51 protein-coding genes (2 of these 51 cut by a window edge) are annotated in these 57,671 nt (G+C 40.0%); 26 read left to right on the top strand and 25 right to left on the bottom strand.

Translation table 11 applies throughout. The features are described from left to right. On the bottom strand, positions 1-1,078 hold the 5' portion of the coding sequence (locus tag ACTF5Q_RS06255) for an aldehyde dehydrogenase family protein (protein ID WP_438953783.1). Its footprint begins 341 nt before the window's first position; only the first 1,078 of its 1,419 coding nucleotides appear in the window; its start codon is at positions 1,076-1,078; its stop codon lies off the left edge, out of view. Between the two features lie 119 nt (positions 1,079-1,197). Beyond that, positions 1,198-2,448, bottom strand: coding sequence for a M20/M25/M40 family metallo-hydrolase (locus ACTF5Q_RS06250; RefSeq protein WP_438953782.1), 1,251 nt, complete (start codon positions 2,446-2,448; stop codon positions 1,198-1,200). Between the two features lie 292 nt (positions 2,449-2,740). Here ACTF5Q_RS06250 and ACTF5Q_RS06245 point away from each other — a divergent pair, with 292 nt between their 5' ends. Continuing rightward, positions 2,741-3,442 (top strand): winged helix-turn-helix transcriptional regulator, encoded by a 702-nt coding sequence (locus tag ACTF5Q_RS06245; RefSeq protein ID WP_438953781.1) that lies wholly within the window; start codon positions 2,741-2,743, stop codon positions 3,440-3,442. Between the two features lie 46 nt (positions 3,443-3,488). On the opposite strand, the gene htpG is transcribed toward ACTF5Q_RS06245, so the two are convergent. Beyond that, complete coding sequence (gene htpG / locus ACTF5Q_RS06240; RefSeq protein ID WP_438953780.1) at positions 3,489-5,336, bottom strand: molecular chaperone HtpG; 1,848 nt, start codon at positions 5,334-5,336, stop codon at positions 3,489-3,491. Between the two features lie 179 nt (positions 5,337-5,515). Here htpG and ACTF5Q_RS06235 point away from each other — a divergent pair, with 179 nt between their 5' ends. Then, positions 5,516-6,853: an ABC1 kinase family protein gene (locus tag ACTF5Q_RS06235; RefSeq protein WP_438953779.1), complete on the top strand. Its 1,338-nt coding sequence runs from the start codon at positions 5,516-5,518 to the stop codon at positions 6,851-6,853. A gap of 2 nt (positions 6,854-6,855) precedes the next feature. Here the strand turns inward: ACTF5Q_RS06235 and ACTF5Q_RS06230 are convergent, their stop codons facing one another. Continuing rightward, on the bottom strand, positions 6,856-7,662 hold the full coding sequence (locus ACTF5Q_RS06230) for a methyltransferase family protein (RefSeq protein ID WP_438953778.1): 807 nt from the start codon (positions 7,660-7,662) through the stop codon (positions 6,856-6,858). 167 nt (positions 7,663-7,829) lie between these two features. On the opposite strand from ACTF5Q_RS06230, the gene ACTF5Q_RS06225 reads away from it, so the two are divergent. The 10 genes from ACTF5Q_RS06225 to ACTF5Q_RS06180 all read left to right on the top strand — a co-directional run bounded on the left by ACTF5Q_RS06225 (position 7,830) and on the right by ACTF5Q_RS06180 (position 18,238). Next, positions 7,830-8,957, top strand: coding sequence for an MHYT domain-containing protein (locus ACTF5Q_RS06225; protein WP_438953777.1), 1,128 nt, complete (start codon positions 7,830-7,832; stop codon positions 8,955-8,957). A 103-nt stretch (positions 8,958-9,060) separates the two neighbouring features. Next, on the top strand, positions 9,061-9,912 hold the full coding sequence (locus ACTF5Q_RS06220) for an FAD binding domain-containing protein (RefSeq protein WP_438953838.1): 852 nt from the start codon (positions 9,061-9,063) through the stop codon (positions 9,910-9,912). Between the two features lie 11 nt (positions 9,913-9,923). Then, the gene (locus ACTF5Q_RS06215) at positions 9,924-10,418 is read left to right on the top strand and encodes a (2Fe-2S)-binding protein (RefSeq protein ID WP_438953776.1); all 495 of its coding nucleotides are present in this window, start codon (positions 9,924-9,926) and stop codon (positions 10,416-10,418) included. After that, positions 10,415-12,832 carry an aerobic carbon-monoxide dehydrogenase large subunit gene (locus tag ACTF5Q_RS06210; protein ID WP_438953775.1) on the top strand — a complete coding sequence of 806 codons (2,418 nt, stop codon included), beginning with the start codon at positions 10,415-10,417 and terminating at the stop codon, positions 12,830-12,832. The genes ACTF5Q_RS06215 and ACTF5Q_RS06210 overlap by 4 nt, the downstream gene beginning before the upstream one ends. 49 nt (positions 12,833-12,881) lie before the next feature. Next, a complete protein-coding gene (locus ACTF5Q_RS06205; RefSeq protein ID WP_438953774.1) occupies positions 12,882-13,757 on the top strand; it encodes an AAA family ATPase in 876 nt (291 codons plus the stop codon). Beyond that, entirely contained in the window at positions 13,754-14,941 is a 1,188-nt protein-coding gene (locus ACTF5Q_RS06200) for a vWA domain-containing protein (RefSeq protein ID WP_438953773.1), read from the top strand. The genes ACTF5Q_RS06205 and ACTF5Q_RS06200 overlap by 4 nt, the downstream gene beginning before the upstream one ends. After that, on the top strand, positions 14,938-15,738 hold the full coding sequence (locus ACTF5Q_RS06195; RefSeq protein ID WP_438953772.1) for an XdhC family protein: 801 nt from the start codon (positions 14,938-14,940) through the stop codon (positions 15,736-15,738). Before ACTF5Q_RS06200 ends, ACTF5Q_RS06195 begins: the two co-directional genes overlap by 4 nt. A 122-nt stretch (positions 15,739-15,860) precedes the next feature. Then, positions 15,861-16,310 (top strand): CoxG family protein, encoded by a 450-nt coding sequence (locus tag ACTF5Q_RS06190; protein ID WP_153696207.1) that lies wholly within the window; start codon positions 15,861-15,863, stop codon positions 16,308-16,310. Between the two features lie 102 nt (positions 16,311-16,412). Further along, positions 16,413-17,312, top strand: a complete 900-nt coding sequence (locus ACTF5Q_RS06185; RefSeq protein ID WP_438953771.1) for a DMT family transporter — start codon at positions 16,413-16,415, stop codon at positions 17,310-17,312. A gap of 32 nt (positions 17,313-17,344) precedes the next feature. Then, the gene (locus ACTF5Q_RS06180) at positions 17,345-18,238 is read left to right on the top strand and encodes a DMT family transporter (protein WP_438953770.1); all 894 of its coding nucleotides are present in this window, start codon (positions 17,345-17,347) and stop codon (positions 18,236-18,238) included. Here the strand turns inward: ACTF5Q_RS06180 and ACTF5Q_RS06175 are convergent. Beyond that, positions 18,225-19,112 carry a hydrogen peroxide-inducible genes activator gene (locus ACTF5Q_RS06175; protein ID WP_438953769.1) on the bottom strand — a complete coding sequence of 296 codons (888 nt, stop codon included), beginning with the start codon at positions 19,110-19,112 and terminating at the stop codon, positions 18,225-18,227. The genes ACTF5Q_RS06180 and ACTF5Q_RS06175 overlap by 14 nt on opposite strands. 159 nt (positions 19,113-19,271) lie before the next feature. On the opposite strand from ACTF5Q_RS06175, the gene katG reads away from it, so the two are divergent. Both katG and ACTF5Q_RS06165 read left to right on the top strand, forming a co-directional pair. After that, complete coding sequence (gene katG / locus ACTF5Q_RS06170; RefSeq protein WP_438953768.1) at positions 19,272-21,398, top strand: catalase/peroxidase HPI; 2,127 nt, start codon at positions 19,272-19,274, stop codon at positions 21,396-21,398. Positions 21,399-21,620: 222 nt separating this feature from the next. Next, on the top strand, positions 21,621-22,868 hold the full coding sequence (locus ACTF5Q_RS06165) for a 3-deoxy-D-manno-octulosonic acid transferase (protein WP_438953767.1): 1,248 nt from the start codon (positions 21,621-21,623) through the stop codon (positions 22,866-22,868). Here the strand turns inward: ACTF5Q_RS06165 and modA are convergent. After that, complete coding sequence (gene modA, locus ACTF5Q_RS06160) at positions 22,865-23,632, bottom strand: molybdate ABC transporter substrate-binding protein (RefSeq protein WP_438953766.1); 768 nt, start codon at positions 23,630-23,632, stop codon at positions 22,865-22,867. The two genes, ACTF5Q_RS06165 and modA, sit on opposite strands and share 4 nt — an antisense overlap. A gap of 49 nt (positions 23,633-23,681) precedes the next feature. On the opposite strand from modA, the gene ACTF5Q_RS06155 reads away from it, so the two are divergent. Beyond that, positions 23,682-24,839, top strand: coding sequence for a THUMP domain-containing class I SAM-dependent RNA methyltransferase (locus ACTF5Q_RS06155; protein ID WP_438953837.1), 1,158 nt, complete (start codon positions 23,682-23,684; stop codon positions 24,837-24,839). Here ACTF5Q_RS06155 and ACTF5Q_RS06150 read toward each other — a convergent pair. The 7 genes from ACTF5Q_RS06150 to mutM form a co-directional block, all read right to left on the bottom strand. Then, positions 24,834-25,475, bottom strand: a complete 642-nt coding sequence (locus ACTF5Q_RS06150; protein WP_438953765.1) for a LysE family translocator — start codon at positions 25,473-25,475, stop codon at positions 24,834-24,836. The two genes, ACTF5Q_RS06155 and ACTF5Q_RS06150, sit on opposite strands and share 6 nt — an antisense overlap. Positions 25,476-25,503: 28 nt before the next feature. Next, a complete protein-coding gene (gene recF / locus ACTF5Q_RS06145) occupies positions 25,504-26,613 on the bottom strand; it encodes a DNA replication/repair protein RecF (protein WP_438953764.1) in 1,110 nt (369 codons plus the stop codon). Positions 26,614-26,640: 27 nt separating this feature from the next. Continuing rightward, on the bottom strand, positions 26,641-27,759 hold the full coding sequence (dnaN, locus tag ACTF5Q_RS06140) for a DNA polymerase III subunit beta (RefSeq protein ID WP_438953763.1): 1,119 nt from the start codon (positions 27,757-27,759) through the stop codon (positions 26,641-26,643). A 137-nt stretch (positions 27,760-27,896) separates the two neighbouring features. Further along, positions 27,897-29,252 carry a chromosomal replication initiator protein DnaA gene (gene dnaA / locus ACTF5Q_RS06135; protein ID WP_438953762.1) on the bottom strand — a complete coding sequence of 452 codons (1,356 nt, stop codon included), beginning with the start codon at positions 29,250-29,252 and terminating at the stop codon, positions 27,897-27,899. A 344-nt stretch (positions 29,253-29,596) separates the two neighbouring features. After that, a complete protein-coding gene (gene rpsT, locus ACTF5Q_RS06130) occupies positions 29,597-29,860 on the bottom strand; it encodes a 30S ribosomal protein S20 (RefSeq protein WP_154038230.1) in 264 nt (87 codons plus the stop codon). A 92-nt stretch (positions 29,861-29,952) separates the two neighbouring features. Continuing rightward, positions 29,953-30,729, bottom strand: coding sequence for an enoyl-CoA hydratase (locus ACTF5Q_RS06125; protein ID WP_438953761.1), 777 nt, complete (start codon positions 30,727-30,729; stop codon positions 29,953-29,955). Positions 30,730-30,791: 62 nt separating this feature from the next. Beyond that, positions 30,792-31,643 carry a bifunctional DNA-formamidopyrimidine glycosylase/DNA-(apurinic or apyrimidinic site) lyase gene (gene mutM, locus ACTF5Q_RS06120; protein WP_438953760.1) on the bottom strand — a complete coding sequence of 284 codons (852 nt, stop codon included), beginning with the start codon at positions 31,641-31,643 and terminating at the stop codon, positions 30,792-30,794. Between the two features lie 84 nt (positions 31,644-31,727). Here mutM and ubiE point away from each other — a divergent pair, with 84 nt between their 5' ends. Together ubiE and ubiB are read left to right on the top strand one after the other, a co-directional pair. Further along, positions 31,728-32,480 carry a bifunctional demethylmenaquinone methyltransferase/2-methoxy-6-polyprenyl-1,4-benzoquinol methylase UbiE gene (gene ubiE, locus ACTF5Q_RS06115; RefSeq protein ID WP_438953759.1) on the top strand — a complete coding sequence of 251 codons (753 nt, stop codon included), beginning with the start codon at positions 31,728-31,730 and terminating at the stop codon, positions 32,478-32,480. Further along, entirely contained in the window at positions 32,481-34,028 is a 1,548-nt protein-coding gene (gene ubiB / locus ACTF5Q_RS06110; protein WP_438953758.1) for a 2-polyprenylphenol 6-hydroxylase, read from the top strand. It abuts the gene before it with no gap. A gap of 12 nt (positions 34,029-34,040) precedes the next feature. Here ubiB and ACTF5Q_RS06105 read toward each other — a convergent pair whose 3' ends face one another. The 3 genes from ACTF5Q_RS06105 to ACTF5Q_RS06095 form a co-directional block, all read right to left on the bottom strand. Next, a complete protein-coding gene (locus tag ACTF5Q_RS06105) occupies positions 34,041-35,411 on the bottom strand; it encodes a glutamate--cysteine ligase (protein ID WP_438953757.1) in 1,371 nt (456 codons plus the stop codon). An 82-nt stretch (positions 35,412-35,493) separates the two neighbouring features. Further along, entirely contained in the window at positions 35,494-35,982 is a 489-nt protein-coding gene (locus ACTF5Q_RS06100) for a hypothetical protein (protein WP_438953756.1), read from the bottom strand. Continuing rightward, positions 35,982-36,722: a 16S rRNA (uracil(1498)-N(3))-methyltransferase gene (locus tag ACTF5Q_RS06095; RefSeq protein ID WP_438953755.1), complete on the bottom strand. Its 741-nt coding sequence runs from the start codon at positions 36,720-36,722 to the stop codon at positions 35,982-35,984. Before ACTF5Q_RS06095 ends, ACTF5Q_RS06100 begins: the two co-directional genes overlap by 1 nt. Here ACTF5Q_RS06095 and ubiA point away from each other — a divergent pair. The 3 genes from ubiA to ACTF5Q_RS06080 are packed head-to-tail and all read left to right on the top strand — an operon-like array spanning position 36,714 to position 39,916. After that, on the top strand, positions 36,714-37,670 hold the full coding sequence (gene ubiA / locus ACTF5Q_RS06090) for a 4-hydroxybenzoate octaprenyltransferase (protein WP_438953754.1): 957 nt from the start codon (positions 36,714-36,716) through the stop codon (positions 37,668-37,670). The two genes, ACTF5Q_RS06095 and ubiA, sit on opposite strands and share 9 nt — an antisense overlap. Positions 37,671-37,717: 47 nt before the next feature. Then, the gene (locus ACTF5Q_RS06085; protein ID WP_438953753.1) at positions 37,718-39,571 is read left to right on the top strand and encodes an OmpA family protein; all 1,854 of its coding nucleotides are present in this window, start codon (positions 37,718-37,720) and stop codon (positions 39,569-39,571) included. A gap of 12 nt (positions 39,572-39,583) precedes the next feature. Beyond that, positions 39,584-39,916, top strand: a complete 333-nt coding sequence (locus ACTF5Q_RS06080; RefSeq protein ID WP_438953752.1) for a hypothetical protein — start codon at positions 39,584-39,586, stop codon at positions 39,914-39,916. Positions 39,917-39,925: 9 nt separating this feature from the next. On the opposite strand, the gene ACTF5Q_RS06075 is transcribed toward ACTF5Q_RS06080, so the two are convergent. From ACTF5Q_RS06075 to ACTF5Q_RS06055, 5 genes are read right to left on the bottom strand one after another with little or no spacing between them, the layout of a single operon-like run. Next, positions 39,926-40,369 carry a molybdenum cofactor biosynthesis protein MoaE gene (locus tag ACTF5Q_RS06075; protein WP_438953751.1) on the bottom strand — a complete coding sequence of 148 codons (444 nt, stop codon included), beginning with the start codon at positions 40,367-40,369 and terminating at the stop codon, positions 39,926-39,928. Position 40,370: 1 nt separating this feature from the next. After that, positions 40,371-40,619, bottom strand: a complete 249-nt coding sequence (gene moaD / locus ACTF5Q_RS06070; RefSeq protein ID WP_438953750.1) for a molybdopterin converting factor subunit 1 — start codon at positions 40,617-40,619, stop codon at positions 40,371-40,373. Further along, positions 40,616-41,275, bottom strand: coding sequence for a CDP-diacylglycerol--glycerol-3-phosphate 3-phosphatidyltransferase (gene pgsA / locus ACTF5Q_RS06065; protein ID WP_438953749.1), 660 nt, complete (start codon positions 41,273-41,275; stop codon positions 40,616-40,618). The genes moaD and pgsA overlap by 4 nt, the downstream gene beginning before the upstream one ends. 49 nt (positions 41,276-41,324) lie before the next feature. Beyond that, positions 41,325-41,768, bottom strand: coding sequence for a type II 3-dehydroquinate dehydratase (aroQ, locus tag ACTF5Q_RS06060; RefSeq protein WP_438953748.1), 444 nt, complete (start codon positions 41,766-41,768; stop codon positions 41,325-41,327). 58 nt (positions 41,769-41,826) lie between these two features. After that, the gene (locus ACTF5Q_RS06055) at positions 41,827-42,639 is read right to left on the bottom strand and encodes an undecaprenyl-diphosphate phosphatase (protein WP_438953747.1); all 813 of its coding nucleotides are present in this window, start codon (positions 42,637-42,639) and stop codon (positions 41,827-41,829) included. Positions 42,640-42,850: 211 nt separating this feature from the next. Here ACTF5Q_RS06055 and ACTF5Q_RS06050 point away from each other — a divergent pair, with 211 nt between their 5' ends. Together ACTF5Q_RS06050 and gltB are read left to right on the top strand one after the other, a co-directional pair. Beyond that, positions 42,851-44,326 carry an NAD(P)-dependent oxidoreductase gene (locus ACTF5Q_RS06050; protein ID WP_438953746.1) on the top strand — a complete coding sequence of 492 codons (1,476 nt, stop codon included), beginning with the start codon at positions 42,851-42,853 and terminating at the stop codon, positions 44,324-44,326. A gap of 57 nt (positions 44,327-44,383) precedes the next feature. After that, positions 44,384-48,922 carry a glutamate synthase large subunit gene (gene gltB, locus ACTF5Q_RS06045; protein ID WP_438953745.1) on the top strand — a complete coding sequence of 1,513 codons (4,539 nt, stop codon included), beginning with the start codon at positions 44,384-44,386 and terminating at the stop codon, positions 48,920-48,922. A gap of 13 nt (positions 48,923-48,935) precedes the next feature. On the opposite strand, the gene carB is transcribed toward gltB, so the two are convergent. After that, positions 48,936-52,265 carry a carbamoyl-phosphate synthase large subunit gene (gene carB / locus ACTF5Q_RS06040; RefSeq protein WP_438953744.1) on the bottom strand — a complete coding sequence of 1,110 codons (3,330 nt, stop codon included), beginning with the start codon at positions 52,263-52,265 and terminating at the stop codon, positions 48,936-48,938. A 271-nt stretch (positions 52,266-52,536) separates the two neighbouring features. On the opposite strand from carB, the gene aspS reads away from it, so the two are divergent. From aspS to ACTF5Q_RS06025, 3 genes are read left to right on the top strand one after another with little or no spacing between them, the layout of a single operon-like run. Next, positions 52,537-54,318 carry an aspartate--tRNA ligase gene (gene aspS, locus ACTF5Q_RS06035; RefSeq protein WP_438953836.1) on the top strand — a complete coding sequence of 594 codons (1,782 nt, stop codon included), beginning with the start codon at positions 52,537-52,539 and terminating at the stop codon, positions 54,316-54,318. Positions 54,319-54,356: 38 nt separating this feature from the next. Continuing rightward, positions 54,357-54,761 carry a methylmalonyl-CoA epimerase gene (gene mce, locus ACTF5Q_RS06030; protein WP_154032759.1) on the top strand — a complete coding sequence of 135 codons (405 nt, stop codon included), beginning with the start codon at positions 54,357-54,359 and terminating at the stop codon, positions 54,759-54,761. A gap of 24 nt (positions 54,762-54,785) precedes the next feature. Further along, positions 54,786-55,055 carry a DUF1467 family protein gene (locus tag ACTF5Q_RS06025; protein WP_438953743.1) on the top strand — a complete coding sequence of 90 codons (270 nt, stop codon included), beginning with the start codon at positions 54,786-54,788 and terminating at the stop codon, positions 55,053-55,055. Positions 55,056-55,085: 30 nt separating this feature from the next. Here ACTF5Q_RS06025 and ACTF5Q_RS06020 read toward each other — a convergent pair whose 3' ends face one another. Next, on the bottom strand, positions 55,086-55,658 hold the full coding sequence (locus ACTF5Q_RS06020; RefSeq protein WP_438953742.1) for a nitroreductase family protein: 573 nt from the start codon (positions 55,656-55,658) through the stop codon (positions 55,086-55,088). A 27-nt stretch (positions 55,659-55,685) separates the two neighbouring features. Next, positions 55,686-56,666, bottom strand: coding sequence for a prolyl aminopeptidase (gene pip, locus ACTF5Q_RS06015; protein ID WP_438953741.1), 981 nt, complete (start codon positions 56,664-56,666; stop codon positions 55,686-55,688). Between the two features lie 49 nt (positions 56,667-56,715). Here pip and ubiG point away from each other — a divergent pair, with 49 nt between their 5' ends. After that, entirely contained in the window at positions 56,716-57,459 is a 744-nt protein-coding gene (gene ubiG, locus ACTF5Q_RS06010) for a bifunctional 2-polyprenyl-6-hydroxyphenol methylase/3-demethylubiquinol 3-O-methyltransferase UbiG (RefSeq protein WP_438953740.1), read from the top strand. Between the two features lie 17 nt (positions 57,460-57,476). Here ubiG and ACTF5Q_RS06005 read toward each other — a convergent pair whose 3' ends face one another. After that, positions 57,477-57,671: the final stretch of a response regulator gene (locus ACTF5Q_RS06005; RefSeq protein WP_438953739.1), read on the bottom strand. The gene runs 510 nt beyond the window's last position; only the last 195 of its 705 coding nucleotides appear in the window; the start codon falls outside the window, past its right edge; the stop codon is at positions 57,477-57,479.

Raw genomic sequence — 57,671 nt, 5'->3', positions numbered from 1 at the left:
CGTAATAGCCTTTATTCAAACCCTCAGGTTTTCCAGTACCGCCAACCAGAAGCGTGGCGCCTTCGCTTATTCCGGTATCAATCAGACTTTGGACTTTGTCGAATTGAATATCGCTTACCAGGGGGCCGATTGTGGTGTTATCACCCTTTGGGTCGCCCACGATAGTGTTTTCCGCTTTTTTAATTGCTATTGCGAATGCTTCCTCTTTTCGACCCTCTGGAATTAACATACGCGTCGGAGCATTGCATGATTGACCTGTATTATTCATGCAAAACTCAACACCAGTTTCTACTGATTTATTAAAATGATTATCATCAAGAATTATATTGGCAGATTTACCACCCAGCTCTTGGCTCACCCTTTTAACACTATCTGCTGATGCTTTAGCTACCGCAACTCCACCTCGTGTCGAACCCGTGAATGACATCATATCGATGTCAGGATGAGAAGACATTGCTTCGCCCACTTCAGGACCTAGCCCATTTACCAGATTAAATACGCCTGCAGGAACATTAGCTTCATGTAAAATTTCTGCTATAACCATAGATGACAGAGGTGCAATTTCTGATGGTTTTAAGACGGCAGTGCATCCCGCTGCAATACAGGGAGCGAGTTTAGAAACAACTTGGTTCACGGGCCAATTCCACGGAGTAATTAAGCCGCAGACTCCAATTGGTTCATGCCTTATTAAAAACTTTCCATGTTTAAATTCGAATTCATGATTACTCAGAGATCGTATTGCAGCTTTTAAATGCCCTAGACCTACCATTGCTTGGGCACCTCTTGCCAAACTTGTCGGGGCCCCCATCTCAGTCTGAATTGCATCTGCGACATCATCAATTCTTCGTTTGTAAATTTCTCTGATTGTCGTGAGTAGTTCGATGCGTTGTGCAACCGGTGTTTGTGAATAACCGTCGAAAGCAGATCTGGCAGCACTCACCGCCAAATTAACATCGACTTCAGACCCCAATGATATTTTCGCAACAGCTTCTTCAGTCGCTGGGTTAATCACGTCAAGGGTTTTACTAGTGGATGGTTTTACCCAAGCTCCATTAATATAGAAGTCTAGTTTTTCCATAAAGTGTTCCTTCAGAATTCTGTTGGTGTGTGTTTTGTAAACACATTTATTCTTTCTGTTGCCAGTTGCAAGTTCAAATTGGCATGCTGATTTGCTGAAATAATCAGAGTTACGACAAATTAGTTGGTTAAATAATCATAGGCTGATAATGCGTGTGTTTTTACTAGATGAAGATAATCATCAATTGGAACATTTTCATTAGCCGAGCCCATGCCAGTTGGTGTTGGGCCGTATACATATGCGGGAATATTTTTGTATCGCCAAAGTCTTGCATCGGTACCACCGAGACTGACTACTGGCTCTGGTTTAAAACCTCTCAAATCTTGCACATTACTTTTCAAAATCTGCATCATATCTCCATCTGGATTGCAATGTGATGGTGGGTTAAGCATATTTTGTTCCATTGAAGCTTCTGGGAATTTTTTAGTTATTTCGGCAATAGAATTAAAAATTTTATCTAAATTGCAGCCCACTGGAAGTCTAATATCTGCTTCAAAGGAACACTCAGACGGGACCATATTATTCTTCAAGCCACCAGAAATTGTACCAATATTAAGGGTCACCTTTGGTGCTATATTGGCAGCACCAACTCCCATACCCTGATCAAAAGCAGTTGCAGATTTTTCCTGTGCCTTAAGCAATTCTTGGGGAACCTCTACATCTAAAGCCTCTAAAGATTTCAATTCCTGAATTAGATCGGTGGCCACTAAGGTAGCAGATTTTGATAAATGGGTATAAGCGCCATGTGAACCATCAGTTCGGACTTTAAAAGTCAGCCATAATAGTCCTTTTTCGCCATATCTAATTGTAAAGGGACTTGAGGGTTCTCCGTTCAGGCAACAATCACCAAGTACTTCAGGTTCATTGTCAATAAGCCACCGACTTCCCCAAGGTCCAAAAGTTTCTTCATCAGATACACAGGTCAAAGTCAATTTTCCTGAAAATTTTGTTTTGAACTTGTTCAAAATGATATAGGTCCAAATGCTTGCGCTCGTCCCGCACTTCATATCAGTTGAACCGCGGCCGTATATTTTATCTTCAATAATTTCACCACTCCAAGGAGGCGTAATCCAACCTTCCTCTGAGTAGTCATCTGAGACAGGAAATACGTCTATATGACCGTTTAGTACTAAATGACGGCCTGGTTTACTTCCATTAATTGAGCCAACAATATTGGGCATCGTCTTTTGTGGTGAAACCCAACGAAATGGCATTTTGTGTTTTTCTAAAAGTTTGCTTATTACTTTGGCTGCTATTGTTGTGTCTCCGGGTGGGTTAGGGCTCGCCGCTTTAATAAACTCCTGGAGAAATAATATAATTTCGTGTTTTTCGTTTTCTATAAAATTTAAGATTTCAATTTTTCCTGACATCAAAAACATCCTTCAGCTTTAGTTTTTTTAAAAGTATAGCATATCATTAAGGTTATTTATAAAAATAGCTTTGCAAAATCATTTTAGACCCTGTACGGCGTTTGGTATGAGCAATTGTCAGTTAGTCGTGCACGCAAAAATTATATTTTTACCGATTAAAATTTAGGCACTATTTAAATAACCCAACGTAATTAAAGCTTGGGCCAGTTTTTTGCTTCGTTTGGAGAAGTAATTCATTAAACTTTTACTATTCAGCTTTACTTATTAAAATTTACTCTTAGGGAGATGAGAAATGAGTGCGTCTTACAGGCAGTTTTGTCCGGTGGCGATGGCCGCAGAAGTCTTAGAATCTCGGTGGACTCTACTCATTGTAAGGGAATTGTGTTTAGGATCTAAACATTTCAACGATATCCGTAAAGGTGTGCCTAAAATGTCCCCAACACTTCTTTCAAAGAGGTTAAAAGAGCTTGAGTGGCATGGTATTCTTAAACGGGTAGAGAGTCCCAGAGGATCTCGTAAAACCGAGTATATTCTTACGCAGGCAGGAGATGAGCTTTTCGAAGTTATCCATGCGATTGGCAGCTGGGGTAAGAGATGGATAGATATGAGGCACCATCTTGATAGCGCTGAAGAAAATCTATTGATTTGGGATATCCGGCGAAATCTGAGGATGGAAAGCTTTCCGATGAATGAGGCTGTTTTGCAAATTCATATTACAGATGCCCCTAAGAAAACGTCTAATTGGTGGTTTGTTTTCAATGGAAAAGAGCGACCGGATGTTGGGTATCTTGATCCTAGTTTAGATGTAGATCTTTATATAGAAACAAATCTTACATCCCTGACAAAGGTATGGCTAGGAGAAGATTCTCAAACCAGTGAAACTATGGCTAATACATTTCAACTAGAGGGGTCGCAAAAATTAATAGAGACCTTTGAGAGCTGGTTTGGAAGTAGTAAATTTGCCTCTATTCCAAAACTAGCGATAGCTTCTTAATTTAATAAAAACTAATGTAATTAAGTGCTGTTTAATTCCTGCCTTACTACCCAAGTTTCAAACCGATAGCTATTAAATCTTTGGAAAACTGTTGGCTATCAGATGGCATTTCACCATCAAGAATTCTTGCTTGCTCAAATAATACACGACATAAAGACTTCTGGAGTTCGGATGTAAGCGCTGGCAGCTTTTTGATCAATTCATGGTTGCTGTTGATTTCTAATATTTTTTTACTGCCCTCAAAATCAGGATTTTGGGCTTTGAGAATTCTTTCCAAATTAAAGTCTAAACCACCCTCACCGGCTACTAAGCGCACAGGGCTGTCTACAAGGTTTTTGGATGTTTTTACATCTTCGACTAAATCACCAAGGCTTTCTTTTATAATTGGTGTATAAGTTTCATCGTTACTTTCGGTTTCCTCAACGTCTTCATCTTTCACATCACCTAGTTTTGCAAGATCATATTTTTCTCTGGAAATAGAGACGAAGTCTTTTTCTTGAAAACTCTTCATTTGAGAAGTCCAGAAAGCATCGATTGGATCCGTCATTAATAAAACATCAATACCCTTCGCTTTGAAGCCCTCAAGATGTGGACTGGATTTAGCTTGTGCCAATGTATCAGCAGTGAGGATAAATATCTTATCCTGCCCCTCCACCATCGACTCGATATAGCTTTGAAGTGTTATTAATTTGTCCCCTTTAAACGAATGTACCTTTATAATTTCTGCTATTTTGTCCTTGTTTTCTATGTCTTCGTATAGCCCTTCCTTGAGGACTTTACCAAATTGCCCCCAGAAGGCATCGTAGCTTTCTTCATCCTTCTTTAATCTTTTCTTTAATTCTGAAAGAACGCGTTTTGTAAGTGATTTTGAGATTTTCTTCAGCACAGGGTTATTTTGGACTATTTCTCGGCTGACATTTAAATCTAAACTTGTGGTGTCGAGAATACCTTTGATGAACCTTAACCAAGTAGGGATAACCCCGTCTAAATCGTTGCTGATGAAAACTCTATTTATATAAAGGTTGATCTTTGTTTTTCTTTCTGGATCAAAAAGGTCAAACGGAGCTGTTTTGGGAATGAATAGTAAATTCGTAAATTCTAAAGTACCCTCGGATTTATTGTGCAACGTTGCAAACGGTTCGTCAAAAGTCCCAAAGGTTGAATTGTAAAACTCCTTATATTCTTCATTTGAAATCTGAGAGGCCGACTTTGTCCATATTGCTGTCGCAGAGTTTACCTGTTCAATTTCTCCATCTGCCTCTTTAATATTAATAGGAAAGCTAATGTGATCAGAATATTTCTTTATCAAAGTTTTAATTTTATCAGGAGCCGCAAATTCCTTAGCGTCTTTCTTCAGAAATAATTTTATTTTTGTTCCAACGGCTTGTTTCTCGTCAGATTTACCGATTGAGAATCCACTCTGCCCATCACTTTCCCATGAGTTAACCTGTTTGGTTCCTGCTTTTCTACTTAAAACTTCAACCTTATCTGCCACCATGAAAGCGGAGTAAAAGCCGACACCGAATTGACCGATTAAGGTCTTTGCGGCGTCTTTTGAATTCTCCTCGCCCTCCATTTCTTGTAAGAAGGCTGAAGTTCCTGATTTCGCAATTGTTCCTAATGTTTCAGCGAGCTCATTTTCGGTAAGTCCAATACCAGTATCAACAATTTCAACTATTTTCTTTTTTATATTTATAATTATTTCAATACTGTCCGCGTCGTTATTCAGAAGAGATTGATTTGTTTGACCCAAAAACTTTCTTTTTTGAATCGCATCTGATGCATTTGATAATAATTCTCTTAGAAAAATATCCCGATCTGAATACAGCGAATTAATAACAATATTCAAAATCTTGCCTGTATCAGCCTCAAATGTTTGCGTGTAAGTATTCATTATCGTCTCCTAATCATTTGCTTGAGCTATGCATTCTTTTGTTATTTTCAAGAGCCAAGAGTTATCTGATTAAACGCTTTTATCATTGGCTTTTTCATATTTGCTCGAAGAGCGCTCGACTTTTAGCTTTTGCAGCTAAATAGTAATCGACAGAGGAGCGTTCCGCCGTAGATTTTAAAATGAAGAACATTATCGAACAAAATACTGCAAAGCGTTTGCCAGTAAGCTCTTTAGCGCGAACCACTCTCTCTACTGGGTTACTATTTCGCCTTGGTCTCAATACATCCCAAAGTCTTTTATCGGATATTATTTCAGTAAAAAAACCAGATCTGAGATCAGCGTTGGTATCAAAAAAAAATGTGACTGCCACTGTAAACACGTTAAAAAACTTGCGTGGTGCGGCAATGAAGTTTGGCCAGTTAGTATCATTAGACGACTCAATAATTCTTTCGCCAGAGTTATCGTCCATATTTGCTCAACTGAGGTCGTCTGGATATTCCATGACACCGAGTCAGTTGAAAAAAGTGCTTAATGAGAATTGGGGAGAAGGCTGGTTAAAAAATTTCAAAAATTTCGAGGTCAGGCCATTTGCAGCAGCCTCGATTGGTCAAGTACACAAAGCTATACTAGCGTCTGGCGAGACCGTTGCGATTAAGGTACAATTCCCTGGGGTGAAAAAGTCAATCGATAATGATTTGAATACTCTTAAATTTATAATGAAAAATTCAGGAATGTTACCGGCTAACTTTCCGCTTGAGTATTATATTTCGCAATGTGGAGAACTATTAAGGCAAGAAACTGACTATGAGCTAGAGGCTGCAAATATAAATAATTTTTCAAAGTTTCTAGAAAATTTTTCCTGTCTTAAAGTACCAAAAGTGTACGATGAATTAACAACCGATCAAACTATCACGATGTCGTTCTTGGAGGGCCAGGAGTTATCCTCTCTTGTAAACTTCAATCAGTCGAAAAAAGATAAAATTTCGTTAAGTTTGATTGAGCTTCTATTTAATGAGATTTTTAATTTTAAATTCGTACAAACTGATCCAAACCTAGCTAACTTTTTAGTTAGTAAGGATGACAATTCAATTTCAGTTTTAGATTTTGGAGCATGTTGTCGAGTTTCTGACGAAACATATAAGTTGTATAAAGGTTTATTGAAGGTTTCTTTGACCTTAGATGTAGAAAAGGTAAAGCTTTTCTTAGAGGAAAATAATTTTGTACCCAGAGATGCATCTGCCGAAGGAACTAAATTTATTGATAAGATAGTTGCTACAGCTATTGAAGAAATAACTCGGCATGAAGTATTTGATTTTCAAAAATCGAAAATTTTTGAGTTAATAACAGAGGAAAATTTTAATTTGTATTTGGAACTTATACCAAGTTCCGTCCTTGGTTCAGACTTTATCTTTATTCAAAGAAAAATACTCGGTTTGATTTTATTTTTTCGCGTCATTGGTGCGAGGGTTCCTCTGCTTAAAATTTTAATTAAATACTGCAAATTATTGGATCTTTAACTCTACTTAATTCTTTTGCTAGGAAGCATATATGGAGTGGTATTTTTGTAACTCAAATATTTTTCACCGTGGCGATCAATTAACCTACGGTCTTTTAAGATCGGGGCAAAAATACAGTATCCACCTAATATCAGTGAAACAACGAATTGGTCTGCAGTCCAAGTTGGGACGGTTAGTACAGCAAGAAAAAAAGACGCATAAATTGGATGCCTGATTACTCTATATAGGCCAGTTGTGGGGAGTTCAGGAAATTTGGGCTTCTTTCTAGCCACAACCGAGATCCATCCGAGTGCCCCAGATTGAACTTCCAAACCAGCATCTATGGTTGCAACAATTAATAAAAACCAAGACAGACAATAAAGAATAGGTAAGATGTATATTAAAAACTCGAAGGGTAGTTCGAAGACAATTTTGCTCGGTGACCACAACATAAATAATACGAACAACTGTATCGAAGCTACAATAGTAAAGCTTGTTGTAGACAAGCTTATGGCTAAGTCCTTAGGGCCAAGTAAGCTCAGTATCTTTTGACCGCGCTGGGATAATAAAAAAGAATGTGCTAGCGGGAATTGTAAAATTAGTGCTCCATTAGCCATTATTGCTAATGCGCCCTCAAGATTTCCATAGCTTTTTTGCATGCCGTAGAACATATGATAAATCATCGCGATCACTGCAATGGCAAACATAAAGTGGCAAGTTATCCCATAAAGATATGCATAGACTAGATTTATCCCTCTCGCCTTAGGCGAAAGCGCGCTGAGTATCAATTCAATGAAAGATCGAATTTTCTTGGTTCTACTTTTCTCCATCTCAGGGAACTAGATTTTAATATAAAAATTTAAATATCCCTTACCAATAATTTTTAAAATAAGTTGCTCTTCAGGCAGGTTGCCTTATTTTATGGGACTAAGGCATGTTTCCCTTTCGTGGGGAAGACTGTAGTGCCAGCTGATTTTGCTAGCTTAAAGAATGACGCATGGATTATTTGTCTTATTCACATGACCACACGCTGGTTGCACTATCTCTCGTTTTAGCCGTTGTATCGGGATTTACCGGATTCACTCTAACACAAAATCTATCAGCAAAAACCATAGTGCAACGAAAAATTTCTGTTTCCATGGCTGCCGTAGCACTTGGCGGTGGCATCTGGTCTATGCATTTTGTAGCTATGTTGGGTCTAAGCCTTCCAGTGTCGGTTTTTTATGACGCAGCAATAACCCTGGCATCTGCATTAATAGCAATATTGGTTGTAGCAGTGGCGCTTGTGATCTTACATTTCTTTGTAAGAACTTCTTTCAATATAATTCTGGCTGGATGTATTGTAGGCGCTGGAATACTTCTTATGCATTATATTGGAATGGCTGGTTTGCAGTTGTGTAAACCAGTTTACTCGGTGCAGGGATTAGTACTCGCCTCTTCTGTAGCATTTTTTTCCTGTGGACTCGCCTTTTGGGTAGCCTACAAAGAGCGCAATAACCGAAATATATTTTTAGCTACGATTTGCTTTGGCATTGCAGTGGTATCTGTTCATTTTCTCGCAATTTTAAATACAAAGTTTGTCGAGGTTTCAGCAAGGTCAGAATTTGGCCCCTTAATAAGCAATGAAACTTTAGCAGTTATCGTAGTGATATCGAGCTTTATTATTTTATGTTTATTTTTGTGGGTCAGTTCAACCTTTTTGTCTCCACATGTCACAAATGTTAAAAGTGTTGGAGATGAACAACGACCAGATGCAGGAAATAACTCAGGTCCTCAACATATTCCTTGTGAACGTGATGGTGCAAAGGTTTTTATCGCTTTAAGAGATGTATTGGCAATTAGAGCGGATGGACATTACTCCCAAGTCTATACTGAAAAAGAAAAATATTTCTGCGTATGGCCAATTACAGAAGTAGACCGTAGGCTAGAGAGCTTTGGGTTCATCAAGGTTCATCGGAGCTATATTGTAAATTCAGCACGTGTGGATCGCTTTGAGCGGCTAAAGGACAAAGGGTACTGTGTATTCGGGACTCCAATGGCACCCAGAATACCGGTAAGTAGATCAAAGCTTAAAGCGGCTCAAGAAGCAATAATTACCACTCCAGGTACAATTGGCGCAAAATAAGGCGCATTTCGTGCAAAAAATTCGGTAACTATTCATTTTTTGAAGAAATTCTTCTGAAGTTTTGACATCTTTCCACAATTGGACTCAGGGGAGAATGATAAAAATGATTCCAGCAGCTTTTGATTATTACAGACCAAATGATTTGGACGGCGTTATATCGCTATTACAGGAGCACGGAGACGATGCTCGGGTAATAGCAGGTGGCCACAGTTTAATACCATTAATGAAATTGAGAATGGCGGAAGTGCCGCATTTAATAGATCTTCAAAGTATTGAAGAACTTACGGGGATTGAGAATGGTGCAAGAATTCGCATTGGTGCAATGACCACTCAGGCAGACATCATAGACAATGCATCTCTGGCTTCTTCTGCGCCTATATTGAAGGAAGCGTCACTGCAAATTGCTGACCCGCAGGTACGTTACATGGGTACTGTTGGCGGGAATGTGGCAAACGGTGACCCGGGAAATGATATGCCCGGATTGATGCAGTGCCTTGATGCTACATTTATTCTACGTGGTCCAAATGGAGGGCGAGAAGTGAAAGCGCGAGATTTTTATCACGCGGCTTACATGACTGAGAGAGAAGATGATGAAGTAATGGTTGCAGTCACATTTGACGCTCCAAAAGGTGGTTATGCTTATGAAAAACAGAAGAGAAAAATTGGTGACTATGCCACTGCAGCCGCTGCAGTCATAATTTCCAAGGACGGTTCGAAGTGTAAAGAAGCTTCGATCGCGATGACTAATTTAAGCGATACACCAGTTTTTTGTGGCGCGGCGTCTGACTGCCTCATCGGAACTTCGGTGTCAGCGGAAGATATTAAAAACGCAGTCAATTCTATGATTGATGCGATAGATCCTGCTGAGGATAACAGGGGTCCAGTCGAATTCAAAAAACATGCCGCAGCTGTAGTGCTCTCACGTGCTATTGAGCGGGCGTGGCAAAGAGCTTAGGGAGAAATTTGATGTCAGGAAAAATGCAAATAAAATTAAAAGTAAATGGTGAAGATCATGAGTTCTCGGCTGAACCTAGAGAACTATTGGTTCACGCTTTACGCGAAAGGCTGAATTTGACGGGCTCACATGTAGGTTGTGAAACTGGTCATTGTGGCGTTTGTACAGTCACTTTGAATGGGAAATCTATAAAGTCTTGTACGATGTTTGTTGCACAAGCAGATGGCGCTGAGCTGACCACTGTCGAAGGCATGGGAAGCCCCGACAACTTGCACGTCTTGCAAGAAGCTTTTCGTGAGCATCACGGTTTACAATGCGGTTATTGTACACCGGGGATGATCATGAGAGCTGCGAAGTTACTTGAAGAAATTCCAAATCCAACTGAAGAACAAGTGCGGTTTGGTATGGCAGGAAATCTTTGCCGCTGCACAGGTTATCAGAATATCGTTAAATCAATAATGGCGGCAGCCAGTGAAATGAATAGTGCTAAGGAGGCAGCGCAATGAATGATATGACGCCGGATAGAAATGAACGGAAGGCTAATCTTAAGGGGTTGGGCTCTTCTAGAAAACGTGTTGAGGATTTACGTTTTACACAAGGTAAAGGCAACTATGTAGACGATATAAAGTTAGAAGGAATGCTGCATGGGGATTTCGTGCGATCGCCGTATGCCCATGCCCGTATAAAGTCGATTAATACAGATGCGGCGATGGCTCTTGATGGCGTTCTTGCGGTACTGACCGCTAAAGATTTAGAGCCTCTCGGCCTACATTGGATGCCAACTTTGGCTGGTGACAAGCAAATGGTTCTTGCTGATGGAAAAGTACTTTTTCAGGGCCAAGAAGTCGCCTATGTAGTTGCAAAGGATCGTTATATTGCAGCCGATGGGGCAGAGTTAGTGGAGGTTGAATATGAAGAGCTTCCTGTTCTGGTTGATCCGTTTGAAGCACTTAAATCAGACGTAATTTTGCGTGAAGATTTGGATCCAAAAGCTGATGGGGCTCATGGGCCAAGAAAGCATCATAATCATATTTTTACCTGGGAAGTAGGTGAAAAGGAAGCAACTGAGCAAGTTATTGATTCATCAGATGTAGTTGCTGAAGAGATGGTTTATTATCATCGAACTCACCCCTGTCCCCTTGAAACATGCGGGTGCGTCGCATCTATGGATAAAGTTAACGGAAAGTTAACGCTGTACGGAACATTTCAAGCACCTCACGCTATAAGGACGGTTGTCAGTTTGATTTCGGGTCTTGAAGAGCATAACATCAGAGTAATTTCTCCTGACATTGGCGGTGGTTTTGGTAACAAGGTTGGAGCTTATCCAGGTTACGTATGTTCGGTAGTTGCATCCATAGTTACTGGACTACCAGTCAAATGGGTGGAAGATCGTATGGAGAACTTGATGACTACGGCTTTCGCCAGAGACTACTGGATGAAGGGTAAGATAAGTGCAACAAAAGAAGGCAAAATTACTGGTCTTTGGTGCCACACAACAGCGGATCACGGTGGGTTCGATGCTTGTGCTGATCCGACTAAGTTTCCTGCCGGTTTTATGAACATCTGTACTGGTTCCTATGATATTCCTACAGCATATTTGGCTGTTGATGGTGTTTACACCAACAAAGCACCAGGTGGCGTTGCGTATAGATGCTCATTTAGAGTTACAGAGGCTGCTTATTTTATTGAAAGGATGATCGAAGTCTTAGCCATAGAGCTCAATATGGATGCTGCCGAATTGAGACGCATCAATTTCATAAAGCAGGATCAATTCCCATACACCTCAGCTCTAGGCTGGGAGTACGATAGTGGTGATTATCATACAGCATGGGACAAGGCGTTGGTGGCTGTTGGATATGATGATCTTAGAAAAGAACAAGCACAGCGTGTTGAAGATTTCAAAGCAGGAAAGACCCGAAAACTTTTAGGCATTGGCTTGACACATTTTACTGAAATCGTTGGTGCGGGGCCAGTAAAGAATTGTGATATTCTGGGTTTAGGGATGTTTGACAGTTGTGAAATTCGTATTCACCCAACTGGCTCAGCGATTGCGCGCCTCGGCACAATTAGCCAAGGACAGGGCCATGCAACTACATTTGCGCAGATTTTGGCTTCAGAAATTGGACTGCCAGCTGACTCCATTACCATCGAGGAAGGAGATACCGATACGGCGCCTTATGGTTTGGGCACGTATGGCTCTCGTTCAACACCAGTAGCGGGTGCGGCAACAGCTATGGCGGGCAGGAAAATTCGTGCTAAGGCACAGATGATTGCAGCATATATGCTTGAGGTGCATGATGATGACGTTGAGTTCGATGTAGATCGCTTTGTGGTTAAGGGAGCGCCCGAGCGTTTCAAAACTATGAAGGAGATAGCTTTTGCTGCTTATAATCAAGCAATTCCAGGCATTGAACCGGGTCTTGAAGCAGTTAGCTATTATGATCCTCCGAATATGACCTATCCTTTTGGAGCGTATATCTGTGTCATGGAAATTGATGTTGACACAGGTGAACACGAAATTCGTCAGTTTTATGCTTTAGATGACTGTGGTACTCGTATTAATCCAATGATTATTGAAGGTCAGGTTCATGGTGGTCTTACAGAAGCCCTGGCAATAGCCATGGGACAAGAAATAGCATATGATAATATGGGTAATGTTAAGACCGGGACTCTTATGGACTTCTTCTTACCCACAGCATGGGAAACACCTAATTATACAACTGACCACACAACAACTCCAAGTCCTCACCATCCAATCGGTGCTAAGGGTGTTGGCGAAAGTCCAAATGTTGGTGGTGTTCCAGCATTTTCAAATGCGGTGCATGATGCTTTTAGACCATTTGGCCTTCGTCAAGTGCATATGCCTCACGATCATTGGCGTATCTGGAAAACAGCTAATGATCTTGGATTGCACGGCTAATAAGATAAAGTGAGGGCTCAGAAGAGCCCTCACTAGATTGGACTGCATAATGGAATGGAAAGAACTTCAAGCAGCACTGGCTGAGCAAAGTTATATTGCGTCGGACGAATTGGTAGTTGCAATTCAGCTTGCCTTATCATTGGAACGCCCACTGTTGTTGGAGGGTTCTGCAGGAGTCGGAAAGACAGAGCTTGCAAGAGCACTTTCTCAAGCCCAATCAACCAAACTAATCAGATTGCAATGTTATGAAGGTCTAGACTCAGCCCAATCAATTTATGAGTGGAATTACCAACGGCAACTAATTTCAATTAGAGCAGCAGCAGACGATGGCGTTTCCAGAGAGCAAATAGAAAAACATGTTTTTTCTAAAGATTTTCTTTTGGAACGTCCACTTCTAATGTCAATAACGCAAGATAAGTCCCCAGTTCTTTTAATTGACGAAATTGATAGGGCAGATGAAGAGTTTGAAGCGTTTTTACTTGAAATTTTATCTGATTATCAGGTCTCAATTCCTGAGTTAGGCACGATAAACTCCGTGACTAAGCCAATTGTCATCCTTACCTCAAACGGTACTAGGGACCTGTCTGATGCTTTAAGACGGAGGTGTCTATATAGTTATGTGGAATATCCTGATCGTACTACTGAGATCGAAATTTTAAAAGCAAGACAGCCCAATATTGACTTCTTACTTGCATGTCAGATTATAGATTTTGTGCAGAAATTACGTAAAGAGGATTTGGAAAAAACGCCAGGTATTGCTGAAATGTTGGATTTTTCTGCCGCTTTAATAGGTCTAGGAGTTAACGATTTATCTCATGACCCTGAAATACTTCAGTCAGCCATGACTACATTGCTCAAAACAAAGACGGACCAGTGGAATATCACGACAGAGGTTGCACAGCGCATAGCAGGACAAGCTGCATGAGTCGTATTAGTAAATTTGCGGCTCGAGATACCGGGCCATCTGCTCGGATAGTTGGTTTCTTTTCTCATTTAAGATTTAATAATCTAAAGTTAGGTGTCTCAGAAGTTGAAACTGCACTGACCATCCTAGACCGAATAAATATGAGTGATCCATTTGAAGTGAGACGCTCATTAAAGCCACTATGCGTAGGAAATCTTGACGAGTCTCGCCGTTTTGAAGATTTGTTCGATAGTTATTGGATGGATTCTGGACGTGTGAAGCAAAAAGTAATTCCAAATGGTAGTGTTCCCAATGAAAAAGAAATGGTTTCAGAGGCTGGTGATAAAGCTATAGACAACTCTGATAGCTCATCGGGTGCACCAAGTGAGCCTGATGAAGACACACCTATTTTGAACGATCAAAGAGAAGGTGAGCTTGTTGCAGTAGAAGAAGCTTCAAAGATGCAAAAAGATTTACGTGAATTTGTTACTAATCAAGAAATTGATGATGCAATGGAAGTTGCAATAAGGATTGGTAAAGCTCTACGTGATAAGCGATCACGAAGGCTGGTTAGCTCAAAGAAAGGTCAGGTGCTGGACTTTCGTAAAACTATTCGTCGGAGCCTCTCGACAGGGGGAGATCCTTTTAAGTTGATTAATAAATCCAAGCCAGATCGGCCTAAAAGAATAGTGGCATTATGTGATGTTTCAGGGTCTATGAATGTTTATTCAAAAATATTTTTAGCTTTTCTTTCGGCATTGATGCGAAATGATCAAAATACAGACGCTTATCTATTCCATACGGAGCTTGTACGGGTTACCGATGCGCTAAAAGACGAAAATATTGGGCGATCAATGGAAAAGCTATCTCTTCTTGCGAACGGTTTTGGTGGTGGCTCAAGGATAGGTTATAGTATCAAAAAATTTTCAAGAACTTATGCGCGTCGCTTTGTAAATAGCAGAAGTGTAATCATCATTTTGTCAGATGGTTACGACTCAAATAACGTTAATGATTTGGTGGAAGCGCTAGCGAATTTAAAAAAGCGGGGCTGTAAAATAATCTGGCTAAATCCTCTAAAAGGCTGGAAAGATTATGCACCGGTCACTGCTTCGATGGCGGCGTCTCTTCCTTACCTCGATTTATTCTCGGCGGCCAATACTTTGAATGATTTGGCTGCTCTTGACGAGGAGTTGGAGAAGCTATGAATAAATTTGAAAATGAAGATAAAAGTATTTTGGATTTAGCTCAGGGATTGGCATCTTCGGGACAGGCATTTGCCTACGCAACTGTAATAAGGACAGCGGGTGCTACCTCTGCTAAACCTGGTGCAAAGGCCATAATATCTTCAGATGGGCAAATTTTAACAGGATGGATAGGAGGGGGCTGCATCCGTTCATCTGTGGCGAAGGCGACCATCACTGCGATAGAAATGGGAGCACCTCAACTAATTTCAGTGATGCCTCAAGATGCAATCGACGAAATTGGAGCCAGCGTTGGTGAGGAGTATGAGGGTAAAAAGATTTCAAAAAATGGTTGCCCATCTGAAGGAACTGTAGATATTTTCATCGAACCTCATACTCCAGCTCCTCAACTAGTAATATATGGCAATGCACCTGTAGCACAGGCTCTCAAAAAACTTGCACCTCAATTTGGCTGGTTGGTTAAAATTGCTAACGATGATCCAGAAGAGACCAATACATCGAACAAATTAGTTGTCGTAGTGGTTGCGACCCAAGGTAATAATGATCTAAAGGCACTATCTGATGCAATAAATTCAAACGCTACATTTGTTTCATTTGTTGGTAGCAAAAGGAAATTTTCTTCATTGAAAGCTAAGCTTGCTGAAAGTGGTTTGGCTAATTCACATATTAGAAAAATAAAAGCACCGGCAGGTTTAGATATTGGTGCAGTTACGCCGGAAGAAATTTCGCTGTCGATACTGGCAGAGCTTTTACAAGTGCGCAAAAATTTTAGGAACGGTATCCATGATAAAAGTAATTAAGAAATATTTGTTTGCTTTTTGTATTAAGAGCCGAAATTATTTTGATGGTTTGAAATTATCTAGCGAAAGTTCAGAGTTAATTGCAAAAATCAAATTTTCATGTTGTTGAGGAAGGATAAGTAATGGAATTGTCAGATGAGATTGAAATCAGCGTGCCGATTCAGGCTGTGTATGACGCACTGAATAATGTGGACATTTTAAAAAAATGCATTCCCGGATGTGAAGAGCTGGTTAGAAAATCTGATGATCAACTTGAGGCGAAAGTTGTTTTAAAAGTGGGGCCAGTGAAAGCTCGCTTTAGCGGCCAGGTCACACTTGATGCTTCAGGGGGTCCAGAAAAGTTTTCGCTCTCGGGCCAAGGTAACGGTGGTGCCGCTGGCTTTGCAAAAGGTGGAGCAGATGTTACATTGTCAAAAAAAGGTAACTGCACAATTTTGTCGTATAAAGCTAAAGCAGAAATTGGGGGTAAATTGGCTCAATTAGGCAGTCGTCTAATTCAAAGCACGGCAAAGAAGTTGGCCGCAAAATTTTTCAAATCTTTTTCAGAAGTTGTCGTTGAAGAAACTGCGTGATAAAAACTGCGCAAGTTTCATTAAATTAAATCTTTGTTAGATGTAAATATCTGTTGCTTATACTAACGGACTGTTTAGGTGTGTTAAGATCGGGTTTACTAATTGGTTTTTAAGAGCCTAGCCAAAATCAGTGAAAATTTAGTCGGAAGCTTATGGATGGTTTTGGCAATGCTTGGATTTGCCATAGAGGATAGTTTAATCAGGATAATTTCATTGACTATACCTTTCGGTCAGGTTTTGTCTTTATTTGGCTTAGGTGGAACTTTAATTTTTGCTCTTCTTTGTAAATTAAAAAAACAACAGTTGTATTTAACAGAGGTAATATCCAGACCTATGGTTTTAAGAATGTTCTTCGAACTTATTGGTCGGTTATTTTACTCAGTTTCTTTAATACTAATGCCTATATCTTTGGTTACGTTAGTACTACAGGCAACTCCAATCTTTGTGGTTACTGGTGCAGCATTTCTTTTTAGAGAAGCTGTCGGAACCTTAAGGTGGATTGCAATTTTTTCCGGATTATTGGGTGTGGTTTTTATTGTTCAGCCCACGAGTGAGAGTTTCTCGCCCTATGTCGTTTTTGCTATATTGGGAATGCTTGGCTTCGCCGGAAGAGATTTAGGAAGTCGGGCTGCTTCTCCAAAAATATCAGATAACCACTTAGGATTTTATGGTTTTGTTGCAGTAACCTTAGCGGGATTGATATATTCGGGATGGGCTGGCGCTGCCTATGAACCATTAAGTATTAGAACGATTATATATATTATGTCGTTGATTTTTGTCGGTTGCTTTTCTTATTTAGCGTTAATGAAAGCAATGCGAATTGGTGATGTGTCATTTGTTACACCTTTTCGGTATACTCGAATATTATTTGGCGTCGGCGCTGGAGTATTATTATTCGGTGAAGCTGTAACTATCTGGTTAATTATTGGCTCGTTTATTATTATGGGGTCAGGTTTGTTTCTGTTGGGCCCACAAACTCAGAACAAAAATTTACATGGATAATCCTCATAGCTTTAATTCAAAGGTATAATTGAATGCAAAAATTGCCAGTTGATCTCAAAGGCTCAGGCTATTTGATTTTTTTGTCAATGTTATTGGCAAGTAACCAAATTGCAATAAAGTTTGGCAATCAAGGATTTGATCCAGTTTTTATGGCGGCTGCTAGATCACTCATTGGTTTATTGGCTCTTTTAGTGTGGATGTATTTTCGTAATCTGCTTGTATTTCCATTAAAGACTAATTTTATACCAGGGGTTTTTCTTGGATTTTTCTTTGCAATGGAGTTTTGGTGTTTATTTAGATCGCTTGACTACACTAGCGTCGCAAGGGCTAGTATTATTTTTTACTCAATGCCAGTTTGGTTAGCCTTAATTGCGCATTTTGTTCTTCCAAATGAGCGATTAAATTTTAACCGTATCTTAGGATTGGCACTTGCAATTGCTGGGGTTTTTATCACTGTATCAAGCCCAAATACTGATCTTTCCGAAAAATATTTTTTGGGAGATATTCTTGCTTTGCTAGCCGCATTCTTATGGGCCTTGATCGCTTTAACAGTTCGCATATCGACTTTGGCAAATGAAAGAGCCGAAACACAATTATTCTTTCAGCTTGCGATCTCGTTACCAATTTTATTGATTTTATCAAACCTTAGTCCAACTTTCCTAAGAGAACCAAATTTAAGCCATTTCATAAGTTTGTCATATCAAGGAATTTGCGTTGCTGCATTTGGATTTTTACTGTGGTTTTGGTTAGTAAAAAAATACTCTGCATCTGGTGTTGCTTCGTTTGCTTTTTTAACGCCAGTTTTTAGTGTTTTATTAGCAAACATTATTCTTAATGAAGCGATAGAGTCTTCAATTTTTCTTGCACTAATTCTTGTCTCAATCGGGCTTTACTTAATAAATAAAAGAAACTTTAAGACTTCGTAGATTTAACAATTTGTGCTATTTCATAATATTTATCTTTTAACGGAGAATTTCGACGCCAAACCATACCAATTTTTCGTTGTGGTGGCATTTTGCCAAATTTTGCGATGCTAATGTTTGGAGCGCGCCCTTCGAATTCAACTGCCATCTCAGGGATCAGGGTCACACCAAAACCAGCGGCAACCATTTGGACGAGTGTTGTTAACGAATTGCCATCCATTATGTCCTGAGTATTTGGTGATCCCATTTTGCAAAAGTTAATAGCTTGATCACGAAAGCAATGACCTTCTTCCAATAATAGAAGGCGCATTTCTTTTAACATCTCTGGTCTTGGAACAGGTTTGTTGGCATCAGTTTTAGGTCTCACCAATAGGAAGTTTTCACGAAATAGTTCAACCTCTCTAAGTCTAGGTTCAGACGTTGGGAGGGCGAGTATTGCTGCATCTAATTCGCCGTCTATAACGGCTGCAATTAATTTGGAAGTGATAGCTTCGCGCATTTTAAGATTAAGGCCAGTAAAATGCATAGTTAAATCTTTGGCTATCTTAGAGAATATATAAGGTGCCACAGTCGGAATTACACCTAGCCTCAAGTTAACAAGGGGTTGATTATCAGAAGCGCGGGCGAGCTCTTCTAACTCAGTAATATCTCGCATAATTGCTTTGCTTTTTGCCGCTATCATACGACCCAAAGGAGTTAACTGAATTGGGTGAGTTCCTTTTTCAAAAAGGCTCACGCCCAGTGCTCCTTCGAAATCTCTTATTTGCATGGAAAGAGCTGGCTGAGTAACTGCACAGACGTTTGAGGCGATACCAAAATGACGATGTTGGGCTAAAGCTTCAAAGTATCTAAGTTGTCTAAGAGTGATTTTTGTCATAAGAAAATCTTATGGAAAATATCAGAAAAATCAAGTTAACCTTATTATAAAGAAATGTTAGAATTGTTCTAATATCTAACTGACAGCACGCCTGATTCTGTAGAATTTAAATCGTGCTCTTTATTTTGTACCAATTGAACTAGGGTAAAGGGAAAAATTATGAAAGATTTGACAGGTAAATGTCCTGTAATGCATGGCGCAGCAACTACTGGAATTACGGGAACTACTAATAGTGATTGGTGGCCAAATCAATTAAATTTAAATATTTTACGTCAGCATGATCGAAAATCAAATCCACTTGGTGATGATTTCGATTATCGTGATGAATTTTTAAAAATAGATTATAAGTCTCTGAAAAATGATTTGAACGCTTTGATGACTGATAGTCAAAGTTGGTGGCCTGCTGACTATGGTCATTATGGCCCATTTTTCATCCGCCTGACATGGCATGCAGCTGGTACTTACAGAACGGGTGATGGACGTGGAGGTGGCGGAACAGGCGCTCAGCGTTTTGCTCCTTTAAATTCGTGGCCAGATAATGGTAACTTGGATAAAGCAAGACGTTTGTTGTGGCCAATTAAACAAAAATATGGAAATCAAATTTCTTGGGCTGACTTGCTAATTTTGGCGGGTAATGTCGCAATTGAGTCCATGGGTGGAAAAACTTTTGGTTTTGCAGGTGGTCGACCAGATATATGGCATCCAGAAGAAGATATTTATTGGGGTGCTGAAAATGAGTGGTTAGGTGATAAGCGTTATGAAAGCACAAGGCAATCTCTCGAAAATCCACTAGCTGCTGTCCAAATGGGACTTATATATGTGAACCCAGAAGGTCCAAACGGAAATCCTGACCCCTTACTTTCTGCCCAGGATGTTCGGGAAACCTTTGCTAGAATGGCTATGAATGATGAGGAAACAGTCGCGCTTGTTGCAGGTGGGCACACCTTTGGTAAAGCTCATGGCGCAGGTGATCCTGAACTAGTTGGCACTGAACCTGAGGGTGCCCCGATTGAAGAAATGGGTTTTGGATGGAGTAATGCTCATGGATCAGGATATGGTGTTGATGCAACCACAAGTGGTATAGAGGGGCCGTGGACAGCAAATCCAACAGTATGGGATAATGGTTACTTTGATCTACTTTTTAAATATGAGTGGCAATTAACAAAAAGTCCTGCAGGTGCAAATATTTGGCATCCCGTTGATCTAGATGAGGCTGACATGGCTCCTGAAGTCGATGGTTCAGGTAAGAAAGTTTCACCTATGATGACAACTGCCGATATGGCGATGATTACTGATCCAGATTATCGTAAAATTTCAAAAAGATTTCATGAAAATCCAAGTGAATTCTCCGATGCTTTCGCGCGAGCTTGGTTTAAGCTCTTACATCGTGATATGGGTCCAAAATCACGATATTTAGGTCCAGAAATTCCTGACGAAGATCTTATTTGGCAGGATCCTATTCCGGAGGGCAATGCAAACTTTGATATAAACGGGCTTAAATCAGATATTTCAAAAAGTAGTCTTTCAGTAACAGAAATGATTGAAACTGCATGGGCATCTGCGTCAACATTTCGAGGCTCAGACCTCCGTGGGGGTGCCAATGGTGCCCGAATTCGCCTCGCACCTCAGAAGGACTGGGAAGCCAATAAACCGAAGCAACTTAAGGCAGTGCTAGATGTGTTAGAGCCTCTCGCAGCCAAGCATGAAGCTTCTCTAGCTGATACAATTGTTTTAGCAGGATGCGTTGCCATTGAAAAAGTAAGTGGCAGAGAGGTTCCCTTCAATCCAGGTCGAGGCGATGCTACACAAGAACAAACTGATATCGAAAGTTTTGCTGTTCTTGAACCTTTAGCTGATGGATTTAGAAATTATCAAAAGGCTGACTTTACCGTATCACCAGAAGAAATGATGTTGGACAAGGCTCAACTTTTGAATCTTACTGCCGCCGAAATGACAGTACTTTTAGGAGGTTTAAGGTCCCTTGGTGTCAGTGCTAGCGAACATGGTCTCTGGAACCAGAAGGTTGAGTTAAGTAATTCTTGGTTTAACACCTTACTTGATATGAGTGTAAAATGGTCAGAAACTGGAATAAATAGTTATGAAGCAACTGATCGGGCTAGCGGTAAAGTAACTCGCACGGCATCAAGGTGTGATCTAGTATTTGGCTCTAACTCTCAATTACGAGCAATAGTAGAAGTTTATGCTCAAAATGATAACTCAGATAAGTTTATTTCAGATTTTATATCATCTTGGGTAAAAGTAATGAATGCGGATCGGTTTGACTAAAGTTCCGAGTAATTACAATTAAGCCTAACCCGTTTATAGTAATCGTCTATGGGTTAGGTTTTTTTTGGATAAGAAAATAAGCGATCCAATTAGGTGAAAACGATATAGCTTTCTAAACCTTCACTGTATTAAACTAAAAATATGAAATTCCGATTACTTGTTTTCTATATTATCTATTCGGGAATACTCTTTGTATGTTTTCCTCTAGTTATGGCATACTTCTTGTACCGATCGAGAAAAGATCCTCGATATCGGGAAAATTTTTCTGAGAGATTTGGCTTTGGAGAATCCCCTGCGGGTTGTGTGTTAATTCATACAGCATCAATTGGAGAGTTTCGTGGTTCATTTCCATTTATTCAGCAATTACTTGACCGTAAACAAAAGTTAGTAATTTCCTGTCTTACTCCTGTAGCGCGAAGTTATGCCTGCACTAAACTTTCCCACGAAATAGAGGCTGGTTTGGTTGTTGTAAGATACCTGCCTCTTGAATATTTTATGGCTTTTCGAAATTTTTTCTCCAAAAATAAACCAAAGTTGGTTTTAATTTGTGAACTTGAAACTTGGCCAATATTTATTGCCTCATGTTACTATCGAAAAATTCCCGTTTATTTGATCAATAGTCAAATCACCCACGAAGCAATGCAACGTGTTGGCATTATAACAAGATTATTCGGTCATCCAGTAGAATTAGTTTCTGGAGTAGCTGCGAAATCTAGTGAGCATGCGGCAAACTTTCGCTCAATGGGCCAACGAAATGTTGTTCCAGTTGGTGAATTTCGGTTCGACCAAGTGATTCCTCAAAGTCATATAAAATCCGGTAAGGCTGCGCTCTCGTTGATTAATCGGAGAAAAAGACCGGTTATCGGATTTTCATCTGTTATTTTCGGCGAAGCAGATATTTACATAAACTCCATGAAATCCCTTAAAGAATTTAGTGAAGAGAAAAGCATCGTAAAACCGCTGTATGTTTTTGTGCCTCGAGCGCCTGAGGTATTTGATGATTTATTTAAAAAAATATCAGAATCTGGCCTTTCAGTAATTCGGCGAAGTGAGGGCTTCTCAGAAGATCTTCAGCCTAACGCTTCAATTGATTGGAATAATATCGATGTCCTTCTGGGTGATAGTTTTGGTGAAATGTATTTCTATTTAAAACTATGCGATAATGTTGTGGCCGGGGGCGGGTTTTGGCATGCTGGGGCACATAATATAATCGAACAAATACAGCTTCATAAACCAGTCACGGTGGGTCCTGAAATTTGGACAATAAAATTTCCTGCACATCAAGCTGAAGAAGCTGGTTTATTAACGGTTGTTAAGGATCCATCTGAGCTTACAAGTAATCTGCGTCTAATGTTAGAAAGCAATGTTAATGATAGATTTTCTAGGGATAAATTTGCGAAGTTTCTTAAGATTTATGCAGGGGCTAGCAACAGGGCGTTAGCGATGCTGGAGAATAAAGGGCTGATCTAGTCGCCTGCTGATATCAGAAAACCATATTCTTCAAAAACTTTAAGTGTTTTGGACTCTACAAGATATTTAAAGAATAGGTCTGCTTCTTCTGATCCAAGATTTATAAGTGAGGCAGGATATATTATTGGGTCATGAGTGAGATCGTCAAAAATACCAATAACTTTTAACTCGGGAAATAATTTTGCATCACTGGCGTATACTATTGCAAATACTACATTTCTTGAGAGAAGGTATTGAAGTGCGGTCCGCACGTTATCCGCCTGAATTACCTGTGATGAGATAGCATTCCATTGGTTTAAGTATTTTAGAGCTTGCTTACTATAAATGCCGGCAGGGACAGAAGACACCATTCCCATTGCTATTTTTTCATTTCGAAGCAATTTAGAAAAATCAGTAGAGGCCAAGTCTTCAATTTCTTGAATTGTGTGGTCAGTTGTTATCAAGACTAATTTATTTTTTAAAATATTTTTTGTGCTTCTAGCCTGAATTATATCCCTCTCTATTAGGTGGTCTACCCAAGGAACGTTAGCACTAAGAAAAATATCAGCTGGCGCACCGAACTCTATTTGTTTCGCAAGGGTAGCGGAGCTTCCATATACAGGTAAAATTTCTGTTTTTGTGAGAGCATTGTAGTCTTTTATTACGGCGTCCAGCGCATTTTTTGTGCTGGCAGCGGCAAATACAAGTACTTGCGCTTTTTCGCATATGGCCAAATTTGGAATTATTAAAGTTGCAAATAATAATACTTTTATTAACTTGATCATAAGTTATTTATGCACAACATTTCAAAGTATGATCAAGTGATCTTGTAAAATAATATTTTTCAAAGAAACTTCTTTTAGTAGTCGGAGTAATTTTATAGCTGAGCAAAGTAAATTTGAACTGCTAGCCGTTTGTAGCCCCGGTTTGGAGAAAGTTCTTAGTAAAGAATTACAAGAACTGAAATTTCAAAACCTCATGCCTATCACAGGTGGTGTTGAATTCAGTGGTGATTGGTTTCAAGTTTGGCGTGCGAATGTCCACTTAAGAACTGCCACTCGTATTTTAGTGAGATTGGGAGAATTCTATGCTGTACATCTTGCACAATTAGATAAGAGGGCCTGTAAATTTCCTTGGCCAAAATACCTTCAAGCACAGCATCCAGTGAGAGTGGAAGTAGTATCCAAAAAATCAAAAATATATCATGCACGTGCTGCTGCTGAAAGAATAGAAAATGCGATAGTAAATTCAGTCGGCAACAGAATATCCAAAGATGCTGATATTTGCATAAAGGTGCGAATAGAAAAAAATTTAGTGAAAATAAGTATCGATAGTACCGGTGAAGGCTTACATAAGAGAGGTTACAAGTCGTTTACTGGCAAAGCACCAATGCGCGAAACATTGGCATCGGCATTTTTAAAAATGTGCGACTTTGATCCAGCACAGCCCTTAATTGATCCAATGTGTGGCTCCGGCACCTTCGTGATCGAAGCTGCAGAGATTGCAATTGGAGGGGCGCCGGGCAGGAGAAGGGATTTTAGCTTTCAAAAACTAAAATCATTCGATCCCAATGTTTTTAAGATGATCTTAAAAGATCAAAAATTGATCCCAAGGCTCGAAATAAATTTATTTGGCTATGATCGTGATAATGGAGCGATAAAAAATTCAATAAAAAATTCAGAATTAGCAAATGTAAGCCATATTACAAATTTTGCGTCCCAATCAATAAGTGATCTGTCTCCCTTGTCCAACCAGTGCGGTCTGGTAATTTTTAATCCTCCATACGGAGGGAGAATAGGTGATAAAAAAACACTATATGCGTTATATGCTAAAATAGGAATGGTGCTTAAATCCAAATTCAATGGATGGCGAGTTGGACTGATTACCGCGGATGGTTTATTGGCGCAGACAACTCAAATAAAGTTTTCATTTGTTAGTGAGCCAATTAATCATGGTGGGCTGAAAGTAAGATGTTATTTCGCGACACTATAAATGGCTTTTATAGGCGTCAAAAAATATTAATAATCCGACAAAAATCAATAAGCACCCAGAAAGGATATTGAGTTTTTTCATTGCAGAAGTAGAGTTCAATATTGCTCGAGATTTTTCTATCATCACTGCTAATGCGAGATTGCCTATAAATGGTATTAGTGCCGATACCAATGCGATTGCTGCACAGTCCAAGAGTGTCAACTCAGTAAGATTAAAAAACCCTGGAAGTATCCCAAGGTAGAATAAAGCAGCTTTAGGATTTCCAATTATAACTAATAGTCCTGCAGTAAACCCAGCTAACTCGCTTTTTTTATGAAACGTAATGTCTTGAGATTTAACATTTGAATTTTGATCTTTTATTAAACTGATGCCCAATATCACAAATATAATTACTGCTATATATTTAAGGTATAATAGAAAATTGATATATGAAGCGGCCAAAGCAGCACTTCCTGCAATTGCTAAAGACGGCCATATTATATCGCCAATTGCGACCCCAGCGGCTAGCGGAGCTGCTCCCTTAAGACCACTCGAAATCGACCTAGAAATTATTGCTATCCACACTGGTCCTGGTGTAAGAAAAAGGACAAATATTCCAAAAGTGTAAAAGGCTAGTTCACTGATCGATATAGACATGTCAGAACCCATATGATTAAATATTTATTTAATCAACGGAGAAATCTACTTCTTTAATATCTGAAATTCCAGAGCTCTCAATCACATGAAAATATTTCGCTTTACATCCAAATTCAGCAAATAGATTTTTGTCTGTACCAGTCATCCACGCTTGAGCTCCGAGAGCATTTATTTCCTCATATAATGCGCCTCGTCTGTCTATGTCTAAATGGGCTGATATTTCGTCTAATAGTATTACCGGAGGGTATCCAAGTTCTAGTTTTAGAGCTCGGGCATTAGCTAATACTATTGATATAAGCATCGCTTTTTGCTCTCCAGTTGAACTGTCTTTTGCAGAAATACCTTTTTCTTTGTAAGTGGCTTCCATATCTGAGCGATGAGGTCCGATCAGTGTGCGCCCCGCCATTATGTCAAGTTGGCGGTTTTCTGATAGTGCTTGGACAAATTCATCCTCATCGGTTGTTAAATCACCGTTTGCTTTCGATAAAGATAGTTCAGCTATAGGGAACGTAGTAGTCGAATTTTCTTGTGCTGAACTTATTTTTTTTAATGCGGCAATACGGTTTGATTGAATTAACAGGCCATTTTGAGCCATTTGGCGTTCTAATGCTTTGTACCAGACATCATCAGTCATTTTCTCCTTAAGAAGACGGTTCCTTTCGCGCATAGCTTTCTCATAGTTCAAAACACAATCTGCGTGTTTTGGAAAAAAGCTCAGAGTAAGCCGGTCAAGAAATTTACGCCGACCGTCCGCTCCTTCTAGCCATAGTCGATCCATTGACGGTAATAACCAAACAACTCTGAATACTTTTGCTAAATCGTTTTGCTTGACGACTTTATCATTTATTTTGACTATTCGAGATGAAGTAGTATCCCAAGAGGTTTCAATCAAATTTGAGCTAACACCAGATACTACTTCTGCATTTAACTTCCACCCAATATTATCAGGACTTTTGCTTAAATCAGCCGTATTAGCTTTTCTGATACCTTTCCCCGGGGACAGTAACGAAATTGCTTCAATTAAATTTGTCTTTCCAGCACCGTTGCTTCCAAATAAAGCTACTGGGCCACTTTCAACTTGAACCTGTGTATATTTGTGAGATCGAAAATGTGATAATGTCAGTTGACTAATATGCAAGTCAAAACCTTATATAAAAGTAAATCACTAAACTCTCATTGGCATTACGACGTATACTGCCGATAAATCATTGCCCTCTCTAATTAGAACAGGATCTCCAGATGAGTTAAACATAAATATAGCATTTTCCTTGTCTATTTGACCAGATATCTCCAGCAAATATTTAGCGTTAAAGCCTATTTCCAAACGCTCGTCGTTATAAGCAACTGCCACCTGTTCTTCTGCTGCTCCACTATCTGGAGAGTTGACAATCAAAGTAAGCTGATCTTCTTCGAGACAAAGTTTTACAGCCCGCGATCTTTCTGATGATACAGTAGAAACTCTGTCAACGGCCTTTGCAAATTCGGCGGCGTCAACTTCTAACTTCTTTTCATTGGATGTGGGAATTACGCGAGTATAATCAGGAAATGTTCCTTCAATTACTTTCGATGTTAAAGTAATATCAGGTGTTGCAAAGCGAACCTTTGTTTCAGAAACTGAAACAGCAATTTGGACTTCATCGTCATCTAAGAATTTTCGTATTTCTGCTACAGTTTTCCTAGGAATTATTACACCTGGTAATTCTTCTGCTCCGTTGGGCAAACTGGCATCTACCCTTGCAAGCCTATGCCCATCAGTAGCCACGCACCTTAATACTTTTGAATTTTCAAAGGTGGCGGCATGCATATAAACACCATTTAAGTAGTATCTTGTTTCTTCGGTTGAAATAGCAAATCTAGATTTATCAAATAATCGACGAAGATCCCCAGATTTTGCGGAAAAATTTGCTGCGTATTCTGATGAAGCCATTACTGGAAAGTCTTCTTTAGGCAGGGTAGCTAGAGAAAAATTTGATCTCCCTGCTTCCACTGTAAGCCTTCCATTCGCCGCATCGGCTGTAAGTTCGATCAGTGCGCCATCGGGTAGTTTACGAGCAATTTCATGCAACAAAACAGCTGAAACTGTTGTTGAGCCAGTACGATCAACTTTGGCTTGCACTCGGTCGACTATTTCCACATCTAAGTCTGTGGCTCTAAATTGAACCTTATTATTCTCCGCTTCAATCAATACATTGGCAAGAATAGGAATTGTATTACGACGCTCAACTACTGATTGAGCATGCGATACAGATTTCAAAAGGGTATTTCGCTCTATGCTTAATTTCATTCCCTCTGCTCCTATGTAAAAATATTTGGAATGTTAGGTTAAACCATTTTATGACCTGCTCAAGTATTTTCTATCATTTAATAGAAATCGCAGTATGGACCAGAATTGTGATTTTTATCTTTACCTAATAACTAGTCTTAAGCTTCGAGTGCGCGGCGTAAGATTTCGACGTCCTCTGCAACCTGGCCATCTTGGATTTTTAGTTCCTCAATTCGCTTCACACCGTGCATTACAGTTGTATGATCCCGCCCTCCAAATCTTCTTCCTATTTCTGGCAGGCTGCGACTCGTAAGGTTTTTGGATAAATACATAGCAATTTGCCGGGGGCGTGCATAAGTTCTTAACCGTTTTGGTCCAATCATATCTGATAGGCGAATATTGTAATGCTCAGAAACTTTACGTTGTATTTCCTCAATTGTAATTTTCCTTTCAGAGGCTCTAAGCACGTCCGCAAGACAGTCTTGCGTGACTTCCAAAGTTATATGGCGGCCAACCAAGGATGCAAATGCAAATAAACGAGTCAATGCCCCCTCAAGGACCCTAACATTTGTTGATATTCGAAGAGCTAAAAACTCTAAAACTTCCGGATCAAAACTGAGATCTGGATACTGTTTACTATACATATCCACTTTGGATTGAAGAATTCCAAGTCGCAGCTCATAATTAGTTGGGTGTAAATCTACAACTAAACCACACTGCAATCTGCTTTTAATCCTTTCTTCGAGCCCTTTTATTTCGCCAGGGGCCCTATCTGCTGAAATTATAATCTGTTTTCCCTGATCAACCAAAGCGTTGAAAGTATGAAAAAACTCTTCCTGAGTGCTATCTTTCCCTGCAATAAACTGAACGTCGTCTACCATCAGTATATCTACTGATCGGAAGATTTGTTTGAAATCCATCATCTTTCGTTCACGCAATGATTGTACAAAGCGGTACATAAATTGTTCGGCCGATAGATATAAAACAGTTAAATCTGGTCTTTTATTCGACAATTCCCACGCTATAGCGTGCATTAAATGTGTTTTGCCTAATCCTACGCCACCGTACAAAAATAGTGGATTGAAAGTCACAGAAGTGCCATCCGCAACTCTTCTTGCCGCAGCATGAGCCAGCTCATTTGGTTTTCCAACAATAAAACTATCAAAAGTAAACCTTGGGTCCAAAGGGGCGCCAGGTATAACTTCAGACCGATTTATTGCAGACTTTGCAACTTTTAATTCATTCATAGCTTCAGATTTTTTGGGTGAAACGGTGTCACTAGCTTTAAAGGAAATCCGTGTTATACCTTTATCAACACTATTGAGTTTGGATAGAATTATATCACCAAAATTTTGAGAAACATAATTACCTAAAAAAGTTGTTGGTACCTTAAATGTTGCAACACCATCAACTACGTCTGAGAAATTTATTGGTGAAATCCAATTAGTGAAGTTATTTTTTCCTATTGTTTCCTGAAGTTCCTCTTGAATTTGCCCCCATAAATCATTGTTCATTTTTTAATTCCCAAAACTTCAGTTGTGTCGCAGCTTAAAGGCGTCACTACCCGCTAAAGAATGTACACAGATCAAGCTTGGCGAAGATAAACTCCGCTAGCGATGTTACAAAATTTTAGATCGGCCAGAATTTAGGTGAAGTGTGGCATACAACTCCTAATTAACTGAACCCCCCAGGCGAACGACTCGCTGCTAAGACATTAACAAGTGTTTTTTGAATCATTCAACAGAACTTAAGACTTGACTCAAAAAAAAATGGAGAGAATCTCTGATTGTTGTAAAAAGTATGCATCAAAAAAAAGGACGCGAATTGCGTCCTTCAAAAAATTACATCTCACTAATTATCAAGTTAGGCTTTTGACTCTAGATGAAAGCCGCGACATTTTCCTTGCAGCAGTATTTTTCTTGTAAACACCTTTAGTAACGCCACGCATTAGCTCAGGCTGAGCGGATTTTAACGCTGTATTCGCGGCGCTCTTATCACCTGAAGTTATAGCTTCCTCTACTTTTTTCAGAAATGTACGTATCCTTGATCGACGCGCTTTGTTGACCTCTAGCTTTCGCTCATTTTGTCTTGCACGCTTTTTTGACTGAGGCGTATTTGCCATTTATCGAACCTTATGTTTCACAAATTTCGTTGCTCTTTATGCGTCTCTTGTATTCGAGTCAACATGTCTACTGATAAATTAGTGCTTTTTTGTTATCTATCTCGGAACTGAGCATCCCGTTTTTCACTGAATGCGGCCATTCCTTCCTTTTGATCCTCTGTTGAGAACAATGAGTGAAAAACTCTTCGCTCAAATCGCAATCCCTCTGCTAATGGTAATTCGTATGCTCTATTTACCATTTCTTTAACTGCCATAGTAGTAAGTAATGATTTTTCTGATATCTTGAGAGCGGCAGATATGGCTTCTTCGAGGAGTTTTTTAGTTGGCACAACTCTGCTAACTAATCCGCATCGTTCGGCTTCCTCTGCTTCCATTAATCGTCCTGTCAGGTTCATTTCCATTGCTTTGGACTTGCCAACAAAACGCGTTAACCTTTGTGTGCCACCTAATCCAGCAGAGATCCCTAGATTGATTTCAGGTTGGCCAAATTTAGCTGTATCTGAGCAAATTATGAAATCACACATCATTGCCAGTTCACATCCACCGCCTAATGCATAGCCAGACACAGCCGCAATTATTGGTTTTCTAATTCTAGAAATCCTATCGGATTCGCTTGTGAACAGGTCTTCCAAAAATACCTCAGAAAAGTTCTTATCTTGCATCATTTTTATATCAGCACCTGCTGCGAATGCTTTTTCGGAGCCTGTGATTACTATACAACGAATTTTGTCATTTTTCTGACTTTCTTCTAAGGCTTCTGCAAGCTCTTCAAGAAGTTCTTTGCTAAGTGCATTTAGTGCCTCAGGACGATTAAGTGTTATAACACAAACGTGATCCTCAACATCAACTATGATTGTCTCGTAAGCCATAAGCTCTGTCCTTCGTAGCGTTTATGAGAGGTTTTTTTATCATTTCTGTCAAAAGACTCAAGTTATCTTTGGCAATTACTGCAATAAAAACTTGAGCGGCCTGCCTGAATAATACGTTTTATTTTTCTGGTACATTGTGTGTTATAACAATTTTTATTATCTCTTCCATAGACCTCAAACCTATGCTGGAAATAGCCCAAATTTCCCGCGGCATTGCGAAAATCCCTTAATGAGGAACCGCCTGATGATATTGCTTCCGTTAGTATTTCCTTGATTATAGGAACAAGAAAGCCGAGCCTCTTGTGTGATATACTGAATGCTTTTCTTTTCGGGGATATACCGGCCCGGAATAATGCCTCGCAAGCATATATATTGCCAAGGCCAGCAACAATACGCTGATCCAGTAGCGCTGATTTTATATTAGTTTTTTTACCACGCATGACATTTATAAAATATTCTTCATTGAACCTATTGCTCAATGGTTCTGGCCCAATGTGGCTGAGCATGCTGCTTATTTCTAATGATTTTGTTTCAAGTAAATCAATAATGCCAAATCGCCTAGGATCATTAAAGGTAACCATGTGTTTATCCTTCAAGTGCAAAACAAAGTGATCATGCTTCTGGGTGTGTCTTGAGTTATGGTGGAAATTACCCGTAACATTTTCAGAAATCAAAATTCGGCCTGACATTCCCAAGTGCATAATTAAAGTTTCCCCGTCCGATAAATCGATGAGTATATATTTTGACCTTCGGTGCAAAAAATTTATCTTGCGATTTTTTAAGCGCTTCGCAAGATTATTGGGAAATGGTTTTCTAAGGTCTGGCCTATTTACTTCAGCATATTCAATTTCATTACCTTCCATAAATGGAGAAATACCCCGTAAAACGGTTTCAACTTCTGGTAATTCAGGCATAAATCTATCTCATAAATGCATGAGCGCATTGTATCGCGCCGTAACTAAACTATAAGTAACATAAAATGTTTTCGGCTTGGAGCAATGTCAGACAAAAAAGAAAATACAACTCATTTTGGTTTTGAAACTATATTAGAAAAAGACAAAGCTGAAAAAGTCAAAAGTGTCTTTAGTTCGGTTGCATCAAAATATGATGTCATGAACGATTTGATGTCTTTGGGAATACACAGAGTTTGGAAAGATGCGATGATGGACTGGTTAGCCCCTAGAGGGTCTCAGTCCTTGTTAGATGTTGCAGGAGGCACTGGTGATATTTCATTCCGCTTTCTTAAGCGTGCTAGAAATGCAAATGCCACAGTTTTGGATTTAACTGAACCAATGCTGGCAGAGGGAAGAAAAAGAGCCGAAACGGTTGGCCTGTCTGGACAGCTCGAGTGGGTTGTTGGGGATGCTATGGCCCTTCCTTTCGAAGACGACACTTTCGACGTCTACACTATTAGTTTTGGGATACGTAATGTTACTGACCCAAAACTAGCTTTATCTGAGGCATATCGGGTTTTGAAGCCAGGCGGTAGAATTATGGTTCTTGAGTTTTCCCATATTCCAAACGATTTATTGCAATGGGGCTATGATAAATATTCATTTAACGTGATACCAAGACTAGGGCAAATAATCGCGGGTGATAGAAGTAGTTATCAGTATCTTGTCGAAAGCATTAGGAAGTTTCCAAATCAAGAAGATTTTATGAAACTTGTGAACGGTGCTGGTTTTGAGAAAACAAAATATCGTAATTTAACGATGGGAGTGGCCTGTTTGCACTCTGGGTGGAAAATTTAAATGCGTGGGCCTCATAATATTTTGCGGTTAATTCGTACTGGTGCAACTCTTGAGCGCACCGGCGCTATGCCAGTAATATTAAATGCTCTAGATGCACCTAGAACCTTGAAGTTTGCTGCAAGGTTTATTGTTTGGCCATTTCAGTTTTTAGGTCGAAGAGGAGATCAATCCTTATCGCCAGCTCCTAGAGCCCTGACAGCGATGGGTCCCGCTTACATTAAATTTGGTCAAATACTGTCTACGCGTCCAGATGTTGTGGGCCCAGAACTCGCTGAGCAACTACGTGTTTTACAAGACCGGTTACCTCCCTTCTCTACTGATGTTGCAAAGCAAAGTTTCAAGTCGGAGATCGGTCTTGATGCTGATGATGTATTTAGCGATTTTTCAGAACCCGTTGCAGCAGCATCGATTGCTCAGGTGCACCGGGGCGAATTGAAAGACACTGGACAGAGTGTTGCTATAAAAGTTTTAAGGCCTGAAATAGAACGAGCGTTTCAAAAAGATCTTGATACCTTTTATTTTGCGGCAAGGTTAGTTGAGTTTGTGTCTCCCAAATCGCGCCGATTGAAACCGATGGACGTGATAGCTCATTTTGATGGCGTTGTTCGGGGAGAACTGGATTTACGACTAGAGAGTGCATCTGCATCCGAATTTTTGGCAAATATCAAAGAAGACAAGGGTTTTTCTGTACCCTCAGTTAACTGGAGTTTGTCTAGTCGTAGAGTGATGACTTTAGATTGGGCTGATGGGGTGCCGATGGGAGATGTAGATGCACTAGCTGCAGCTGGTCATAACCTGAGCGAGCTTGGTGATAGGGTTCTGCATATGTTTTTGAACCATGCTCTTCGCGATGGCTTCTTTCACGCGGACATGCATCAAGGAAACCTTAAAGTGTCTAGTAGCGGAGATATTGTGGCCTTCGACTTTGGAATCATGGGGCATATTGATGAGTACACTAGGCGTGTTTACGCCGAAATCTTGTTTGGCTTTATAAAAAGGGATTACAAGCGTGTTGCGCAAGTGCATTTTGAAGCGGGATATGTTCCACAAGATCAGGATGTAGATGAGTTTGCACGGTCTCTGCGTGCCGTAGGGGAGCCAATTTTTGGTATGGATGCATCCAATATATCAATGGGTAGGCTTTTAAGTTATCTATTTGAGGTTACTGAGCGTTTTGGCATGGAAACGCGCACTGAACTTATATTACTGCAGCGGACAATGGTAGTCGTTGAAGGCGTAGCTAGATCTTTAAATCCTCAAATAAATATCTGGGAAGTTGCCCGCCCAATTGTCGAGGGTTATATTAAATCTAACTTGGGCCCGGCTGCAGTACTGAATGATTTGACAACCACACTAAAAGTTTTAGCTCGCTTCGGACCTAGATTACCTAGCCTAGTAGAACAGGCTTTGATTAAACAGTATAATCCTGAACCTCAAATCGTGAAAAGAAGCTGGAATGGTAGTTTAAAGCCATTTGGGTTAGGAGTTATATTCGCATGCTTGGCATTACTAATTTTATTACTGTTTATACCGATAAACTTTAATTGAACACACGTAGTATCAGTAACTATGTTGATCGAATACTTTGGAAACATCCTGGTTCCAATTGTTTCTGTATAGTTCGATTAATTTATCGGCAGCCGTACGCTCACTTTCAACAACTTCTTTTAGGGCATCTAGAAAATGAGTTTCATCTGGGAATTTTAAGTTAGAACTAGGAATACAGCGAGCTTTAAGACCTTCATTGGCAATGGCTATTACTTCCCTAGCTAATTCAATCATTTTAATTTTACCGACTTTGGAATGCAGGCCTTTATTTGCGGCTTCTACCCTAAGCTCTTCTCGAGTCTGACTTGTCCATGTTTTTACAAGATCCCATGCTGCGTCTAACGAGGACTGATTATAACACAAACCAACCCACAGCGCGGGAAGTGCACAAAGGCTGCGCCATGGTCCTCCATCCGCTCCACGCATTTCTATAAATTTTTTTAAGCGGGCTTCAGGGAATATTGTTGTAAGATGATCAGCCCAGTCGTTTAAGGTTGGTAACTCATTTGGCAATGCAGGTAGTTTGCCCTTAAGAAAATCTCGAAAAGACTGGCCCAATGCATTTATGTATTTCCCATCGCGGTAAACGAAATACATTGGAACGTCTAGGGCATATTCAACCCATCTTTCAAATCCAAACGTTGGCTTGAAAATAAAAGGAATTGTTCCAGTTCGCGATGCATCAAGATCTCTCCAAACTCGGCTTCTCCAACTTTTGCAATTAGTAAGTTTTCCCTCAAAGAATGGCGAGTTGGAAAATAGAGCAGTACTTACAGGTTGCAGTGCGATTGCAACTCTCATTTTCTTGACCATATCGGACTCAGACTCAAAGTCTAAATTCACTTGAACGGTACAGGTTCTGTACATCATTGTTTTGCCCATAGTACCAACTTTATCCATATAGTCTGTCATAAGTCGGTACCTACCTTTGGGCATTAAAGGCATTTCGTGATGTTTCCAGGTAGGAGCTGCTCCTAGTCCAATAAAGCCTATACCTAACTTGTCAGCAATATTCTTTACCTGGTTTAAATGCGTATTAACCTCATCACAAGTTTCATGGATACTGGCCAAGGGAGCCCCCGAGAGCTCAAGCTGCCCACCAGGTTCAAGTGAAACGTTGGCACCATCCTTTGTAAGTCCAATAATATTGCCTGCCTCAAATACAGGTTCCCAGCCATAATTATCTTTTAAACCGACTAATAATGATTTTACCGAACCTTTACCATTGTATGGTATTGGCTTTAACGTATCTTTAAAGAAACCAAATTTTTCATGTTCGGTTCCAACTTTCCAGTCAGATCTGGGTTTGCATCCGTCAGACAAGTATTGCACTAACTGATCGTAGTGCTCAACAAGACCGCCACCAGATTGGGGAATCGACATAATTTGACCTTAATTCTTTATTAAAAATTTACACGTAATCTAACGCTTTTGTTACATTAACTTAAACATCGCAATCATAGTCTTATTTTTGCCAAAGAACAGTCCTAATGCTTTGTTTAGAAGATAATGTTTCTAACATTTTGCGAATTGGAAAACCTTCAAGGCTATTAAAAACATCAAATAATACCTCGTGGCCCTCTACATTTGTTGGTATTTCTATTTGATCACCTGCGGTATTTTCTATTATCCATTTGCTAGAGTATTTAGATTTATCCAGAATAAGGCGTTTTATATCATTTATTGAAAATATAGCACCGGTTTCGGGACCGAAGTAACTAATTTGTCCTTCTATGAAATCGACTATTCCGGTCCCAGTCTCTGTTCTCTTGAACCTTATACGCTGATAGCTTGCATATGCCAAAGCCATTCCGGTAAATAAAACTCCATATCCGATAGTATGAAGCATAGCGAACGAATTTAATATCCAGTACAAACCCAAGCCAGCAAAGATTATTGCAATAATAGTTTCTCGCCAAATAAGCAAAATATGTAACAAAGAATTTTTTTTCATTACCAGTCGCCAAGATAATTTTGCCACAATGAAATTGCAGTAACAGCTGCTGTATCCGCCCGCAAAACTCTTGGTCCAAGACTTATTCTATGGGTAAATTCTAGTGCTAAAAGGTGATTTCTCTCAATGTCAGAAAAACCACCCTCCGGGCCGATCAGTATCGACCATTTCCCCTTCGTCAAACTATTAAATTTAACCTTGGATTGCTTTAATTCTTCATCGCAAAATAGAAGTTTCCTGTCAGATGGGAAATTTTTTAGTGCTTCGTTTAGTTTTTGTATTTCCAAGATTTTGGGGATGTAAGTACCCCCGCATTGTTCTGCTGCCTCTCTTGCATGTGCATTTAGTCTATCAATCCTAATTCGGTCAGCATTTGTGCGTTCCGTTTGAATTGGTATTATTTTTCTAACCCCAAGTTCAGTTGCTTTTTCTATTATGAAGTCAGTACGAGTTTTTTTTAGAGGAGAAAAATAGAGCCATAAGTCGGGAGGATTAATTTGTGATTTTGTTTGCTTTATGCAAAGCAAAGTCCCATTTTTCTTTGAAATTTCATTTATAGATGCGAGCCACTCTCCATTATTTCCATCAAAAATCAGAATTAAGTCACCTATGCGCTTGCGCATTACTGAAAAAATATAATGAGCTTGGTCCTTATTCAACGGAACTGATTGCGCTTCCCCTAAAGTGTGATCTACAAAGACTCTAATTTTATTCATATCGGATGATAGTCTATGCCCCATTTGGAGCCATTACCAGAGGCGAAGGATCAAATATTTGACGCAATTGATAATAATTGGGTAGATGTTCATGCTCCAATTTGGTGCCGACCTTTTTTAAAGTTATCGAGAATGGATCGTCCAATTGGAACTTGGCTTTTGTTACTGCCTTGCTGGTGGGGACTGCTAATAGGTATACTTAACACTGGGTCCCCAAAATTAAACGATTTATGGATTTTTGTGGGCTGTGCAGTGGGTGCTGTTTTAATGAGAGGTTCTGGGTGTACATGGAACGATATTAATGATCGTAAAATTGATGCCAAAGTTGCGCGAACAAAACTTAGACCAATCCCTAGTGGTTCCGTTAGTGTAAAAAAGGCAGCGCTTTGGATGGTTGCTCAAGCTTTGATGGCCTTGTTCATATTGCTGACGTTTAACACCACTGCAATTATACTGGGTTTTATAGCAATATTACCTGTTGCTATTTATCCTTTTGCTAAAAGATTTACTTGGTGGCCACAGTTCTTTTTAGGTATTGCATTTAATTGGGGTGTGCTTTTAGCGTTTGCGGCGTCCACAAATTTTTTGACCTGGCCCTGTATTATACTTTATTTAGCAGGAATTTCTTGGACGTTATTTTATGATACCATTTATGCGCATCAAGATAAAGAAGATGATGCATTAGTTGGTGTTAAATCAACTGCAATTTTGTTTGCAGATAGTACTAAAAGTTGGTTATTTATTTTCGCTACTTTAGCAGCGGGGTTAATGATCTTGTCATTTCTGTTTTCAACAAGCGGTCTGCAGATGTTTATTGCAATTACTGGAGCTCTATTTTTTTACCTCCATATGGTACGTCAAGTGATTAATCTCGATATAAAAAATATTCAAAGTTTATTAGATAGCTTTCGTTCTAATCGGAATGCTGGCTTTATCCCGGTAATATTTTTAAGTATTTCGATTCTGTTTTAAATTACTTCATTTAAGTCTAATAAGTTTTTTGCTATTGTAACGGGCAAATGTTCAATTTCTCGTATAAATTTAATTATTTTCTTTTTGTTCTTGCTGCTTGTATTTCGGTCTTGGCAGCCAGTATTTTTTCAAATTTTATTGAGGTTTCTTCTAAGAATTATCTTAAATCAGCCCTCCATGAGGCTGGATACTCTTGGGTTAAAATAAATGCTGACGGATTGCTGCTTTTCTTGCATGGTGATGCACCGTCAGATTTTGAAAGAATTGAGGCTGTAAAATTTGGGCGTTCTATGGTTACTGGTCAGCGTTTAATCGACAATATATCTCATTTAGAAAGTTCCAATAATAAGACAGGCGAGATAAACTTAAAAATATTAAAGTCCATTGGGAAAGTATTTTTTATTGGCAGTTTTCCGAAAGGATTTGATTCTTTTGACTTTGAAGAAATGCTAAAAACAAAGTCGCCGAAAAGTGAAGAGTACCATATTATCGTTGATCAAACGGATATGGCTTCAACTTTGAATTGGGAATTGATCACTTCTTACGCATTATCTTTGGTAGATGTGATAAAACTTGGAAAAATTGAAACAGATGGTAAACAGCTTTTTGTCGAAGGTATAGCCAGTGGCAATCGTAATCACGAAAAACTCAAAGAATATATTAAATCGCGAGCTCCACCCAACTTACCTGTTGAAATCTCGTTTTATCAACCTCGGGAACTAATCTCGCCTTTTACTTTTCAGATCGAGATTAAGAATGGGTTATTGCAGTATTCGGATTGTGTAGTGGCCGATGAAGAAAGTAAGTATCGGATTGCTAAAATTGCTGAAAAACTTAGTGCTAAGGCTGCACAAGAATGTTTAGTTGGACTTGGGGAGCCTAGTCCGCAGTGGGCTGAAGCACTAGAAAAGGCTTTTACAATTTTACCACAACTTATGAACGCAAAAGTAGTATTCGATAATCTCAACATTTCTGTTATTTTAGACCATTCCTTCCCCAAAAAAGAATATTCAGAAATTCTAAATTCTTTATCAAACACTTTCCCACCAGAGTTTGTTTTGTCTGTTGTAAAGCTGTCAAATGATGGAGGTAGCGATCTTTCATCTAATAGGGTGGTAGCCACTTTAAGTCCTGAAGGTCTTTTAAAAATTGTGGGCCCTATCGGTGAGGAGTTGGATAAAGAACTCGTTTCTAATTTTGCTAAGGTGCGATTTGGCTCTGAAAATGCATCAATCTCACTTTATAAAGTAGGATCACTTCCTGATGATTGGGGTTTTAGAATTATTGCAGGTTTAGAGGGGCTTCGAGAGTTAAAGAATGGGATAGTTAACGTAACTCCAAATTTGGTAGAGATTAGAGGTAAAACTTATAAAAAATTCTCTTCTGCTAAAATAACTAAGGTTATTGGAGATAAAATTGGTTATGATCAACGTCTATCACTATCAGTTGACTATATTGATATGCCTAAACCGGTGGACGATAGTTTAACTTCGTATCAGTGTCTTAATAAAATTGAAGAAACCTTACGGGTAAGAAAAATTAAGTTTGAACCCGGTTCTGACCGAGTTGACCTTGCTGGACATGAGACCCTTGATGATATAGCAAAAATTTTGCTCAACTGTGGTGATATCCGTTTGGAAATCGGAGGGCATACTGATAGTCAAGGAAGAGAGCAAATGAATTTGAATTTGTCACAGTCAAGAGCAAATTCTGTATTGTTTGAATTGCAGCGGCGGCGTGTTTTAACGAAAAATATTATAGCGAAAGGCTATGGGGAAAGTCAGCCGATTGCATCAAATGATACAGAGCAAGGTCGAGAAATAAATAGAAGAATAGAATTTACACCTTTCGATAAATCTATGGGTACCACAGTATCTTCTGAAGATGATATTCGTAATTAATGTAGGTAACTAATGAGCCAGATTGAGTTAATTATTTTTACATCGATTGTTCTTTTTATAACTTTCTCTTTGGGATGGCTTGCACGTATTTTAATCGAAAAATTGTCTCATAAGTCTTCCAGAACTCCAACTGGTGACCGGTTAATGGCCGAATCTTTTCACAAAGCAGAGACTGATCATGCGCTTATTGTTGATCAGTTAAAAAAACGTGACACAGAGCTAACAAATAAATTAGCGCAAGCTCAGGCTGAGCTTAAAGCAACAATGGACGGTTTACACAACGCTAGAGTGGAAATCGAAAATTTAAAAGAAATATCACAAAAAACTAAAAAAGATAAAAAATAAACTGATTTTTTACCACCGCTCTAGGGCTTTTTCGTCGTCAAATACAGACTCGACCCAATGATAACCTTTCTTTGTTATTTCTTTTTTCCAGAAAGGTGCCCTGCTCTTAAGGTAGTCCATCAAAAATTCAGCTGACTGAAAGGCGTCATGACGATGTATCGCAGCAGTAGCAACCATCATTATTTGATCACCTGGAAAAAGTTTCCCATGTCTATGAATAACCAATGCATCGTTCAGTGACCACCTTTCTACTGCGGTCGTGACGTACTTTGAAATTGCTTTCTGAGTCATGCCCGGATACTGCTCTATATCCATATTTAATAGTGAGTTTTCGCTATTATTTCGAACTATTCCTTGAAATGAGACAATTGCACCTGTGTTTGATTTGCCATTGCGAAATAAGTCTAACTCTTGGCCTATATCGAAGTCATCTAATTGAACAGATACCCGCACTTTACCCCCCTGTCATTGGAGGAAAAAATGCGACTTCTAAAGCTCCATTTAACTCTGCATCAAATTCGCAGAGCTCTTGATCAACGGCAACTTTTAGTGCGGAAAGATCCGAAAATGCAACTTTGTATCTTTCTTCCTTTTGTTTTAACTCTTCAACAAGTTCCATAACCGTCCCAGATTGTGTTTCTAGCATTTCATACGGAACGCCGATGCGCTCTCTTACCCACGCAAAATATAAAACCTTTATCATTTGCCCTCTCTGAGTACGGGTATTGCCTTTTTGAAGTATTCAAAACCTGATATTAGTGTCAATATAGCCGCAATCCATAACATAACTAGACCAAAATTTTCTAACCAATATAAATAGTCAAAGTTTAAATCTGCAGTTTGGTTGATATCAGAGTTTTTTGAAGTTTTATCACCATTAATACTTTTTTTTGAGGTATATTTTAAAACATAATGCTCCACCACTCCTTGTGCAAAAAGCAAAGCAATAGAGAGCATTTGTGACGTTGTTTTCCATTTCGCTAAAGTAGTTACCTTCAAGTCAACAGTGTTGTTTCCAACAAATTCTCTTAGTCCAGATATAAAAACTTCTCTAAACAGTATGAACGTGGCTGGGAGTACAAGCCACGGTGACATGCTTGAGTAGCCTACGATTACCATTAAAGCGATTACTACCATTGCCTTGTCAGCAATCGGATCCAACATTGCTCCAAATTTAGTCTCTTGGCGCCATACTCGGGCTAAATAGCCATCGAACCAGTCAGTTACAGAGGCTATTAAAAAAAGTAATAGAGCAAACCAGTCTGCATAAGGCCTATCAAAGTATAAAAACATAACTGCGACGCCTGGAGCGGCTAGTAGCCTGGCGATAGTTAAAATGTTGGGAATGGTCCAAATCATAGATGCTTTAACCTAAACTTTTTATTATGAAGGGCCTGCTAATCCTATGCTAAGTATCTTTGAAAATTTGGACTAAACGTAAAAGGGCTAACTCGTAGCCTTGCACTCCACAGCCAACGATCACACTATCAGCACGCTGAGAAACGTAAGAAAAATGGCGGAAACTCTCTCTTTTGTGTATATTTGATATATGAACCTCAACAATTGGCCCTTGGAACATTTCCAATGCGTCAAAAATTGCCACGGAGGTATGTGAATATGCACCGGGGTTTATTATTATTGCCTCAGAAGTCTCTCTAGCCGCATGTACAAACTCTACAAGCTCTCCCTCGTAATTTGTCTGTTTGCTTTCTAGTTGTATTCCATTTTGTTTTGCGAGCTTTTCACATGTTTCTTCAACATCTTTAAGGGTGATATCTCCATAAAGCTTTGGATCTCTCTTGCCCAGCATATTAAGGTTTGGCCCGTTAAGAAGCAGAATTTTTTTTGCCATTACGGTCTCCGTTCTTGTTTGGGTTATATTTGGACCTCTTAAGCCTTACTTGCAAGTACTATATTACGGTCCACAAAATAAGGGCAATACCAAGTACGATCCTATAAATAATATATGGTAAAAATCCCAAAGTTCTTAAAAATTTCAGCATTACTGCAATGGCCAAATATGCCGCGCCAAAGGAAAATATTAGAGCTATCAAGATAACTTGAAAATCAATTTCAGCAGCATTTAAGTAATTGTCCATTATTGACACAGCGGTTGCTGCAATTATTACAGGTATGGATAGTAACATAGAAATGTTAACTGCGTCTTCACGGCTGTATCCAAGAAGCCTCGCTGCTGAGATAGTTATGCCTGATCGTGATGTGCCAGGAATTAATGCTAATGCTTGCCAGCAGCCGATTTTAAGAGAGTTTTTTAGAGACCAAGATACATTCGTTTCGTCAGTAGTCTGTTTCCCCTTACTATCTGACCACCAAAGGAAGAATCCAAAGCCTGTCATAGTAATCCCGATTAATAAAATACTGTCCCGCATAAGAATGTCATAACCAAGTAGTTTGATTGCAAGTCCAAAAATAACAGCAGGGATTGTCGCAACTATAAGGCATAGTGCAGTAAAACTATCAGCGGTTAAAACATTACCTTGAAGCAGCTTGATAAGGCCGAACCAAACTTTCTTACTATCTTCCCTGAAATAAGTAATGACCGCTATTAGGGTTCCAAAATGCACTGCAATATCTATTGTCTGTCCTTGGTCTGGTAAGGTCGTTAGGTGGTGCAATAAAATTAAATGGGCGCTTGAGGAAATAGGAAGGAATTCCGTTAGTCCTTGGATAATTGCTACCAATGCAAGGTGAAGTAGTAACATTGAGAGGTCCGATTAGTATTTTTATTGATTCTAACTTGTGAAAGAAAAATAAAAAAGCGACATTTTAGGTCCGGAACGGACTTAAAAAAACATAAATGCTAGCCCTTTTTCTATTTTTTTTTGATTTTAGATAAAAATAAGTCAATAATTCTTACTTTTATTTTTGATAGAACCGATGTATACGACATTTCTACGTTCGAAGGATAGTGAAATGCCTACTCAACCAATGTTGAAATTTGTGAAGTTTGATCGCGATATGCCAGCGAAACGAATTGCTGATGAGCGGAAAAGGGATTTTCAGGAGATTTATTCTGAATTTGCCAAAGAGAAAGCAGAGGAACAGTCAAGCAGATGTAGTCAGTGTGGTGTTCCTTTTTGCCAATCTCACTGCCCACTGCATAACAATATACCAGATTGGCTTCATTTAACAGCCACAGGTAGACTTAAGGAAGCTTATGAAGTCTCTCAACAAACGAATACTTTTCCAGAAATCTGTGGAAGGATATGTCCGCAGGATCGCTTATGTGAAGGTAATTGTGTCATTGAACAATCAGGGCATGGCACAGTCACTATCGGTGCCGTAGAAAAATACATCACTGACCTAGCGTGGGAAAATGGTTGGGTTCAGCCAACTCAACCATCCATTGATCTTGATTTAACTGTTGGAATAATTGGAGCCGGTCCAGGTGGCTTGGCGGCAGCAGAGCGTCTTCGAGGTGCTGGTTTTAAAGTTTGTGTTTATGATCTTTACGATAGAGCAGGAGGTTTATTAACCTACGGGATACCAGGGTTTAAGCTGGAAAAAGATATTGTGGCTCGTAGAATTGACAACTTAGAAAAATCGGGTGTTGACTTTGTTATGAATTGCAAAATCGGAGAGGATTTATCTTTTTCCGAGCTCCGGAAAAAACACAATGCAGTCATAATAGCAACAGGTGTTTACAAATTTAGAGAATTAAGCATTCCAGGTAATAATTTAAATGGTGTTGTTGATGCTCTCAACTATCTTACCGCTTCAAACAAAATAAATTTTGGAGATAATGTGCCATCGTTTAATGACGGTACACTAAATGCGGCTGGAAAGAGGGTTGTTGTAATTGGTGGAGGCGATACTGCCATGGACTGTGTAAGAACGGCAATCCGCCAAGGTGCAAAGTCTGTAAAATGCATGTATCGGCGCGATCGGGATAACATGCCCGGTTCTCAGCGAGAAGTGCAAAATGCCGAAGAAGAGGGAGTTATTTTCGAATGGTTGACCACTCCGCAAGGATTTACATCAAATACCAAAACGGAGAATGTTGTGAACCTCAAGACTGGGCATGGCATGGTGAAAGGAGTGATTGGACGCAAAATGCGTTTGGGTGCTCCCGATGCAACTGGACGTCGAGTTCCAGAAGAAATTGACGGCAGTGATTACAATGAACCTGCAGATTTGGTGATAAAAGCTTTAGGCTTTGAACCAGAAGACCTTCCTAAACTGTGGGATCAATCTGAACTGCCAGTCACTCGATGGGGCACTATAAAGGTAGAAGTCGGTAGCGGTAGAACAGCTCTTGATCGAGTTTACGCAATCGGTGACATAGTAAGAGGAGCATCACTTGTTGTATGGGCCATCCGAGATGGCAGGGATACAGCAGATGCTATAATTAAAGATTTAACAGATAAATCAGTAATAGCAGCTGAATAGAACAGTGAATTTTAACAGCACACCAAGGGCCTAATGTGAGCTTAAAAGGAAATACAGATGCAGAAAATTAATAAAAACTGGGCGACAGACGAGGCAAACAAGCGTTCTTGGATGCATAAAAATAGCCTGTACCGTGAAAACTTCGAACATGCATCCTGTGGTGTCGGAATGGTCGTATCAATCGAGGGCAAACCCAGCAGAAAAGTTGTTGAGCTTGGAATTGATGCGTTAAAAGCTATTTGGCATAGAGGTGCAGTAGACGCAGACGGCAAAACTGGTGATGGAGCCGGTATTCATGTGCAAATTCCAGTCTCTTTCTTCTATGATCAAATAGAACGAACAGGGCATAAGCCTCGAAAAGATGAATTAATGGCTGTGGGTCAGGTATTTCTTCCACGGGCCGATTTCGGTGCGCAGGAAACCTGTCGTTCAATTGTTGAAACTGAGGTTTTAAGAATGGGATACTACATCTACGGATGGCGCCATGTTCCTGTGAAAACTGATTGTCTTGGTGAAAAAGCGAATGCAACCCGACCAGAGATTGAGCAAATCCTGATTTCTAACTCTAAAGGCGTCGATCAAGACACCTTTGAGCGGGAGCTTTATGTAATAAGGCGTCGCATTGAAAAGTCAGCTTCTCAGGCAGGTGTTTCCCAATTATACTTGGCGTCACTTTCATGTCGCTCGATTATTTATAAGGGGATGATGCTGGCAGAACAGGTCGCTGTTTTTTATCCTGATTTATGTGATGAACGATTTACTTCTACCTTTGCGATATATCATCAAAGATATTCTACTAACACATTTCCTCAGTGGTGGCTGGCACAACCCTTTCGTATGTTAGCTCATAATGGTGAGATAAATACTCTAAAAGGCAACGTAAATTGGATGAAAAGTCATGAAATAAGAATGGCATCCTCAGCCTTTGGTGAAATGGCAGATGATATCAAACCAATAATACCGGGAGGCTCATCTGACTCAGCCGCGTTGGATGCGGTATTCGAAGCGCTGGTAAGGGCCGGAAGAAGTGCCCCGATGGCAAAGACAATGTTGATCCCTGAAAGCTGGTCAAAACAGGCAAAAGAACTTCCACAGTCATGGCGAGATATGTATTCGTATTGCAATTCCGTTATGGAGCCGTGGGATGGGCCCGCGGCTCTTGCAATGACTGATGGACGCTGGGTATGTGCTGGATTAGATCGTAATGGCTTGCGTCCTATGCGATACGTAATAACAGGCGATGATTTATTAATAGCAGGTTCAGAAGTTGGAATGGTTCCTATTAATGAAGCTAATTGTGCTGAGAAGGGTGCGCTTGGACCCGGACAATTACTTGCGGTAGATCTGGCAGCTGGAAAATTATACCACGATGAGGAAATTAAGAATAAACTTGCAGAGGCTCATCCTTTTAGTGAATGGACCGCGAAAATAAAAGAACTAGACAACAAACTATCTGGTGTTCAAGAAAAGCAAATCTATTTTGGAGAAGATCTGCGCAAACGACAGATAGCTGCCGGGTATACTATTGAAGAAATTGAGCAAATCTTGGTTCCAATGGCAGAAGATGGTAAGGAAACCCTAGCGTCAATGGGCGATGATACTCCATCTGCGGTTTTGTCGGAAAGATATAGGCCATTATCACATTACTTTCGGCAAAATTTTTCTCAGGTTACGAACCCCCCAATAGACTCATTACGTGAATTTAGAGTTATGTCTTTAAAAACCCGTTTTGGAAATTTACGAAATGTCCTTGATGAAGGGAGTAATCAATCAGAGATTTTAGCTCTGGAAAGCCCTTTTGTGGGGAACTCTCAGTGGGAAGAATTAATAAAGAATTTCAAGTCAGAGGTGACCAAATTAGATTGTACTTTTGAAAAAGGTACTGGAAAGGAGGCCCTCCAAGCTCAATTGTATCGAATTAGGACAGAAGCAGAGGACGCGGTTCGTTCAGGTGCGGGCCATATTGTTCTTACTGACCAAAATATCAACGAGAACAGAGTAGCAATGCCAATGATTCTTGCAACTTCTGCTGTTCATAGTCATTTAACAAGAAAAGGTTTAAGAACTTTCTGCTCTTTAAATGTTAGGTCCTCTGAATGCTTTGATCCGCATTATTTTGCAGTTTTAATTGGTGCTGGGGCTTCTGTTGTAAATGCTTATTTGGCAGAAGATACATTAGCAGATCGTATTGATAAAGGTTTGTTGAATGGGCCGTTAACCGAGGTAATTGCTCGATATCGAGAAGCAATAGATCAGGGCCTGCTAAAAATAATGTCTAAAATGGGGATTTCTGTAATATCCTCTTATCGCGGTGGTTTAAATTTTGAAGCGGTTGGTTTGTCTCGTGCGATGTGCGCCGAGTATTTTCCGGGTCTCATAAGTCGTATATCTGGCATTGGTGTTAGTGGTATCCAACAAAAATCTGAGGAGATTCACAATCTAGCTTATCGGTCTAATTCTGCGTTTTTGCCTGTTGGTGGTTTTTACAAATCGAGAAAATCGGGAGAGACCCATGCGTGGGAGGCGCAGACAATGCATTTAATGCAAGCTGCATGCAATAACGCAAGTTATGATCTGTGGAGACAATATTCTAATCGCATAAAATCTAATCCTCCTATTCATCTGCGCGACTTGTTAGACATAAAACCAATTGGACCAGCAGTATCCATCGATGAAGTGGAGAGTATTACTTCGATACGCAAAAGGTTTGTGACTCCTGGGATGTCACTTGGAGCGCTCAGTCCTGAGGCACATAAAACTTTGAATGTTGCAATGAACCGGATAGGTGCCAAGTCTGACTCTGGCGAGGGAGGCGAAGATCCCGCACATTTTACTCCCGAAGCTAACGGCGACAATCCCTCAGCAAAAATAAAGCAAGTTGCTTCCGGAAGATTTGGTGTTACAGCCGAATATTTGAACCAATGTGAGGAACTAGAAATAAAAGTTGCTCAGGGTGCAAAGCCGGGAGAAGGTGGTCAACTTCCGGGGATGAAAGTTACGGATCTTATTGCGCGTTTGAGACATTCGACAAAAGGCGTAACTTTAATCTCGCCACCGCCACATCACGATATTTATTCGATAGAGGATTTAGCACAACTAATTTATGACCTTAAACAAATTAATCCGAGATGTAAGGTGACTGTAAAATTAGTTGCATCTTCTGGAGTCGGCACAATCGCAGCCGGCGTGGCTAAAGCAGAGGCAGATGTTATTCTGATATCTGGGCATAACGGAGGTACAGGTGCTTCTCCAGCTACGTCAATCAAATTTGCGGGCTTGCCTTGGGAAATGGGGTTAACGGAGGCGCATCAAGTTCTTTCTATGAATAATCTTAGAGAGAGAATAACCTTGCGAACTGATGGAGGATTAAGAACAGGCCGTGATATTGTTATGGCCGCCATGATGGGCGCTGAGGAGTTTGGAATTGGTACCGCAGCACTTATCGCTATGGGCTGCATCATGGTGAGACAGTGTCAATCTAATACTTGTCCCGTTGGTGTATGTACGCAAGATGAGCAATTAAGAGAAAAGTTTAGTGGGAATGCTGACAAAGTTGTGAATTTGATTACGTTCTACGCTCAGGAAGTTCGGGAAATTCTTGCTGATATAGGGGCTCGATCAATTGATGAAGTTCTCGGGCGTGCGGATCTATTGTCTCAAGTAAGCAGGGGAGCGGACCACCTCGATGATTTAGACTTAAACCCACTTTTAATTTCGGTGGATGGTGCTGATCGAATAAATTATAATAGGGACCGTGAGCGTAATAGTGTGCCTGACACGTTAGATAAAGAAATAGTCCGTGATGCGGCACGTTTCTTAAATGATGGTGAAAAGATGCAATTGTCATATGCAGTTCAGAACACGCATAGAACCGTTGGCACTAGAACGTCGAGTCACATAGTTCAGAATTTTGGTATGCGCAATAGCCTTCAACCAGATCATTTAACGGTGAAATTAAAGGGTTCAGCCGGGCAATCTCTGGGAGCGTTTGCTGCTCCGGGCCTGAAAATAGAAGTTTCTGGTGATGCTAATGACTACGTGGGTAAGGGCTTATCAGGAGGTATCATTGTCGTAAGACCACCTATGGCCAGCCCACTCAAAGCCAGTGACAATACTATTATTGGAAATACGGTTTTATACGGAGCTACCGATGGTCTTTTGTTCGCCGCCGGAAGGGCGGGGGAACGTTTTGCAGTTCGGAACTCTGGAGCAAAAGTTGTTGTGGAAGGCTGTGGGTCGAATGGTTGTGAATATATGACGGGAGGTGTAGCAGTTGTTCTGGGAACAATTGGTGCAAACTTTGGCGCTGGTATGACTGGTGGTATGGCTTATATTTATGATCCGAATGAAACTGCAATTGAATTATTGAATATGGACTCCCTGGTAACGTGTAGAGTTGGGGTTTCTTTCTGGGAAGAACAACTATATGCGTTAATTCAAATGCATTATAAGGAAACGTCTAGCCAAAAGGCTGAAGAAATATTGCAGGATTGGGATACTGAAAAATCTAAGTTTTTTCAGATTTGTCCAAAGGAGATGCTAGATAAATTATCTCATCCATTATCCTCTGAGAGTGATGCTATTCCGGCAGAATGAACTGGGCACCCTATTAGTTTTGTAAAGATTTAACCTCTATATCACCCTCGTTTTGGCTTTGAATAGCAAGAGCAGCCGCATGGGCAGCAGCAGCTGTCGTGAAGTAGGGTATCTTATCATGTAGCGCGACAGATCGTATCTCGCGACTATCTTTTACGGCCTGTAATCCTTCGGTGGTATTCATTACCAAATCTATTTCACCGTTTTTCATTGTGTCTACAATATTAGGCCGTCCTTCATATACTTTATTTACTTGTTTGCATGGTATATTTTTTTCTTTAAGAAATGCGGACGTTCCCCTTGTTGCAATTATATTGAAACCCAACTCGATGAGCCTTTGAGCAGTCTCCGCAAGGTTATCATTCTTATCCTTGTCCTTAATTGAGAAGAAAACACATCCTGTTCTTGGTAGTTTCATTCCTGCACCGATTTGAGCTTTTAAAAATGCCCTACCAAAGTCACGGTCCCATCCCATTACCTCTCCTGTAGAACGCATCTCTGGTCCTAAAATAGTATCTACTCCTGGAAATCGCGCAAATGGCATTACTGCTTCTTTTACACTAAACCAAGGTAACATGGGGCTCGCTAGACTCATTGGATCTGCCAGTGGTATTGTTTCTCCATATGAGACTGATCCATAGCTTTCCCTCTTTTCAAAGCTATTTAATTTTTCGCCAGCCATTACTCTTGCTGCTATAGAGGCTATTGCACTGTCTGTTGCTTTTGCAACAAAAGGTACAGTACGTGAAGCACGAGGATTAACCTCAATTATGTATATTTGGTCGTTTTTGACTGCAAACTGTACATTCATCAGACCAACCACATTTAATGCTTTAGCCAGTTTCGCAGTTTGAATTGTTAACTCATCTATTATTTTGCTATTCAGTGAGTAAGGAGGCAGAGAGCAAGCACTATCACCCGAATGAACGCCAGCTTCCTCTATGTGCTGCATAATACCGGCTACGTGAACATTATCTCCATCAGATATAGCATCTACGTCGCATTCAATTGCCCCTTCCAAATAATTATCTAAAAGGACTGGGCTCTCCCCAGATACAACCACTGCTTCTGAAATATATCTTTTCAAGCTATCTAAATCATGCACTATTTCCATAGCTCGACCACCTAGTACGTATGAGGGCCGTATTACTAATGGAAAACCTATTCTTTCGGCAATTTGGAGTGCTTTTGCATCAGAATTAGCGATCCCATTATTCGGTTGACTTAAACTTAAATCGTTTACTAATTTTTGAAATCGTTCCCGGTCTTCCGCTAGATCGATTGCATCTGGGCTTGTGCCTAAAATAGGTATCCCCTCGGTTTCCAATGCATTTGCTAATTTTAATGGGGTTTGCCCGCCAAACTGAACAATCACACCAATTAAATGTCCATTTTTCTGTTCTTTTGTCAGTATTTCTAGAACGTGCTCTAGAGTCAGGGGTTCAAAATATAACCTGTCAGAAGTGTCATAGTCCGTAGAAACAGTTTCGGGGTTGCAATTGATCATAATGGTTTCAAAGCCTGCGTCAGCAAGAGCATAACAAGCGTGACAACAGCAATAGTCAAATTCGATTCCTTGGCCTATCCTATTTGGACCACCACCTAAAATTACGATTTTCTTTCGATTAGATGGCTCTGATTCACACTCAACGTCTCCCATCATAGGAGCCTCATAGGTTGAATACATATATGGCGTTTGAGCTTCGAATTCAGCTGCACATGTGTCTATTCTCTTGAATACAGCATCTACTCCAGCCTTCTTTCTGCTCTGGCGAACATTTTGTTCAGTTTTTCCGCTCAATTTGGCTAGCCGTGCATCACTAAAGCCCATGCTTTTAAGTTGCCTTAGTTTGTTTTCGTCACTAGGAAGACCATTTTTATGAACCTGAACCTCCATTTCAATAATTTCTCGTATTCTTTCGAGAAACCAAATATCATACATTGTTACTTCGTGAATTTCCGAATTAGAAAGCCCAAAGCGCATTGCTTGAGCAATTATTCTAATTCTATCCGGAGTTTGTTCGCTCAGCGCCTTAATGATAGCGCTTTTTTCAGGTGCATCAGGTATGTCAATCTCATCAAAACCTGAAAGCCCAGTTTCTAGTGAGCATAATGCTTTTTGCAATGACTCATGGAACGATCGACCGATCGCCATGACTTCGCCAACTGATTTCATTGCAGTGGTTAAATTTGGCTTTGCCCCAGGAAATTTTTCAAAAGCAAATCTTGGTATTTTCGTTACTACGTAATCAATAGATGGTTCAAACGAAGCTGGTGTAACCTTGGTGATATCGTTTTCTAATTCGTCCAAAGTGTAACCAACGGCGAGTTTTGCCGCTATTTTGGCTATTGGAAATCCAGTAGCTTTAGATGCTAAAGCGGAAGATCTAGATACCCGTGGGTTCATTTCGATGACTACCATGCGGCCATCAGACGGATTCACCGCCCACTGCACATTTGACCCACCTGTTTCTACGCCAATTTCCCTCAAAACATCTATAGATGCAGTACGCATCATCTGGTATTCTTTGTCCGTCAAAGTTAACGCAGGTGCAACAGTGATAGAGTCTCCAGTGTGAACTCCCATCGGATCAACATTTTCAATTGAGCACACAATTATGGCGTTGTCCTTGACGTCCCGAACAACCTCCATTTCAAATTCCTTCCAACCAAGAAGACTTTCATCAATCAGAATTTGGTTTGCTGGCGACGCATCCATCCCAGATTTGCAAAAATGCTCATAGTCTTCGAGATTATATGCTACTCCTCCGCCCGTTCCTCCTAATGTATATGCAGGTCGAATAATTGCTGGTAGGCCAATATCTTTTAAAGCTTCTAAAGATAGCCTCACGCCCTCCGCTGAATCTGTCTTGCCATCTTCCAATGAGGGAGCTGTAACAACAGCAGCCTTCGGGTTTTCTAGCCCCAGTCGTTCCATCGCCTCCCTGAATAGAGCACGATCTTCTGCCATTTCGATTGCTTCTCTTTTAGCACCAATCATTTCAACATTAAATTTCTTAAGAACACCCATCTCTTCTAATTCTAATGCGGTGTTCAACCCAGTTTGCCCCCCCATTGTTGGCAACAGGGCGTCAGGACGTTCCCGCTCAATAATTTTTGCGACAATCGATGGTTCAATTGGCTCAATGTATGTTGCATCAGCCAAACCGGGATCTGTCATTATTGTGGCGGGGTTAGAGTTTACTAATACTATTCGGTAACCTTCTTCTTTTAGTGCTTTACACGCCTGCGCACCGGAATAATCGAATTCGCAAGCCTGTCCAATCACTATGGGGCCAGCTCCAATAATCATTATAGACGAAATATCCGTTCTCTTAGGCATATTTTTGACTCTCGATCAGCAGTAGTTCGGGCAACCACGTATGGAAATCACGCAAATTGTTTCGCGTTATAATGATACTTCCAAAGTCCGCAAGAGAAATCGCGGCAATTTGTATTTCATTACTAACGAATATTTGTTGATGACATAAATTTAAACAAAATAAAATACAAACAGACGCCAATTTAATATGATTTGGCCTATAACTCTTGACATCTTAGTCGCAAACTTGTGTATCCACGCGAGTTACTATTTTTCTTTGGAAGGCTATATGATGCATAACTATCGAAGCCATACATGTGCAGATCTAAAAATAGAAGATGTTGGAAGCAATGTACGCCTTTCGGGATGGGTACATAGAGTTCGAGATCATGGTGGGGTCCTGTTCATAGATCTACGTGATCACTATGGTGTAACACAAGTTTTGTGCGATCCAGATAGTCCAGTTTTTAGCCAAGTAGAAAATGTACGATCGGAATGGTGTATCCGTATTGACGGGGAAGTTAAAGCCCGCGATCCAGAATTAATAAATACTAAAATTTCCACAGGTGGAATTGAGGTATTTGTAAGAGATATTGAAGTGCTCGGAGCATCAGCTGAATTGCCTTTAATGGTTTTTGGTGATCAAGAGTATCCTGAGGAGACAAGGCTTCGTTACAGATACTTGGACTTACGCCGTGAAGTAATGCAGGAGAATATAAAATTACGTGCAGATGTAATTGCTTCTATCCGTCGGAAAATGTGGGATATTGGTTTCAGGGAATATCAAACGCCAATTATCACAGCTTCATCACCAGAAGGTGCAAGAGATTTTTTAGTTCCTTCTCGTCTGCATGAAGGAAAGTTCTATGCGCTTCCACAAGCTCCACAGCAATTCAAACAATTAATTATGGTATCTGGATTTGATAAATATTTTCAGATAGCGCCTTGTTTTCGTGATGAAGATCCTAGGGCTGATCGTAGTCCAACTGATTTTTATCAATTAGATATGGAAATGTCTTTTGTTACCCAGCAGGATGTATTTGATACAATATCCCCGATAATTGCAGATATTTTTAAGGAGTTTGGCGGAGGAAAAGTAGTTGATGCACCCGCAAATTGGGAAATAATCTCATATAGAGATTCTGCTATTAGTTATGGAACTGATAAGCCTGATCTGCGAAATCCAATCAAAATGCAAAATGTTTCTGAGCATTTCAGAAATTCGGGGTTTGCGATTTTTTCGAATATTTTGGAAAAAGATGGAACAGAAATCAGAGCAATTCCTGCACCGGGTGGGGGATCTCGAAAGTTTTGTGATCGAATGAACTCTTTTGCTCAAAAAGAGGGTTTGCCTGGGATGGGGTATATATTCTGGCGAGATAATGATGGTCATATGGAAGCTGCTGGTCCGCTTGCGAAAAACATTGGTCCTGAAAGGACCGAGGCAATTCGAGAGCAATTGGGCTTGAGTGTAGGAGATGCTGCATTTTTTCTAGGTGGAACGGCAAAATCTTTTGAAAGAGTTGCTGGGAAAGCGCGTAATGTAATTGGTGATGAGCTAAATTTAATAGATAAAAATAGATTTGCATTTGCCTGGATAGTTGATTTTCCAATCTTTGAGAAAGATGATGAAACAGGAAAAATTGATTTTGAACATAACCCATTTTCAATGCCACAAGGTGGATTAGACGCTTTAAATGGTAATCCTTTAAGTGTTTTGGGATATCAATATGATCTGGCTTGTAACGGTTTTGAACTTGTATCTGGGGCTATTAGAAATCATCAGCCAGACTTAATGTTCAAGGCTTTTGAAATCGCTGGCTATGGAGAAGATGAGGTAAGAAGAAGATTTGGTGGAATGGTCAATGCTTTTCAATTTGGAGCACCGCCCCATGGAGGGTGCGCAGCAGGTATTGATAGAATAGTAATGCTTCTGGCAAATCAAGAAAACATTAGAGAAGTAATTATGTTTCCAATGAATCAGCGCGCTGAAGATTTAATGATGGGAGCTCCGTCGGAGCCTACATCCGAGCAGCTGATGGAATTAAATTTACGGACGATACCCAATAGTTGAAGGTAAATTAGTTTTAAGGTTTTCAGATAGGAATTTAAATGATTGGTAGATTAAATCATGTAGCTATAGCAGTTCCAGATTTAGCTGCGGCCGCTGAGCAATACCGTAACACGTTGGGCGCAGAGGTCGGTGATCCGGTAGATGAAGAAGAGCATGGGGTTACCGTGATTTTTATTGAATTGCCTAATACTAAAATTGAATTGTTGCACCCACTTGGTTTGAACAGTCCAATTCAGGGCTTCTTAGACAAGAACCCAAATGGTGGTATCCATCATATATGTTATGAAGTTACAGATATCAAAAAGGCTCGAGATCAGCTTCTAAGTTCTGGCGCGCGGGTTTTGGGAGAGGCAGAGCCAAAAATTGGGGCTCATGGAAAACCGGTTATTTTTTTGCACCCAAAAGATTTCAATGGCACGTTGATAGAGCTTGAAGAAATATAATATTTTTGTATTTGATAATGTATCATGACTATTACATCTGCTTTTGTTTTATTCGCTGTTATCTGGTTTTTGACCTTCCTTATAGTCATACCGTTTAAAATCAAAACTCAGGGTGATTTGGGGACGGTAGCTAAAGGTACTCAAGCGGGCGCACCTGAAGTCCATAATTTAAAAAAAAAGGCTATAATAACCACTGGGGTTACGATTTTTATATGGTTAATAATTACACTAATTATAATTTTTGAGATAATCACAATTCACGATATTGATTTGTTTAGAAGACTGGCTGGATAAAATAATTTAGATAAACCAACCTTGTCTGAATTATTGCCATTCTACAATTTCATCCAGATTTGGTCGAGGCCTATCTAGGGGTGTGATAGATGGAGTGCCGATGTAGATCAAGCCTGCCACAGATTCATTATCTTTAAGTCCAAGACCATTTTTTATAAATCCTCTATCATGAACGTGCCAACCTGTTAACCAGTTAGCACCCCATCCTGCAGCTGATGCTGCATTCAAGAGAGCTAGGCAAACAGCACCTGCAGAATAAGTTTGTTCAATTTTTGGTATTTTTTCAGAATGCTTTTGTACTTCAATTACAGCAACTGCCAAATGGCCATTCTCCAATTGTTTTTTTGCCTTTAAAATTTTCTCTTCCGGAATTGACTCTTGAGCACCTACACTTTCAACGAGCGTCCCCAGCTGCGATAATTTTTCTTTGTGGACCACAATGAAGCGCCAAGGAACTAGCTTTCCATGATCTGGAGTCCTAGCTGCTGCGCTTAATAGTTCTAGCAGTTCGTCCTTTTTCGGTATTGGAGCTGAAAGAGTTTTTGCCGGTTTGGATCTCCGACTGAGCAAAAAATCCATTACTGTTTCATTACGGGAAAGCATTATTATCCTATTATCTGAAGTCTAGTTTCAATCGTTTATAGTTTCCGCAATCAAATCCATTATTCTAACCAACTCGGAGCTAATTGCTGGTTCTGACATTGCATGACCAGCATGGTCGACAATACGAAGATCGCAATTATCCCAACAATTCGCTAAATCCCAAGCGCTTTTTGGGGGACAGATCATATCAAACCGGCCTTGCACTACAAATCCCGGGATTGAGCTGATAGCCTCCGTGTTTTCCAAAATTTCGTTCATGCTCTTTAGAAAACCACCATTTAAAAAATAGTGATTTTCAATTCGGGCAAATGCCCTCGCGTATGGCCCTGGCATTGACGCCGTTCTGCCATTCGTTTGAAAAGACGCCAAAGCATTTTCCCAGTTCGACCACGTTTGGCCGTATTTTGTTTCCACTGATACATTGCCACAAAAAAGTCTCTTATTATAGGCGGCGATTAGGTCGTGGTGTTCGTCTACTGGAATCGGATCAGTGAATTTTTTCCATTGTTCAGGCCAGAATTTTCCAGCACCACCTCCATAAAACCAATCAAGCTCAGTGCGTGTCATCAAAAATACACCTCTTAAAACTAAATGGGTAACTGCACTTTTGAAAGCTTGTGCGTAAAGTAAAGCAAGAGTTGCTCCCCAACTTCCACCGAATACAATCCATTGGTTTATGCCTAAATGAGTACGGATTGCCTCAATATCTTTTATCAAATCCTGAGTGGTATTATTTTCCACGCTTGCATATGGCCTCGATCTTCCACAACCGCGCTGATCAAAGAGAATAACTCTGTAAATTTTTGGATCAAAATATCTACGCATTGATGGGCTACAACCTCCACCAGGGCCACCGTGTAATACTACTACAGGTATGCCATCAGCCTTTCCGCACTGTTCAAAATAAACTTGATGACCACCATCTACATGAAGTATTTGCTGGTCAAACGGATCAATTGTTGGATACAATTGAGCACCTGCGCTTTTATGTCCCGAGTATCTGTCCATTACTTCACTATATAATCCGTAGATTATTAAAAACCATTCGGAGATGAAAATGCAAGCCTCTCAAGTAAGTATTGATCCTGACGAGATAGCTAAATTCGAGGCTATGGCCGAGGAATGGTGGGATCCAAATGGTAAATTCAAGCCCCTGCATATGCTTAATCCATGCCGTTTAGATTATATAATTTCTATGATAAGAACTGAGTTTGGATGTGACCCAACAAACGCCAAGCCGTTTAATGGGCTAAGAATTCTTGATATAGGCTGTGGTGGTGGTTTGTTATGTGAGCCGATGGCGCGTCTTGGAGCACAGGTTGTTGGTGTTGATGCGGCGGAACGAAACATTCCTGTTGCTATGGCACATGCAAAACAAAGTAACCTCAAGATTGATTACCGCCATGGGACAGCTGAGGGTTTATTGGCCGATACCGAAAGGTTTGACGTCATATTAAATATGGAAGTTATAGAGCATGTAGCTGATCCCTCCGGTTATATAAAAACTTGTGAGGCTTTATTAAAAGATGGGGGGTTGATGGTTTGTTCAACGTTAAATCGGAATCCTAAAAGTTTCATTATGGCAATAATCGGAGCTGAGTACGTTATGCGTTGGTTGCCAAAAGGAACTCACGAATGGTCAAAATTTTTCAAGCCGCGGGAATTAGAGGATATAATCACCAAAGCAGGTTTGAAAATGGTTGATAAAAAAGGCTTTGTTTTCAATCCGATTTCTTGGCAATGGAGTATTTCTGATAAAGATCTTTCAGTAAATTATGTCACGTCGAGTGTTAAAAATTAGAACCTTTGATTTTACAGTCAATCTGCCGTCAGCATGTAACCAATACCTCTAATGGTTTGAAGATATCTGGGTTCTTTGGATTTGTTCTCTATTTTTCGCCTTAGTCTTGTAATCTGCACGTCAACGGCTCGATCGTTCATATTTTTGCCATCATTTTGCATTGCTTTAATAAGATCAAACCTTGTAATTGGGATACCAACACTTTGGGAAAA

The organism is Candidatus Salinivivens marinus, assembly GCF_965655845.1.
GTDB classification, from domain to species: domain Bacteria; phylum Pseudomonadota; class Alphaproteobacteria; order Rhodobacterales; family Rhodobacteraceae; genus Salinivivens; species Salinivivens marinus.
This window is presented reverse-complemented; position numbering and strand designations above follow the sequence as displayed.

Coding starts and splice junctions, on each gene's coding strand:
- ACTF5Q_RS06250 (WP_438953782.1), bottom strand. CDS start 2,448: ATGTCAGGAAAAATTGAAATCTTAAATTTTATAGAAAACGAAAAACAC.
- ACTF5Q_RS06245 (WP_438953781.1), top strand. CDS start 2,741: ATGAGTGCGTCTTACAGGCAGTTTTGTCCGGTGGCGATGGCCGCAGAA.
- htpG (WP_438953780.1), bottom strand. CDS start 5,336: ATGAATACTTACACGCAAACATTTGAGGCTGATACAGGCAAGATTTTG.
- ACTF5Q_RS06235 (WP_438953779.1), top strand. CDS start 5,516: ATGAAGAACATTATCGAACAAAATACTGCAAAGCGTTTGCCAGTAAGC.
- ACTF5Q_RS06230 (WP_438953778.1), bottom strand. CDS start 7,662: ATGGAGAAAAGTAGAACCAAGAAAATTCGATCTTTCATTGAATTGATA.
- ACTF5Q_RS06225 (WP_438953777.1), top strand. CDS start 7,830: ATGGATTATTTGTCTTATTCACATGACCACACGCTGGTTGCACTATCT.
- ACTF5Q_RS06220 (WP_438953838.1), top strand. CDS start 9,061: ATGATTCCAGCAGCTTTTGATTATTACAGACCAAATGATTTGGACGGC.
- ACTF5Q_RS06215 (WP_438953776.1), top strand. CDS start 9,924: ATGTCAGGAAAAATGCAAATAAAATTAAAAGTAAATGGTGAAGATCAT.
- ACTF5Q_RS06210 (WP_438953775.1), top strand. CDS start 10,415: ATGAATGATATGACGCCGGATAGAAATGAACGGAAGGCTAATCTTAAG.
- ACTF5Q_RS06205 (WP_438953774.1), top strand. CDS start 12,882: ATGGAATGGAAAGAACTTCAAGCAGCACTGGCTGAGCAAAGTTATATT.
- ACTF5Q_RS06200 (WP_438953773.1), top strand. CDS start 13,754: ATGAGTCGTATTAGTAAATTTGCGGCTCGAGATACCGGGCCATCTGCT.
- ACTF5Q_RS06195 (WP_438953772.1), top strand. CDS start 14,938: ATGAATAAATTTGAAAATGAAGATAAAAGTATTTTGGATTTAGCTCAG.
- ACTF5Q_RS06190 (WP_153696207.1), top strand. CDS start 15,861: ATGGAATTGTCAGATGAGATTGAAATCAGCGTGCCGATTCAGGCTGTG.
- ACTF5Q_RS06180 (WP_438953770.1), top strand. CDS start 17,345: ATGCAAAAATTGCCAGTTGATCTCAAAGGCTCAGGCTATTTGATTTTT.
- ACTF5Q_RS06175 (WP_438953769.1), bottom strand. CDS start 19,112: ATGACAAAAATCACTCTTAGACAACTTAGATACTTTGAAGCTTTAGCC.
- katG (WP_438953768.1), top strand. CDS start 19,272: ATGAAAGATTTGACAGGTAAATGTCCTGTAATGCATGGCGCAGCAACT.
- modA (WP_438953766.1), bottom strand. CDS start 23,632: ATGATCAAGTTAATAAAAGTATTATTATTTGCAACTTTAATAATTCCA.
- ACTF5Q_RS06150 (WP_438953765.1), bottom strand. CDS start 25,475: ATGTCTATATCGATCAGTGAACTAGCCTTTTACACTTTTGGAATATTT.
- dnaN (WP_438953763.1), bottom strand. CDS start 27,759: ATGAAATTAAGCATAGAGCGAAATACCCTTTTGAAATCTGTATCGCAT.
- dnaA (WP_438953762.1), bottom strand. CDS start 29,252: ATGAACAATGATTTATGGGGGCAAATTCAAGAGGAACTTCAGGAAACA.
- rpsT (WP_154038230.1), bottom strand. CDS start 29,860: ATGGCAAATACGCCTCAGTCAAAAAAGCGTGCAAGACAAAATGAGCGA.
- ACTF5Q_RS06125 (WP_438953761.1), bottom strand. CDS start 30,729: ATGGCTTACGAGACAATCATAGTTGATGTTGAGGATCACGTTTGTGTT.
- mutM (WP_438953760.1), bottom strand. CDS start 31,643: ATGCCTGAATTACCAGAAGTTGAAACCGTTTTACGGGGTATTTCTCCA.
- ubiE (WP_438953759.1), top strand. CDS start 31,728: ATGTCAGACAAAAAAGAAAATACAACTCATTTTGGTTTTGAAACTATA.
- ubiB (WP_438953758.1), top strand. CDS start 32,481: ATGCGTGGGCCTCATAATATTTTGCGGTTAATTCGTACTGGTGCAACT.
- ACTF5Q_RS06105 (WP_438953757.1), bottom strand. CDS start 35,411: ATGTCGATTCCCCAATCTGGTGGCGGTCTTGTTGAGCACTACGATCAG.
- ACTF5Q_RS06100 (WP_438953756.1), bottom strand. CDS start 35,982: ATGAAAAAAAATTCTTTGTTACATATTTTGCTTATTTGGCGAGAAACT.
- ubiA (WP_438953754.1), top strand. CDS start 36,714: ATGCCCCATTTGGAGCCATTACCAGAGGCGAAGGATCAAATATTTGAC.
- ACTF5Q_RS06095 (WP_438953755.1), bottom strand. CDS start 36,722: ATGGGGCATAGACTATCATCCGATATGAATAAAATTAGAGTCTTTGTA.
- ACTF5Q_RS06085 (WP_438953753.1), top strand. CDS start 37,718: ATGTTCAATTTCTCGTATAAATTTAATTATTTTCTTTTTGTTCTTGCT.
- ACTF5Q_RS06080 (WP_438953752.1), top strand. CDS start 39,584: ATGAGCCAGATTGAGTTAATTATTTTTACATCGATTGTTCTTTTTATA.
- moaD (WP_438953750.1), bottom strand. CDS start 40,619: ATGATAAAGGTTTTATATTTTGCGTGGGTAAGAGAGCGCATCGGCGTT.
- pgsA (WP_438953749.1), bottom strand. CDS start 41,275: ATGATTTGGACCATTCCCAACATTTTAACTATCGCCAGGCTACTAGCC.
- aroQ (WP_438953748.1), bottom strand. CDS start 41,768: ATGGCAAAAAAAATTCTGCTTCTTAACGGGCCAAACCTTAATATGCTG.
- ACTF5Q_RS06055 (WP_438953747.1), bottom strand. CDS start 42,639: ATGTTACTACTTCACCTTGCATTGGTAGCAATTATCCAAGGACTAACG.
- ACTF5Q_RS06050 (WP_438953746.1), top strand. CDS start 42,851: ATGCCTACTCAACCAATGTTGAAATTTGTGAAGTTTGATCGCGATATG.
- gltB (WP_438953745.1), top strand. CDS start 44,384: ATGCAGAAAATTAATAAAAACTGGGCGACAGACGAGGCAAACAAGCGT.
- carB (WP_438953744.1), bottom strand. CDS start 52,265: ATGCCTAAGAGAACGGATATTTCGTCTATAATGATTATTGGAGCTGGC.
- aspS (WP_438953836.1), top strand. CDS start 52,537: ATGCATAACTATCGAAGCCATACATGTGCAGATCTAAAAATAGAAGAT.
- mce (WP_154032759.1), top strand. CDS start 54,357: ATGATTGGTAGATTAAATCATGTAGCTATAGCAGTTCCAGATTTAGCT.
- ACTF5Q_RS06025 (WP_438953743.1), top strand. CDS start 54,786: ATGACTATTACATCTGCTTTTGTTTTATTCGCTGTTATCTGGTTTTTG.
- ACTF5Q_RS06020 (WP_438953742.1), bottom strand. CDS start 55,658: ATGCTTTCCCGTAATGAAACAGTAATGGATTTTTTGCTCAGTCGGAGA.
- pip (WP_438953741.1), bottom strand. CDS start 56,666: ATGGACAGATACTCGGGACATAAAAGCGCAGGTGCTCAATTGTATCCA.
- ubiG (WP_438953740.1), top strand. CDS start 56,716: ATGCAAGCCTCTCAAGTAAGTATTGATCCTGACGAGATAGCTAAATTC.